The sequence below is a fragment of the Paraliobacillus sp. JSM ZJ581 genome, assembly GCF_044383835.1.
GTDB lineage: Bacteria > Bacillota > Bacilli > Bacillales > Amphibacillaceae > Paraliobacillus.
The window spans coordinates 57,672-115,342 of sequence record NZ_JBISEP010000007.1 but is presented as its reverse complement, the minus strand read 5'-3'; the positions used below and the strand labels follow the sequence as shown (position 1 = coordinate 115,342).

Genomic DNA, 57,671 nt, shown 5'->3' with positions numbered 1-57,671 from the left:
AACGATTGATAATCGTGTCTTTCTTGTTTGGGGAAACGATAATAGTTCAGTACCTGATCCTGATGAAGATGCTTGGGATTTATTGCGAGATTCTGCTGTCGAATCCGATGGATCAGTGGATACAGACAAACCGTTTGCTGAAGAAATTAAAAAGGCAATTGCTGGTTTGCGGTCTGATCTTACTTATCAATCTAAGGTTAATTTTCTCATTCTTGATTCCGCAACAATCGGTAGATTAGGTGTTTTATATTATCGGAATATGGATAAGAAGCTTTATTTAAATCGTTTAGAGACATGGCATGAAACATGTGCGTGGCGACATCATTACCGGAAAAAAGATGGGAAATTCATTGATTTTTATGGAGCGCCAGCAACACGAGATATTGCCTTTGCAGCCTATGGACCTAGAGCTAGCGACAAAATAGTTAAAGGTTTAATGGAACGCATGCTCCCTTGTATTATTGATGGTAGATATGTCCCAAGGGATATTATAAGAAGCGCATTTCATCGGGCGTCAAACCCGGTTTCTATGGAAAGATGGGAATGGGAAAAAAGTTTAACGATAGCTTGTGCATTAATTAGGAAATCGCTTATTGAGAAAAAGGAGGTATGGGATGTGGCATTAGACCATGAGTCAAAAGATCGTAGTTATTTGTTTGGTAGATTATTAGCCATTGCGGATGTGATGGAAAGAAGAGCACTTCCAAGAGAGGAAACACGAGCAACGAATGCTGTTCGCTACATGAATTCATTTGCAAAGAATCCAAGCAGAACGTGGAAAACATTACAAGATAGTTTGCAGCCATATCAGGCAAAATTAGGCACTAAAGTAACAGCATTATCACGTATGATTGATGAAGTTGCAGACCAGTTTGAAATGGAAGATTTTAATAATAAGCCATTGTCAGAAAAGTATTTATTAGGGTTTTATAGTCAAAGGCGTGAACTTTATAAAAAGAAAGAAAAAACAAATGAGAGTGAGGAGACAAATAAATGACTACATTAGATCACAAAATTGATTTTGCTGTTGTTTTATCTGTTACAAAAGCTAATCCGAATGGAGATCCTCTAAACGGAAATCGCCCTCGTCAAAATTATGATGGTCATGGAGAAATATCAGATGTAGCAGTCAAGCGTAAAATCCGAAATAGATTTCAAGATATGGGGGAAGCTGTTTTTGTTCAATCTGATGATCGTAAAACAGATAGTTTTAAAAGTTTAAAAGAACGAGCAGATTCCCATGAAACGTTGGCAAAAATCTTAAAAGATAAGAAACCTTCTGAAGCTGAATTTGCATCTATTGCCTGTGAGCAATGGATTGATGTCAGAAGTTTTGGGCAAGTATTTGCTTTCAAAGGAGCGACATTATCAGTTGGTGTTCGCGGTCCTGTATCCATTCAAACAGCAACGAGTATTGACCCTATAGATATTACGAGTGTTCAAATTACAAAAAGTGTAAACTCAGTGACGAGTGAAACAAGAAGCTCAGATACAATGGGAATGAAGCATCGAGTCGATTTCGGGGTTTATGTATTTAAAGGGAGTATTAATACACAACTTGCTGAAAAAACTGGCTTTACAAATGAAGATGCAGAGAAATTGAAGGAAACGCTACTTACCCTATTTGAAAATGACAGCTCCTCTGCTCGACCAGATGGAAGTATGGAAGTTAATAAAGTGTATTGGTGGGAGCATAATTCTAAATTGGGACAGTATTCATCTGCTAAAGTGCATCGTTCTTTAAAAATAGAATCTACTACAGAAACACCAAAATCTATTGATGATTATGAGATTGAGTTGACAAATCTAGAAGGCTTAGAAGCGGAAGTTCTTGATGGACAATAAAGAAGATAGCTATTTAATGCTATCTGGGTTACAACATTTTAAATTTTGTCGTCGTCAATGGGCGTTGATTCATATCGAACAACAGTGGGAAGAAAATGTGAAAACAATTGAAGGCCGACATCTACATGAAAAAGCAGATCAACCTTTCATTCGCGAAAAGCGCGGAGAGAGGTTGATTGTAAGGGCAATGCCTGTTCAATCTCATCAGCTAAAATTGAATGGAATTTGTGATGTTGTAGAATTTGTCAGAGATAATGAAGGGATAAAACTTACAGGGGCAGAAGGTTTGTATAAGGCTTATCCAGTTGAATATAAGCGTGGAAAACCAAAGAAAGGTGACGAAGATGTCCTTCAATTAGTTGCGCAAGCCATTTGTTTAGAAGAAATGTTACTTTGCTCGGTTGAAAAAGGTTATTTTTTTTATAATGAAATAAAACGTAGAGTTGAGATTCCTATAACTGATGAGTTGCGAAATAAGGTAATACAGATGTCAGAGGAGATGCATCATTATTATAGGAAAAAGTATACTCCAAAAGTAAAAACCGGTCCTCACTGTAAGAACTGTTCATTACAACATATATGCATACCGAGTTTGATGGTTAAACGGAGTGTGAAAAGTTACATTGAAAGGAAGTTAAAAGAGTGAGAAAATTACTAAACACCTTATTTGTTACTCAATCAGATGTTTATTTATCATTAGATGGAGACAATATTGTGTTAATACAAGAAAAAGAGAAACTTGGAAGACTTCCTTTACACAACTTGGAGAGTATTGTCACCTTTGGTTATTCAGGAGCTAGCCCTGCTTTGATGGGGTATTGTGCGGAACGAAACATTTCTATTGCCTTTTTAACAAAGAATGGCAGGTTTTTAGCGAGAGTGATTGGTCAAAGCAAAGGTAATGTAGTATTAAGGAAGAAACAATATCAATTGTCTGAAGAGGAGTTGCCTTCTGCTAGCGTTTCTCGTAATTTTATCATTGGGAAAGTGTATAATAACAAATGGATGTTAGAAAGAATGACGAGAAATTATCCATTGAGGATAGATGTAGAAAAATTTAAAAATGTTTCAAAACAACTAACCGTTATTCTAGAAGAACTAAAAAAATGTGAAGATTTAGAACGCTTGAGAGGGTGGGAAGGACAAGCTGCGATAAATTACAATAAAGTGTTTGATTCGATGATTTTGCAACAAAAGGATGATTTTTCCTTTCGTTTGAGAACTAGAAGACCGCCTCTTGATAATGTTAATGCAATGTTATCCTTTGCCTACACCTTGCTTGCAAATGATATGACTGCTGCTTTAGAATCGGTTGGTCTCGATGCATATGTTGGTTTTATGCATCAGGATAGACCAGGTAGAGCTTCATTGGCTCTTGATATGATGGAAGAATTACGTGGGGTACTAGCAGATAAATTTGTTTTATCTATAATAAATCGCAGAGAGATAACGAAAGATGGTTTTTTTAAGAAAGAAAATGGTGCTGTTATTATGACAGATGAGGCTAGAAAGAAATTTTTAAAATCATGGCAATTAAAGAAACAAGAAAAAATAACGCATCCATTTCTCGGTGAAAAAATTTCATGGGGGCTTGTACCGTATGCTCAATCTTTATTGCTAGCACGTTTTTTACGTGGCGATCTAGATGAATACCCACCATTTTTGTGGAAGTAGGTGACTTATTTATGTTGGTATTAATCACATATGATGTTAGTACGTCATCACCCGGCGGAACGAAAAGACTTCGAAAGGTATCAAAAGCTTGTCAAAATTATGGTCAACGTGTTCAAAATTCGGTTTTTGAATGCAATGTAGACACTGCTCAATATACATCTCTCAAATTTAAATTAGAAAAATTGATCGATCCTATGAAAGACAGCCTTAGATTTTATAAATTAGGTAATAATTACAAAACAAAAGTGGAACACATAGGAGCTAAAGAATCAATAGATCTTGAGGAACCATTATTGTTTTGATTAGTGCTAACCTATAGCATACACAAATTCTCTATTAGGTTAGCACCAAGACAATTCCTTAAATTAGAAAAAATAATAGTATTATGGCGGAGTTTTTAACGAATTTTAGATGTGTAGAGAAATATATATCTATTTTAAGAACGTACATTCTTATTTTTGTTGAAATTCGCCGTCGCACTCTTTATGGGTGCGTGGATTGAAATTGCTAAATCACCGAATATATGCATTAATCCAGTGTCGCACTCTTTATGGGTGCGTGGATTGAAATTTTTGGGTCCATCTCTTTTTTAACTCTTGCATAGTCGCACTCTTTATGGGTGCGTGGATTGAAATTTATGTTCCGATGAGTATTAGAAAAGGTAATGCTTGGTCGCACTCTTTATGGGTGCGTGGATTGAAATTGATTCTTCCCTCCAACCCAAACCTCCGCACTTTTCGTCGCACTCTTTATGGGTGCGTGGATTGAAATTCCTATTTTATCTAACTTAAATGTATTTAATATTGTCGCACTCTTTATGGGTGCGTGGATTGAAATTATGGACTTAAAAAGTAGTTATCCATATGTAATGCGTCGCACTCTTTATGGGTGCGTGGATTGAAATTATGTTAATCTTTTTAACTTGTTTCATGGCAATACCGTCGCACTCTTTATGGGTGCGTGGATTGAAATGATATTATTATTGTTTTATCTACTACCTATTTTAAAGTCGCACTCTTTATGGGTGCGTGGATTGAAATCTGCTCAGTCTATTTGACAAAAAAGATGTACCAGAGTCGCACTCTTTATGGGTGCGTGGATTGAAATCTTTACTTGGAGGAAACGTATGTTTGTTATGACCCGTCGCACTCTTTATGGGTGCGTGGATTGAAATATTTCTTTAGCGTAAATATCAGCAAATTTTCGCCCGTCGCACTCTTTATGGGTGCGTGGATTGAAATTGTAGGATTATTTGAAATTACTAAAAAAGATCGAAAGTCGCACTCTTTATGGGTGCGTGGATTGAAATAAACTGATTTAATCCGAAATTTATATAATACAATGTCGCACTCTTTATGGGTGCGTGGATTGAAATCTCTGAAATATACTCTTGCAAAAATAAGATGTCCCCGTCGCACTCTTTATGGGTGCGTGGATTGAAATGCAAAGTCGCCCGAAGTAGTTCCGGCGATTTTAGCGTCGCACTCTTTATGGGTGCGTGGATTGAAATACTAACAGCTAAAAACAAAGATATTTGTAATTCGTGTCGCACTCTTTATGGGTGCGTGGATTGAAATCCCGTTGTAATGTCACTTTCTTATGTTATGTGGGATCGCACTCCGTCTAATGCTAGAATATAAATTGGACAACCCAAATAGAGAAATTTCCTAGTTTAATATAGTACAATATTATTAGCTTGAGGAGATCGTGATATGGCAAAACGCAAGCAATTTAGTGCAGAAGTTAAGCAAGATGCAGTCAGTTATTATTATACATCGAGTAAAACCTTAGGAAAGGTGGTAAAGGATCTAAAAATTGGCGAATCTACACTCGGGAAATGGGTGTCAGCCGCCAAGAATAATAATGATGTGGTCGATCATAGAGGATCTGGAAATCACGCCTCTGATGCTGAGAAGGAAATAGCCCGTCTGAAGAAAGAATTACGAGATTCACAGGAGCCTTGGAAATCTTAATAAAAAAGGCTATGGTCATACTGAGTAATTAACAGGAACAATCTATAAAGTAACACGTGAAATGACATTGAAACGTAATATTTCTGTTAACAGTGTGCTCAAAATATAGGGCGTTTCTACATCTGAATATTATAGTTGGAAAAAGATGATCTAGGATTTAAGTATGAAATAAATATACCTTTTTATAAAGCTTAGTAGTCACGTCTATAGTGGTTGCTAAGTCTTTTTATTTGAGGAAACATAAGTTGGTAAAAATAGTGACTTATTGCTTTGTTAATTAATCTTTACAGAAATCGTAGTATTGGTTATGCTGTAATTTTAGGATTACGCTCTTCATCAACGTAAGTTAGAGACACTAAATCTGATGAAGAAAGGCTTTATGCAGGTGATGTTCCCGCAAAAAGAGGAAGTTGTGCCGAGATTAAGGTTTGCTGATTTTAATGATAGGTGGGAACAGCGTAAGTTGGGAGATATTGCTGATATTATTGGTGGCGGAACTCCAAGTACAACCGAAAAAAAATATTGGAACGGAAAAATAAATTGGTACTCACCAGTTGAAATTGGTGAGCAAACCTATGTTGATGATAGTCAGAAAAAAATCACAGAACTAGGATTGAAGAAAAGCTCTGCTAAAATATTACCTGTAGGGACTATCTTGTTCACTTCTCGTGCAGGTATTGGAAGTACTGCAATCCTTGCTAAAGAAGCAGCAACTAATCAAGGATTCCAATCGATCGTACCACACGAAGAGAGATTGGATTCGTACTTTATGTATTCAAGATCTCATGAATTAAAACGTTACGGTGAAAAATACGGGGCTGGATCCACATTTGTAGAAATTTCAGGTAAAGAAATGGGCAAGATGCTAGTGTTTATTCCAACACTAGAGGAACAACAAAAGATAGGTATTTTTATAAAAGAACTAGACAACCTTATCAATTTTGAACAACAAAAAATAGATACATTAAACACCCTGAAACAAGCATTCCTACAAAAAATGTTTATATAATATACCACTAGCGTTGCATAAATATTGTCGTAATTTTCAGTTTAATTACTCTTACTCTTTAGAGCCAAAAAAGTAAATACCCAACTAAAGGTGGCTCCATCCATTTGGAAATTAATTCACAATTATACTGATGCAACGACGACAAATTGCGTATTAAGGGATGGCTTTCCCTTCAATCTTTCGAATCCAGACACGTGCTGGTTTCCACAAAGCAGCCTTTAAATAACGGCTAATTTGTAAGGTTTTTCGCTTACTTTTTGTTTTGATTTGCGCAAGCACATGCAGGCAAAAAACAATAAGTGCGATAAACACTTGATTTTGAATAGCCCATTCACTTTGACCGTAAAACTTTTTGATGTTGAGATGTTGCTTTACCCATTTGAAAAACAGCTCTATTGCCCAGCGCGACTTATACATCTCGGAAATCTCTTCTGCACTTAAGTCAAAGCAATTCGTAATTAAATGAAGCATATTTCCTTTTGAGTCGATTACTTTTAGAACGCGAAAGTAATTTTCGGCACGGTTTTGAGTTGTTCCAATTAGCACCATTTGATCGGATAAAACAGATGAATCTTTCGGCAGTTTAAAATCATAAACTTCCCGTATAACAGCGTTTTTTCTCAGCCTTGAAAGGAAGAAATAGCCCGCATCTGTCATACGATCAAAGCGTTCGTAATCCAGATAGCCTCGGTCAAACACATACATACATGCTTTGTCATCGACCATGATTTCAAGTTGACCACGATCATGTTCTTTTGCGGTTGTCAGGATAGCTTTTTCTGGATAAGAAATCCCTTTTTCCATAAATACAAGGCGTAGATGCAACTTCACTCCTGCCTTTGTCTTTCGGAATTTTGCCCATCTATGGTTGGTTAGATTAAGTGGTAATGTACTTGAATCTATGATTTTTAACGGCATGACTAATTTTGTATAATGTGTTTGAGCATGAATTTGTGAGACTAGATCAAGGAATAGCCGTTGAAATAGACCTGGATTCATCCCATTTAAACGCCGTGACAACTGTGAAATACTGATTGAATCAAGGTCAACTGCTTTTTGAAGTTCGTCTTCAAAAAGACAATCACTTCATGCGTGCAGACTCTCAGTTTCTTGTAACTGTGAATAAAGCAATAATTTTAAAAATGACTCTGTCGTTAATTTTTTCGTATAAAAATCTAATTTCAAGGTTTTCACTTGTTCTTCAAATAATTGAAGATTTATTGGTGAAAACCATTGTCCAAATGAAGTTTTTGGTGTAATCTTGTCCATGTGTTTGGTCCTTTATTAGTGGATTTGGACGGGTTACCACCTTACTTATCCATTATAAAGGACTTTTTCTTTGCGCCAAACAATTTTATTGAACATTTTGAATGTTTTTAATAGTTTGAATAAATTTGCGCAACGCTAGTGATAATATACCTTTGCAAAAACATTAAACCCCTGAATAATAGAGTAAGTGATTCAATCACTTACTATCATCAGGAGGTTTTTTTATGCCAAGAAACACAAAATCAACACAGTCATTCCATGAGTATTATTCAGAGTGGATTGAACTCTATAAGGTGGGGGCCGTTCGTGATGTAACGCTACAAAAATATTATATGAGTCTACAACGCGTATTGGAATTAGCCCCACGTTTAAAAATGAAAGAGTTAGATCGCAGAACTTATCAAAAATTACTAAATGATTATGCACGTACCCATGAAAAACAAACCACAATGGATTTCCATCATCAATTAAAAGGAGCAATTCTAGATGCGATGGACGAAGGTATAATCAAAAAGAATCCAACTAGGAAAATTATCATTAAAGGTAAAGATCCAAGAGAAAAGAAAATAAAGTTTCTTAATCAATTTGAAGTCCAAGCTTTATTGAGTAACCTTAATCTTAAAGATGAAATTAGTTGGGACTGGTTTATACTATTAGTCACAAAAACTGGTCTTAGATTTTCAGAAGCTCTTGCGTTAACACCTAATAGTTTTGATTTTGCTAATCAAAAGTTAATTGTTGAGAATACATGGAATTATAAATTGAGTAAAGGAGGGTTTCAACCAACTAAAAATAGTTCATCCAAAAGAAAAATACAATTAGACTGGCAAACAGCAATGCAATTTTCTCAATTGATTAAAGATATGGATATTGATAAACCAATATTTGTAACAGGTAGGGTATTTAATTCTACAATTAATAATCGTTTGAAACGTTTGTGTTTGGACGCTAAAATCCCTGTTATTACAATTCACAGTTTAAGACATACACACGCTTCTCTTTTACTATTTGCAGGGGTATCTATTGCAAGTGTAGCTAGGAGGCTTGGGCATTCAAGTATGACAACTACACAAGAGACATACCTACACATTATTCATGAGTTAGAAAATCAGGATAATGATAAAATAATGAGACATCTATCAACTTTGTTGTAGAATATCATATAAAAAAGGCATGAAAAATGCCTTTTTTATATGAACATTTTTTGTAGGTAAGCTTTTTTAAGTGATTGAAGTTTATCAATTTTATGTTGATGAAGAGCGATAAGAAAATCTATTTCTCTTAAAAAGATACCGATTTTCTTTTGTTCTGTATAACTAGGAAATTCTATTTGTAATTTTTTAATAATAGAACCCGATAAATTTCCTTGTCCACCTTGAAGGTACTTATCAATTATTTTTTGTTTTTGACTGCGCAGCCACTGCATAATATACTGTGAATCATATCCTTCTCCTGTTCGAATCGCTAGAATTGCCTGATTAATAGCCCCGTTAATTCTTGATATACCGACTTCTCCACTAGTCGCACCATACATGGCGTAAAGGATATCCCCAACATCAACCATTTTTGCTGAAGAGTTATTTAGTCCACTTTCAGAGATGAATAATTCTGTTGAATCACTATTTATTTCCGCAGAACGAATGAACGGAATTTCACCACCATAATATTCACTTTTTCCAACTGCTGGGGTTCCACCTGAATAGGATGTTGTTACTTCCCCCAACTTACGCTGTTCCCACCTATCATTAAAATCAGCAAACCTTAATCTCGGCACAACTTCCTCTTTTTGCGGGAACATCACCTGCATAAAGCCTTTCTTCATCAGATTTAGTGTCTCTAACTTACGTTGATGAAGAGCGATAAGGTGGTCCAGGTCTTTGAAAAATTCACCTGTCTTCCGTTGTTCTTCTAGGTTTGGTACAAATGATTTGAAGTTTTCTACACTTCCTTTTGAAATGTTTAGTTGCGACATTCCTGCACCTTGAGACTTGAAATAGTATTGATGTGCGTTGATATACGAAAATAAGAACTGAGCATTCGCCGTTTCATTTGGTCTCAGTAATGCTACACGTTGATTAAGTACAAATCTATTATTTTCAGGTATCAGTGCTACTCTTCCTAACAAATCTCCATGCCCCACATCGCTAAGAATCATTACTAAATCATCTTTTAATAACGTATCTGCAGCATCATCGATGAACTTACCGGAATGCTTCAGTCCACCATCTATGGATATTGAATTAAGATTAATTAATTCATAATTTCCGCTTGTAGATTGTCTATCTTCATGCCCTTTACCGTTCTTATAAACTGTCATTTCGCTTAGCTTACGCTGTTCCCAATCGTAAATTATTGTCACATAATACCATTATCATATGCTATACTATAGCTAGTAATAGGTACATTGTATTATAGTGTGTGGGGTGATGAGATGAGTAGTAAGACTACGTCAGAAGCTATTTTAGAAAATGATTTAATTAAACAATTAATCAATGGTGAGTCTCAATGGACTTATCGAAATGATCTGCACACAGAAGCAGATTTATGGAATAACTTTAGAGAAAAATTAGAAATCAATAATAAAGATGTCTTGAATGAGGTGCCGTTAACAGAACAGGAATTTAAACAAATACAGAATCAATTAAACTTTGTTAATTTCTATGAAGCTGCTATTTGGCTATCTGGTGAGAATGGAATAGCAAAAGTCGAAGTACAGCGTGAGGATGCTAGTTTAGGTACTATTCGCCTGCGTGTAATTAATAGAGCAGATATTGCTGGAGGGATGTCTTCCTATGAAGTGATTAATCAATTTGAAAGTTCTAAGAAGACAAGTATAGAACAAAATCGACGCTTTGATGTCACTTTACTAATAAATGGTATACCGATGATACATATTGAATTAAAAAGTCGCAGCCATCCGTATATGGATGCTTTTCGTCAAATACAGAAATACTTGAAAGAAGGAAAATTTACAGGCATTTACTCTAGTTTGCAAATGTTCGTAGTAACGAATGGCACCGATACGCGCTATATTGCTACCGCATTGGACACAAAATTAAAAGAACAATTTCTGTCCAAATGGGTTGATGAAAATAATAAGCCTGTAGATGATTATTTAGATTTCGCGCGCAGTGTTTTATCCATTCCACAAGCGCATAAAATGGTTACACAATATACGGTTATAGATAACGATAGGAAGTCTTTAATTTTACTACGACCATATCAAATTCATGCAATTGAAGCGGTGAAAGAGGCTTCTAAAAGACAACAGTCTGGATATGTCTGGCATACTACTGGGTCAGGGAAAACATTAACCTCCTACAAGGTGGCACGAAATCTTTTACAGATTCCATCTATCCAGAAAACGATTTTTATTGTTGACCGTGTGGATTTAGATCAACAGACTACAACATCGTTTACCTCATACGCTGAGAATGATGTGATTGATATTGATGAAACGAGTAATGTGAATGATTTGATTAAGAAGTTGTTATCAGATGATCGAACTGTAATTGTAACAACTATACAAAAATTAAATCATGTGATGAAGCGATTTAGTGGAAAAGAAGAAACGAAACGTTATCGTACATTAACACAACTCAAACTAGCTTTCGTAGTTGATGAATGCCATCGAGCGATCTCGCCTCAAAAGAAACAAGAAATTGAACGCTTTTTTGTGAGGTCATTATGGTACGGTTTTACCGGAACTCCAATTTTTGCTGAGAACGCAAAACAAGCAATCGGAAATTTACCAAGAACCACTGAACAGCAATATGGCAAGAGATTACATGAATATACAGTTAAAGAAGCTATACACGATAAAGCAGTATTAGGTTTTCAAGTTGAATATAAGAGTACTTTTTCTGAAGAAGAATTAGATCAAGTAATAATTAAACTGCAGGGGGAAGATATCAACGTTGATGAGATAGATACTTCTGTGAAAGAAACGATGTTGCCAAAGGATATCTATGAAAATGAAGAACACATGTTACAGGTCTTGCATTCTATTATAAATAAATCACGAGCTAAATTAGGATTTAAAAAAGGAACAGGGCAAACCTATGAAGCTATCCTAACAACCTCTTCAATAGCAAAAGCGCAACGCTACTATGATTTAATTAAAAAAGTGAAATCAGGAGAAACGTCCATTCAAATTAGTGAGAAAACAAAAAGTATATTGCCTGATTTTCCTAAAGTAGCGATTACTTACTCTATTTCTGAGAATGAAGAGGTTTCTTTGTATAACCAAGATAAAATGAAAGAAACGTTGTGCGATTATAATGAACAGTTTGGTACAAGTTTCACTTTGGAAACGATTAGAGCTTATAACAATAATGTAAATGATCGTTTAGCGCGTAAAAAGGATCAATATTTATCGCGGGCAGAGCAATTAGATTTGGTTATTGTTGTCGATAGATTATTAACAGGATTTGATGCACCTTGTCTATCTACTTTATTTATAGATCGATCTCCAATGAAAGCACATGATTTAATCCAAGCATTTTCGCGAACGAACCGTTTATTTGATAATCCTAAGAAGTATGGTCAAATCGTTACTTTTCAAACGCCGAAGATATTTGAAGAGAAAGTAAAGGATGCATTAGTCTTGTATTCAAATGGTGGGGAAAATGACATCTTGGCGCCGGATTGGGATGAAGCAAAGGAAGAGTTTTTAAAGGCGATCCAAAAACTGCGGGATATCGCACCTTCATCGGAAGAAGTTGATCTACAAAATTTACCCTTATTAAAAAAATTCGCTAAGGCGTATCAAGCTTTAGATAAGGCTTTTTCATCTGTACAAGTATATAGTGAGTTTGATGACAATCAAATGGGCAGTATTTTTCCTATAACTTTTGAAGAGATTGAACATTATCAAGGGAAATACGTGAATGCATTAGAAGAGATCAAATCAGGAGGAGGAGAAATAACAGACGATCCATTAGAAATTGATGTTGAATATGAGTTAGAATCCATTAAAACAGATGAAATCAACTATGAATATATACTATTACTTATCCAATCCTTTATTCCATCTGGAAAAGATCAATATGAGTTACTGCGCGACCAAGAAGAAAAAGCTGTAAAAGAAGTGAATAAATACATTGTCGAATTAGAAAAAAATAATCAACAGCTAGCACAATTAATGAAAGAATTGTGGGGTAACATTCAAGAAAATCCAGAAGAATATCGTGATCAAAATGTATCAGTATTATTAGAGAATATGATACAAACCACCAGATATGAATTGGTTGAAGATTTTGCAGAAAAATGGTGTGTAAATGAAGATAATCTAGATTTTGTGATTTCTAATTACAAAGTCAATAGAGATCGCCAAAATGGAGAGTCAGAACTAAAGGTTACAAGTGATTACGATAAATATAAAGAAAACAATTCTGATGCGGTCAGTAAATTAAAATATTGGAAGACCGTTCGGCAGGACTTAGATGAACTGATGAATAATCAAATACTTCCGCTTAGAAGAAAATAAAGTATTCAATGAGATAAGATTTATAGAGTAGGCCCTTTAGTAAAATGATAGAAACACTATACTATCTGGTATGTGGTTTTTGTGATTTTTTAATGTTTCGATCAAAAAGTAAGATAGTGTTAGATAAATAGAAGATATTTTGCTAGAAAGTTATCTTCTCAATAATTTTAACAAGCCTAAGTTACCGTTAAATGCAAACGGTAACTTAAACTTGTTCTAAGCGCCCGATATAGCGTTGGATCGTCCGAAACGGTAACTTAAACTTGTTCTAAGCGCCTGATATAGCGTTGAATCGTCCGAAACGGTAACTTAAACTCGTTCTAAGCGCCCGATATAGCGTTGGATCGTCCGAAACGGTAACTTAAACTCGTTCTAAAAGCCCGCTATAGGGTTAACTCGTCTAGAACGGTAACTTAAACCCACTCTAAGTACCCGCTCGAGACACAGACACACGAGAACGGTAACTTAACTGAAGCAAAACCCCGAATCAACAGTAAATTGAAAGCATTCATCCAAGATCTCGGTCTAATAAAAATTCAAATCCTTAATTAAAAGTATAGTAGGTATGTTTTCTTTCTCCGTTAACTTTCATTTGTTTTTTTAATATCCTTCTAATGGTTTTTTTCGACACATTCATTTGGCACCAGTCATAAATGAAAGGTGTTGTTATTTTCTTATCGGGAAATAATGTTGAAAATTCCAGAACACTTCGCATTAAAGCGGATTCAAGGTCTTCAACCGATTTACAGTGGCTACACACAAGTATATTATGATTAATTGGGGTTAAAAAATTGAAACAAGAGGTGCAAACAATTCCTTTTTTTAACTGCTCATAGTTATAAAAAGAAAAAATCTTGTTGTCAGACCAAAAGTGTTTTTGATCATTGAGAAATGCGGCTAACTTTTTATGTTGATTTGTCTGATTAAATGAGTTTGAATTTAATTTCTTTATAAATCTATTAATCTGTGCATGGAACACTATCGGTAATTCTGTTGTGGCATGATACAATTGAAATTCGGAGTTAATAAAGACAACGTAGGATTCAATAGGGAATGTATATGGAGATTGTTGTAACATCCGTTGCAGTAAAAGTTCACTTCGTTTTAATTGATGGATTGGATTTCTTATTTCATTGCCTGATGAAATGGAATACCAATTGCTTTGTTTGATGAAAAAATCACCTTCATAGTTTTTGACCTCAATTAGATAGATTTTATCGCCACCAATAAGAAGTGTGTCAATTTGAAATTCTACTCCATTGATCTTAAATAAAAAATCATGGAGAATGAAATAGTTAGGTGATAACTGCTCTTGAAGTAGACGGATTAATTTTCTTTCACCAGAAAGGCCTTTGTTTAGGTTGTGTAGGGTTAGTTGCTGAGAAGCGTTTAAATTCATTCGTGGTTCTAAATAGGTGAGGATCTTCAGCTCTAGTGGAACGGATTGTTCAACAGGTGGGGAAAGTGACATTTGCATTTTCCTTTCTAAATTAGTTATTACTATAGTGTGGATACAAATTCATCATATGACAATTGTTTTAATAGTTCAAGATAAAACATACCATTATAAAAACTATAAAACTATTATATTATTTCAGCGCTAAAGCTCCAACACACTACCACCGGAAATATCCCCCATAACCGAACGTTAATTGTTTAAAAATTTAAAACATTCGTTTTTAGCTTGACTAGTTCCATATTCCCTTGTAAGATTAAAATGTATTAAAAATAATTTTATAGAAAATTCGTCGTATAATCTTGAGGATAAGGCTCTAGAGTTTCTACTTGACCACCGTAAATGGTCGGGCTACGAAGAAGAATGATTACTATTTTTATAGGAGAAGGCAATTTATTATTCTTTTATAGAAATATTTTTGTTATTGATAACAAATGGTTTCATTCTAAACTTCTGACTAGTCATAGAACACTCTTTCCGATAAAGGTAAGGGTGTTTTTGTTGTTTTGTTAGCTTAACCAAGAATTATAGAAGACAAGACGAAAGAGGGGGAAGTAAAGTGAAAAAGTTTTTTGAATTTGACAAACTCGGTACGAATTTTCGCACGGAAATAATTGCTGGAATCACAACGTTCTTATCTATGGCTTATATTTTATTCGTAAATCCAGCAACATTAGCAGCTGAAGGTACGGGTATGGATGTTGGTGCTGTATTTACTGCAACAGCTGTAGCAGCGGCTGTCGGTACTTTAACTATGGGACTGTTAGCGAAGTACCCAATTGCTTTAGCGCCGGGTATGGGATTAAATGCGTTCTTTTCTTATACAGTAGTGCTAGACTATGGAGTACCTTGGGAGACAGCGTTAAGTGGTGTGCTTGTTTCAGGACTGATTTTCATCGTCTTAACTATCTCTGGTTTACGTGAAAAAATTATTAATGCGATTCCTGCTAGCTTGAAAATGGCTGTTGGAGCAGGGATTGGTTTGTTTATTGCATTTGTAGGTTTTCAAAATGCTGGAATTATTGTAGCTAATCCAGCGACGATTGCAGGACTTGGTGACTTAACGAATGGAAACACATTACTTGCTATCTTCGGCGTGATCGTAACGGTTGTTTTAATTACGCTCAATATAAAGGGTGGCGTGTTCTATGGTATGATCATTACAGCTATCGCTGGTGTAGTTGTAGGTTTAATTGATCCGCCAGGCATGATTTTTGATGCACCACCTAGTTTAGCGCCAACATTTGGGCAAGCTTTTATGCATTTAGATGATGTCTTTACAGTACAAATGATTGGTGTTATATTGACATTCTTATTTGTAGACTTTTTTGATACTGCTGGTACACTTGTTGCGGTTGCTACAAAAGCCGGCTTGATGAAGGATAATAAATTACCTAAAGCAGGCAAAGCGTTATTTTCTGATTCGGCTGCAACAGTAGTTGGTGCGACGTTAGGTACGTCTACTACAACTGCTTACGTAGAATCTGCTACTGGTGTTAGTGCAGGAGGGCGTTCAGGTTTTACAGCTGTTGTGACAGCAATAATGTTTTTGTTAGCACTGTTCTTTTCACCTTTATTAGACGTTATAACTTCTGCGGTGACCGCTCCAGCATTAATTATTGTTGGTGTGATGATGGTAAGCTCATTAAAAGAGATTGAGTGGGATCAATTTGAAATTGCTGTGCCTGCATTTCTAACCTTAATTATCATGCCACTTGCTTATAGTATCGCGACTGGTATTGCGATAGGATTTGTATTCTATCCAATTACAATGGTAGCAAAGGGTAAAGTGAAAGAAATTAATCCGATTATGTGGTTCTTGTTTGTTGTATTTATTCTATATTTAATCTTCCTAAGCTAGGATAAAAGTGTTGGTGTGAACAGTTATTCACATCAACACTTTTTTTGTGGATTGCAGTTTGACAACTTTGATCGATATAATCGTCTAGGGGTCAACAGGAATTGGCCTTTCCATGCTATCTCATTCCTCGTCCAGTTGCTTAATCGTGATGTGCCTCTGATCTTCATTTTGTTGCATTTGTCGATGTAAGCGAAGTACTAGCAATCCATATTGATAGGTTGCATCTATTTTATCTTTGCGCACTGCAAAAGGTAATTCTAACTTTCGATCGAATGCTCCATGAATAATCTCTTCTTTAACAACTTGACCATGGTGATGTTCGAGCTTGATTTCTCCGCTAATAACTAAAGTTGATTGTGTGACATGAACATTAATATCGTTAATTTGCTGAACACCGGGTAAGCTCACATAACAAATAATGTCTTTCTCTCCTTGATACATATTCACTTGTGGAATTGGTGGTTTGAGAACATCATCAAATCCACTCCAAAAATTTTCTCCGAAAAAATGATCCATATTTTGCTTCCAGCCTTGCATTTGTTCAAAAGGATTCATCGCATATTCCTCACTTTTTTATCAAACTTACTTGTGTTTTCTTTTTTATGTGAAGTAAAATCAATTAATGTAGGTATTACACTATATGAATTTTCTTTTATAAGGTTCGTGTAACGAAAAAATTTACAATCCTAAAGAATAGAGGATTAGGTAAGTATATTGTGAGTATCTCGTAAATAAAAATAACAACAACAGTTGCGAAGGGAGTGTGCAAATTGTTAGATAATGCTATAGTGATGGTAACAATTATTTTAGTAATCAATATTTTTTACGTATCTTTCTTAACCATTCGTATGATTTTAACTTTAAAGGGAAGGCGATATATCGCTGCAGTCATTGGGATGGTGGAGATTACTATCTACGTAGTAGGGTTAGGATTAGTGTTGGATAATCTTGATCGAATTGAAAATTTGATTGCTTATGCGTTAGGATTTGGGATAGGTGTGATTGTAGGATCGAAAATTGAAGACAAACTAGCGTTAGGGTATATTACAGTAAATGTTATTTCATCTGATCCAGATATTTCATTTACGAAGCAATTGAGAGAAAAAGGATATGGAGTGACGAGTTGGTATGCATATGGGATGGATGGCGATCGACTCTCCATGCAAATCTTGACCCCGAGAAAATATGAGTTAAATCTTTATGAAACAATTAAAACAATAGACCCTAAAGCGTTTATTATTGCTTATGAACCAAAACAAATTCATGGTGGATTCTGGGTGAAGCAAGTAAAAAGGGGGAGAATCTCGAAAAGTGCCAAAAAGCAACAAGAAGCAGCACGGAAAACCGAATAAAAAACGGTTTTTCGTCCAAGAAAATGAAACCATTCAAGCGTGTTTAGATCGGATAAAGGTTGCTGGTTATCAACCGATTAGACGTATTGAAAAACCAGTTTTTAAAGAAAGTCAAACAGGTGTTGAGCCGGTAAGTCGAGAGATAATATTTGACACTGTTCTATCTAAAAGCGAACAATAAATGTTGTTATTTAAAAAACGTTCGATTTTATATTGACGTTTTTTGTATTCCTTGTTATGCTAAACATAGATTTTGAAGCATAACAACTAAATGTAAGTACCTCATATAATTTCAGGAATAAGGCCTGGCTGTTTCTACCTGTCACCGTAAATGACGGACTATGAGGGAAGATGATGCATGTTGCATTCACATTAGTAGGTGTTTTTAAGAAAAGTAGTCTGCTATTCAGTTGAACATTGGATAGGTGGACGTTATTCACTTTCTTAACAATAACATACATAGTGACAATGAATGCTACTGTAGTTTTGTGATCAACCTATTCATCTTCTCTCAATAGAGAGGTGAATAGGTTTTTGTATTTTTAAAATAACCTTAAACATGGAAGGGGTAAGAATATGGCGAGTGTTGGCGTGATTATGGGTAGTATTTCTGACTGGGATACGATGCAACATACGTGTGATACGTTAGAACAATTAAATATAAATTACGAAAAACAAATTATCTCAGCACACCGAACACCGGAAGATATGTTTGATTATGCAAGTGGGGCACGTGATAAAGGATTAAAAGTCATTATTGCAGGAGCTGGAGGTGCTGCACATTTACCTGGAATGGTTGCAGCAAAAACAACACTTCCAGTCATTGGTGTTCCTGTACAATCGAAGGCGCTAGATGGCATGGATTCTCTTTTATCTATTGTGCAGATGCCAGGCGGTGTCCCTGTAGCAACGGTAGCTATTGGCGATGCAGGAGCAAAAAATGCTGCCATTTTAGCAGCGCAAATCATTGGGACGTTCGATCTAACTGTAGCAACTCGCCTAGAGCACTATCAAGAGCAATTAAAGCGAAAGGTAGCGGAAATGAGGGAAGAGCTTGCAAATAAATAAATGTCTCTATGGATCAACGATTGGAATTATCGGTGGTGGACAATTAGGTAGAATGATGGCGACTGCTGCTAAACATATGGGCTATTGTATCGTCGTACTTGACCCCACCCCTGATTGCCCGACAGCTCAAGTGGCGGATGAACAAATCGTCGCAGCATATGATGACAAGCATGCGATTGAACGGTTAGCCAAAAAATGTCATGTGATCACGTATGAATTTGAAAATGTTGACTTAGCTAGTGCGCAGTACATAGAAGAGAAAGGATTATTGCCACAAGGAGCGCAGTCCTTAGCGATCACACAAGATAGAGAAAAAGAAAAAGATGCGATGGCTAAAAGCAATCAACCTGTTGCACCATACGCTATTATTCGTACAGAAAAAGAACTCGATCAAGCGTTAGCTACTGTTGGTTATCCATGTGTGGTTAAAACGTGTCGTGGTGGATATGATGGAAAAGGTCAAGTGAAGCTACAGACAGAGAAAGATCGATCAGAAGCAATAGAATTACTTCATCAGCAAAAACGTCTAATTGTTGAACGTTGGATTTCATTTGATAAAGAGATATCTATCGTGTTTACACGCTTTGCTAATGGTGAGATAAGTTTTTTCCCTGTTGCTGAAAATTTGCATCATGATCATATTTTATATATGACGATTGCACCTGCAAGAATTTCATCCGATTTAGCTAAAAAAGCAAAAGACGCTGCGAAAGCAATAGCAGAAACGATTGAAGTGGTCGGTACGTTTACGATTGAAATGTTTGTAAAAGATGATCGAATTTATGTCAATGAGTTAGCACCCCGTCCACATAATTCAGGACATTATACTATTGAAGCATGTAATGTATCACAATTTGAACAACACATTCGTTCGATTTGCGGATTAAAACCAATTCCTGTATATTTTCATGGTGCATCAATTATGATCAATTTGTTAGGTGACGATGTTGCTCCTTATTTTGAACAAATAGATAATTTTCCTGCGCATGTTCATATGTACGGTAAAGCAGAGATTAAACCAAAGAGAAAAATGGGGCATGTTACTTATATAGGGAACGATCTTGATGTATTATATGAGACGTTGGTAAATAAAAAACAGATAAAGATTTAGGAGGCAGCTTATGATTGAACGTTATACAAGGGAAGAAATGGGAGTTATATGGACAGAAGAGAATAAATATCAAGCTTGGCTTGAGGTGGAAATTTTAGCTTGCGAAGCTTGGAGCCAACTAGGATTTATTCCGAAAGAAGATGTGAAGAAGATTCGAGAACGCGCATCTTTTGATATTGATCGTATTTTGGAAATTGAACAAGAAACGCGTCATGATGTTGTTGCATTTACTCGTGCCGTATCAGAAAGCTTAGGAGAAGAAAAGAAATGGGTCCATTATGGCCTTACTTCTACTGATGTAGTTGATACAGCTTTATCGTATCTACTTAAGCAGGCAAACGATATTATTCGCAAGGATGTGAAACGTTTTATTGCTATTTTAAAAGACAAAGCAATCGAACATAAACATACTGTTATGATGGGAAGAACGCATGGTGTGCATGCAGAACCAACAACATTTGGATTGAAAATGGCACTATGGTATGAAGAAATGAAGCGAAACTTAGAGCGATTTAATGCAGCAGCAAAGGTGATTGAAACAGGTAAATTATCTGGTGCAGTTGGTACGTATGCCAATATCGATCCGTTTGTTGAAACCTTTGTTTGTGACAAATTAGGGTTGGCTCCAGCTCCTGTATCGACTCAAACGTTACAACGGGATCGACATGCACAATATATGTCAGCGCTAGCTTTGATCGCTACTTCTATTGAAAAATTTGCTACAGAAATTAGAGGGCTGCAAAAAACAGAAACACGCGAAGTGGAAGAATTTTTTGCTAAGGGTCAAAAAGGCTCATCAGCAATGCCACATAAACGAAATCCAATTGGTTCAGAGAATATGACGGGAATGGCTCGCGTTATCAGAGGATATATGATGACAGCATATGAAAATGTGTCACTTTGGCATGAACGAGACATTTCACATTCTTCAGCGGAACGTGTGATCTTGCCAGATGCAACGATTGCTTTAAATTACATGTTACATCGATTTAGTAATATTGTGAAAAACTTAACTGTATTTCCTGAGAATATGAAACGAAATATTGATCGAACGTATGGTGTTATTTTCTCTCAACGAGTATTACTTTCACTAATTGATCAAGGGATGAGTCGTGAAGAGGCATACGACATTGTCCAACCAAATGCGATGAAGGCATGGGAAACAGCGACACCTTTTCGTCAATTGATTGAACAAGAAGATAAAATAACGGCTACCTTATCAAAAGAACAACTAGATGATTGTTTTGATTATACGTATCACTTAAAAAACGTTGATCAAATTTTTGAGAAAATCGGTTTAGCATAAACGGAAGTTAATAAAAGGGGGGCGGAATGTGAAGGCAGAGCTATTATATGAAGGTAAAGCGAAGAAGGTATTTACTGTAGAAGGCAATGACCAGACACTCGTTTTATCCTATAAGAATGACGCAACAGCATTCAATGGAGTGAAAAAAGATGTGTTTGAAGGGAAAGGTCGATACAACAATTTGATTTCTGCGGCTATTTTTACTTATTTAAGCCAACAAGGCGTAGCAAGTCATTTTAAACAGACCTTAAATGATACAGAGCAGTTAGTAGAAAAAACAACGATTATCCCGTTAGAAGTAGTTGTAAGAAACATTGCGGCTGGAAGTATTACAAGAAGATTAGGAATTAAAGAAAAAACACCATTTCCGTCCCCGCTTGTAGAGTTTTATTATAAAGATGATCTGCTTGGAGATCCGCTAATCAATGATGCACACGCATTATTACTTTCGGATGTAACAAAGGAAGAATTGGAACAAATAAAGCAGTTGTCTCTGCTTGTTAATAAGAAGCTACAACCCTTTTTTACGGAAGTCGGTTTGCAATTAATTGATTTTAAGCTTGAATTTGGTAGAAATTACACTGGTGAAATTATTCTGTCAGATGAAATATCACCAGATACATGTAGACTTTGGGATATCGTAACAGGCGAAAAGATGGATAAAGATGTGTTTCGTGAAGGATTAGGTGATTTAGTAGAGGTATATGAAGTGATCTTAAAACGACTGGAGGCTGTCAAATGAAAAAAGCATTGATTTACATTACGTTAAAAGAAGGGGTGCTAGACCCACAAGGGAAAACGGTACAGCATTCTTTAGATACATTAGGTTATGAAACGATTAAAGAGGTGCGTGTAGGTAAATATTTGGAGCTTTTCATTGAAGATGAGAGTTCCGTTGAAGCTCAGGTAGAAGAAATGTGCGAAAAGCTTTTGGCAAATCCGGTAATTGAAAACTATACCTATACGATAGAGGAGGTTGTCACACTGTGAAGTTTGCTGTGATTGTTTTTCCGGGATCCAATTGTGATCGTGATATGTACTATGCTGTAACAGATGCTCTAGGAGAAGAAGCGGACTTAGTTTGGTATCAAGGTGCAAATCTAGCAAACTATGATGCTATTCTATTGCCAGGTGGTTTCTCATACGGTGACTATTTGCGTTCAGGTGCGATTGCTTCCACCTCTGATATTGTCGTCCAATTAAAACAACATGCAAGTAAAGGAAAACCGGTATTAGGCGTATGTAATGGATTTCAAATTTTACTAGAATCCGGCTTATTACCGGGTGCGATGCTACGAAACAAAGATTTAAAATTTATTTGTCATCATGAGGATTTAAAAGTTGCCAATAATCACTCTATGTTTACAACAGCTTACATGCAAGATGAAATCATTTCTATTCCGATTGCGCACGGGGAAGGGAACTATTATTGCGATGAAGAAACATTGGCGAAATTAGAAGCTAACAATCAAATTGTTTTTACATATGAAAATAACCCGAATGGTTCTGTACAAAATATTGCAGGTATTATCAATGAGGCAGGAAATGTATTAGGAATGATGCCACACCCTGAACGTGCAACAGAAGCGATATTAGGTTCAGCTGATGGATTAAAATTATTTCAATCAATCGTAGAAAATTGGAGGAAAGCATATGTTACAGGCGCCTGAGCTTACACCAGAAGCAATTGAAGAAAAACGTGTTTATCAAGAAATGGGTCTTACTGATGGAGAATTTTCTACAATAAAAAAGATTTTAGGTCGTTTACCTAACTTTACAGAGACCGGTATTTTTTCTGTTATGTGGTCAGAACACTGTAGTTATAAAACATCCAAACCGTTATTAAAGAAATTTCCAACAAAGGCGCCTCATGTTTTGCAAGGTCCAGGTGAAGGAGCAGGAGTTGTAGATATTGGAGATGGGCAAGCGGTTGTTTTTAAAATAGAAAGCCATAATCATCCTTCTGCAGTTGAGCCTTATCAAGGTGCTGCTACAGGTGTTGGTGGAATTATTAGAGATGTGTTCTCAATGGGCGCACGGCCAATTGCGACGCTAAACTCTCTTCGATTTGGAAACCTTACGAATGGTCGAGTAAAATATTTATTTGATGAAGTTGTTCATGGGATAGCAGGCTATGGAAATTGCGTAGGTGTTCCGACAGTAGGTGGAGAAATTCAATTTGACGACAACTATGAAGGAAATCCATTAGTAAATGCGATGTGTGTTGGTCTAATTGATCAAAAGGATATGCAAAAAGGAATAGCGTCTGGTATTGGAAATACCGTATTGTATGTTGGCTCCAAGACAGGAAGAGATGGTATTCATGGTGCAACATTTGCATCGGAGGATTTAACAGAAGATTCGGAAAACAAACGGTCATCTGTACAAGTTGGCGACCCATTTATGGAAAAGTTATTAATAGAAGCGTGCTTAGAAGTCATCCATTCCGATGCACTTGTTGGCATGCAAGATATGGGAGCAGCCGGCTTAACTTCTTCAGCAAGTGAGATGGCAAGCAAAGCTGGTACAGGGATGGAATTAAACCTAGATTTCGTTCCACAGCGTGAAGAAAACATGACTGCCTATGAAATGATGCTATCTGAATCGCAAGAACGCATGCTGCTTGTTGTGAAACAAGGTCGTGAAAAAGAAATTCAAGCTGTATTTGCTAAATATGATTTAGAAGCAGTAGCAGTTGGAAAGGTTACTGACGACAAGCAATTTCGTTTACTCCATCAAGGTGAAGTCGTAACAGATATTCCTGTCGATGCATTAGCAGAAGACGCACCAGTTTATCACAAGCCATCTAAAGTACCGAGTTATTATGAGGAATATCAATTGATGGAGGATTACTTTCCACAAGTGAGAGACCACCAAGTGGTATTAAAACAGCTGTTGCAACAACCAACAATTGCGAGTAAAGAGTATGTCTATGACCAATATGATTCGATGGTACAGGCGAACACAGTCCTTGCTCCGGGTTCTTCTGCTGCGGTTGTTCGTGTTCGCGGGTTTGATAAAGCTTTGGCAATGACAACAGATTGTAATTCTAGATATCTTTATTTAGATCCTGAAGCAGGGGGTAAAATCGCTGTCGCAGAAGCGGCTCGTAACATTGTCTGTTCTGGTGCAAAACCTTTGGCACTAACCGATGGATTGAATTTTGGAAATCCAGATAAACCAGAAATTTTCTGGCAAATGGAAAAAAGTGTGGAAGGTATGAGTGAAGCAAGTATTGCTTTAAACACACCAGTTATTAGTGGGAATGTTTCCTTATATAATCAATCGAACGAACAGGCAATTTTCCCAACACCAATCGTAGGGATGGTTGGCTTACATCGTTCAGTTAAAGATATTACACCATCTTTCTTTCAAACGAACGGTGACTTGATTTATGTTATTGGCGAAACGAAACCCGAATTTGGTGGTAGTGAATTACAGAATATTTTAGAGGAACGTTATTTTGGAAAAGCGCCAGCTATCGATTTAACGGTTGAAGCTAAGCGTCAAGCGGCCCTTTTACAAGCTATTCAAGACGGTTTAGTCGAGTCGGCACATGACTTAGCTGAGGGTGGTCTAGCAGTAGCACTTGCAGAAAGCTTATTCTCACAAAAACAACTAGGCTGTGAAGTTGCAGTTGAAGGTGATCTGACAACAGCACTCTTTAGTGAAACACAATCCCGTTTTCTAGTAACCGTAAAACAAGCGAATCAACTAGCATTTGAACAAGCAGTAGAGGATGCAACATGTGTTGGTGAAGTCACTGATAGTAAGGAGCTCGTAATTAATCAAGATCATCAACCAGTCATTAGGGAGTCAGTAGAACATTTAAGCGAATTGTGGAAAGGAGCTATTCCATGCTTGCTGAAATCAAAGGTTTAAACGAAGAATGTGGCGTGTTTGCTATATGGGGACATGAGAAAGCGGCGGAAATGACCTATTATGGCTTACATGCAATGCAGCATCGAGGGCAAGAAGGTGCTGGAATTGTGACAAGTGATGGTGACATGCTTCATCTCCATAAAGGAAATGGCTTAATAAATGAAGTATTTCAAAAAGGAGAATTCAATCGTTTAAAAGGAAAAGCTGCTTTAGGACATGTTCGTTATGCAACACAAGGTGGTGGTGGCTATGAAAATGTTCAACCATTACTGTTTCGCTCGCAAAAAAATAGTATGGCTCTAGCTCACAACGGAAATTTAGTCAATGCCTATGCGTTAAAGAATCAATTAGAAGCACAAGGAAGTATCCTACAAACAACTGCTGATACGGAAGTGATTGCACATCTAATTAAGCGTAGTGGTCATCTAAATATGGAGGAAGCAATTAAACAAGCGCTAGGAATGATTAAAGGGGCGTATGCTTTTTCCATTTTAACGGAAGAAAAACTTTATGTTGCGTTAGATCCAAGAGGATTGCGCCCGCTTTCCATCGGTAAATTAGGTAATGCCTATGTCATTGCATCAGAAACATGTGCATTTGATTTAATTGGTGCAACCTATGAACGAGAAGTAAAACCCGGGGAACTAATTACGATTGATGATACAGGATTATCAACAATGTCCTTTTCATCGCCAATGCAACGTACACTTTGTTCGATGGAATATGTTTATTTTTCTCGACCGGATAGTAATTTGAACGGTTTGAATGTCCATGCAAGTCGAAAAACGATGGGAAAACAACTTGCGCATGAGTCACCTGTAGAAGCAGACGTCGTTACTGGTGTTCCTGACTCTAGTATTTCAGCAGCAATTGGCTTTTCAGAAGCAAGTGGTATTCCATACGAACTTGGTTTAATTAAGAATCGTTATGTTGGCCGCACCTTTATTCAGCCATCTCAAGAACTTCGCGAGCAAGGTGTGAAAATGAAACTGTCGCCCGTACGAGGAATAGTCAATGGTAAACGGGTTGTGATGGTAGATGACTCGATCGTTCGAGGAACGACAAGCAGACGTATTGTTCGGTTATTAAAAGAAGCGGGTGCAAAAGAGGTTCATGTCCGTATTGCATCACCTCCAATTGAAAATCCTTGTTATTACGGGATTGATACTTCCACAAAAGGTGAGTTAATCGCAGCCAACTATGCAGTGGATGAAATGCGTGACATCATTGGTGCTGATAGTTTGGCGTTCCTTACAACAGAAGGGTTGGAAAAATCAATTGTAACTGAGTCAAATTCACTTGAGCACGGTGTATGTAAGGCTTGTTTTACAGGGAACTATCCAACTGAAATTTATCCAGAAACAGTTATCCCTGCTTATAAGGAATAATCTTGCAAAAGGAGCGAAGCAAATGAGCGATCGATATAAAGAAGCTGGTGTAGATGTTCATGCAGGCTATAAAGCAGTTGATTTAATGAAAAAGCATATAAAAACGACTAATAGAGAAGAAGTTATTGGTGGAGTAGGTACATTTGCAGGGTTATTTGATTTAAGTGGCTTTAATTATGAAAAGCCTGTTTTAGTTTCAGGTACGGACGGTGTTGGAACGAAGCTTAAGCTAGCTTTTTCAACAGATAAACATGATACAGTAGGCATTGATTTAGTTGCTATGTGTGTCAATGATATCGTTGCACAAGGAGCAGATCCGCTCTTTTTTCTAGATTATATTGCTTGCGGAAAAAATGATCCAGAACAAATTGAACAAATTGTTAAAGGGATTAGTGCAGGATGTGTAGACAGCGGTTGTGCGCTGATTGGTGGAGAAACAGCAGAAATGCCCGGTATGTACCAACAAGGTGAATATGATTTAGCTGGTTTTGTCGTTGGGATTGCCGAAAAAAACGACATTATTACAGGCGAACACATACAACCAGGAGACCAGATTATTGGAATTTCGTCAAGTGGTGTCCACGCCAATGGTTTCTCATTAGTGAGAAAAATTATTGCTGATCAAGCATTAAGTTATCATGATTATATAGAAATGCTTGGCATGACTTTAGGAGAAGCTTTACTTACTCCAACTAGAATTTATACTAAAGCAGTCAAGCAATTAAAAAAAGCTCTTGAAATCAAAGGAATTAGTCATATTACTGGTGGGGGATTCTATGAAAATATACCAAGAGCTTTACCAGATCATCTAGGTGCAACGATTTATCAAGGCAGTTGGGCGGTACCTGCAATTTTTCCATATCTAAAGGAACAGGCTAATCTTTCTGACGATGACATGTTTGGTGTGTTTAATATGGGGGTTGGCATGGCAATTGTTGTAGAAAAAGAAAAAACAGATCAAGCAATAGATGTACTAAATAATAGTGGTGAAAAAGCTTCGATTATTGGAGAAGTATCTGAGCAATCTGGGGTGAGAATTATTCATGGCTAAGCCAACGATTGCTGTATTTGCATCAGGAACAGGTAGTAATTATCAAGCTATTTTTGAAGCGATTGAAAACAAAACATTAATCTGTGATTTAGCTTTACTGGTTACAGATCAGCCATCGGCCAAAGTAATTAAAAAGGCGGAAGGAAATAATACGCCATATGCTGCATGTAACCTAAATGATTATACATCAAAAAACACATTTGAGTCAGCTATATTAGAACAATTACGTATACATAAAGTGGACTGGATTATCTTAGCTGGATACATGCGGTTAATTGGTCCAACATTACTTCAAGCATATGAAGGGAAAATTATCAACATCCACCCATCACTCCTTCCTGCTTTTCCAGGATTAGATGCGATAGGTCAAGCATTTCAAGCGGGTGTGAAGGTGACAGGTGTGACGATTCATTATGTAGATGAAGGAATGGATACAGGCAAAATTATTGCGCAAGAAGCAGTGAAAATATCTGAGAATATCAATGAACAGCAACTACAAGAAAAGATTCAATTAATAGAGCATGAACTATACCCTAAGACGATTCAGCAAGTAATAACATCGTTAACAGACTAGGAGGATACGCAAAGTCATGAAAAAACGCGCCTTAATTAGTGTATCAGATAAAAGAGAGATCGTTTCTTTTGCACAGGGATTAGAAGACATAGGATATGAGCTCATATCAACAGGTGGTACATTGAAAGCATTGCAAGAAGCGGGTATCGCTGCAAGATCGGTTTCTTCAGTCACAAATTTTGAAGAAATTTTAGGTGGAAGAGTAAAAACACTTCACCCTTATATTCATGCAGGATTATTAGCTCGTCGTGATGATCCCATACATAAACAACAGTTAGAGGAAAGAGAAATTGTTCCGATTGATGTCGTTGTCGTTAATTTATATCCATTTAAAGAAACGATTGCAAAAGAAGGTGTCACAGAAGCGGATGCAATTGAGAATATTGATATTGGTGGACCGACGATGTTACGGGCAGCAGCGAAAAATTTTCAAGATGTAACAGTTGTTGTCGATCCTTCCGATTATCAAGAAGTACTCAGCAGGTTAAAAACAGAAAAAGAAGAAACAGTGGTGTTTCGTAAAAAATTAGCAGCAAAAGTGTTTCGTCATACAGCCAATTATGATGCAATGATTGCAAATTATTTTAATGAGATTACAGAGCACGATCATCCGGAAACGTATACAAGAACGTATGAAAAGGTTCAAACGCTTCGGTATGGAGAGAATCCGCATCAACAGGCAGCATTCTATCGAGATCCGAACAGCAAGGGAGCATCAATTGCACATGCGAAACAACTGCATGGCAAAGAACTTTCTTACAATAATATACAAGATGCCAATGCGGCATTAGAGATTGTTCTAGAATTTGGTGAACATCCAGCAGCTGTTGCGGTAAAACATATGAATCCTTGTGGTGTTGGAATAGGGTCAACTATTTCTGATGCATTTGCTAAAGCTTATGCTGCAGACTCCACGTCTATTTTTGGTGGCATTGTAGCATTAAATCGTGAAGTGGATGTAGCTACTGCAAATCAGTTAAAAGAAATTTTTCTAGAGATCGTGATTGCGCCTAGCTTTACTAAGGAAGCATTAGCTATTTTAATGGTAAAACCGAATATTCGTTTATTAGAAACACCAATAAAAATAAATGAAAATGACAAAAAGAAAGTCGTTAGTGTCGTAGGAGGTTTGTTAGTACAAGATCGTGACTTCGGTAGCGTAAAAATGAATGAGTTAACGATTGCGACAGAACGTAAGCCAAATGAAGATGAAATAGCATCACTATTATTTGCATGGAAAGTAGTAAAACATGTGAAATCAAACGCCATTGTTGTTGCTAACGATAAACAAACACTTGGCATTGGTGCAGGACAAATGAATCGTGTTGGAGCAGCAACAATTGCCCTAGAACAAGCAGCGGAGAAGGCGAGTGGAGCTGTCTTAGCGTCTGATGCATTTTTTCCAATGCCTGATACAGTTGAAGCTGCTGCAAAAGTAGGGATCAAGGCAATTATTCAGCCAGGTGGTTCAAAACGGGATCAAGAATCTATTGATGTATGTAACAAATACGGAATTGCAATGGTATTTACAAGCATGCGTCATTTTAAGCATTAATCCATACAAGCGCTCTATGTACATGTAATAAGCGTCAATAGTATTCCCTGTGAATCATTCAAATACAAACAATGATGGAGGTCGAGCTAGTGAATGTATTAGTTGTTGGAAGTGGCGGCAGAGAACATAGCATTGTAAAAAAGTTAGGCGAAAGCAATCAAGTCTCAAATATCTATGTTGCACCTGGAAATGGAGGGATGGCTGCGGAGGCTACTTGTGTGAATATTCGCGAAACCGAAATAAAGGAATTAGTTACTTTTGCGAAAGAGACACAAATCGCTTGGACAATTGTTGGTCCAGAAGTTCCTTTGATGGATGGCATTGTTGATGCGTTTCAACTGGCGGGTTTGCGAATTTTTGGTCCGACAGAAAAAGCCGCAATGATTGAAGGGAGTAAAGACTTTTCAAAAGCTTTTATGGCACGTCACGACATTCCAACAGCTAACTATGCAACGTTTACAGACTGTGACGAAGCAAAAGCATACATTAAAGCAAATGGAGCGCCTATTGTCATTAAAGCAGATGGCCTAGCCGCAGGGAAGGGCGTTGTTGTTGCTACAACTGTTGAACAAGCATTCGAAGCAGTTGAATCGATGTTACTAGCCAATAAATTTGGCGGGGCAGGAAACCGCGTTGTGATTGAAGCATTTCTTGAAGGAAAAGAATTTACTTTAATGGCGTTTGTTAATGGGGAAAATGTGTATCCGTTATTACCTGCTAGAGATCATAAACGTGCATATGATAATGACGAAGGACCAAACACTGGAGGGATGGGAGCTTATGCGCCAGTTCCTGATTTAGACCAGTCGATCATCACTTATGCAAAAGAGCATATTTTGCATAAAGCTGCGGAAGGAATGGTGCTAGAAGGTAGACCTTTTACAGGTATTCTCTATGCCGGACTGATTGAAACTGCGAGTGGACCAAAGGTAATTGAATTTAATGCTCGACTAGGAGATCCAGAGACACAAGTTGTTTTACCATTACTAGAAAATGATTTGATTCAAGTAATTGAAGATGTAATGTGTGGGAAAGATCCTGAATTGTCTTGGAAAGAGGGATATGCAATAGGAACAGTTGTTGCCTCGAAAGGATATCCAGAGAGTTATGCGAAATTAGTACCATTACCAGTGTTTGAAGAAAATGATGAAAGCTATGTTGTACATGCAGGAACAAAAGTTGAAAGAGATAGTACCTATCGATCGATCGGCGGACGTGTATTGTTAGTTGGTTCTGTTCAACCAACTATAGAACAAGCACATCAGTCCGTTTACACTTTTTTAAAACAATTTGAGCAGACAAATGATTTTTTCTTTCGAAGGGATATAGGAAAGTAAATATAAATGGTGTGAGGGAGTGTGTGGGAAGAGTACACACTCCCTTTTTAATTGGTGGATAGTTTCTGGGGTTGTTCGTGTCAATATGTGTAAGGCGTAATCAAAAGTAATTGACTATTATTATTTAAAAATATATAATCGCTTTTCGTGCGTTTAAATTAAGAAAATGTAATTGGCACGAGGAGATAAAAATATAGTGAGCAAGCGGTTTGTTATTGGTTAAGTATAATTATTTGATTCACTTTAATGAAGTAATATTGTGTAAATACATACTGAATGAATTTACAAACAATTGTCTAAACTGAACGATATACAGTTAAGTTGTTGGCACTTGCCTCTAACAAAATTAGGAGGAAAAAAGTGAAAAAAGACGAAAGTGATATAGCGCAGGGTAAGATGGATAAGGTAGTATTCTATATTAGTGGTGGGTTACTAATTTCATTTGTCGTTTTAGCGATGATTGATTTAAAAATGATACAAGAATGGATCAATTACTCATTTAATATCGCAGCTAAATATTTTGGTTCATACTGGGAATTATTATTGTTAGCAAATTTTATCATTGCAATTGTTTTAGCAATATCAAAATATGGGAAAATACGATTGGGTAAATTGGACAAACCAGAAAATAGTTATTACCGCTGGATAGCAATGATTTTATGTACATTACTTGCTAGCGGTGGAGTTTTCTGGGCTGCTTCAGAACCAATGATGCATTTTATTACTACCCCTCCTTTATTTGATGACCATTCGGGAACTATGAGTGGTGTTAATCCTGCTCTAGCACAAAGCTTTCTGCACTGGGGATTTCTTGCGTGGTCTATGTTGGGTACATTAGCTACGATTGTGTTAATGTATGCGCACTACCATAAAGGTTATCCAATGAAGCCGAGAGGCATGTTATATCCTATGTTTGGTGAGAAGATTTTCCGAAAAAAAAGTATTATAGGGAATGCGACCGACATTATTTCCATTGTAGCTGTAGCAGGTGGTACGATGGGGCCTATTGGTTTTTTAGGGCTTCAACTAGGCTACGGATTGCATGCATTATTCGATATTCCTAATACATTAGTTACTAATATTATTGTCGTTAGTGTACTTATTCTGATGGCTGCTATTTCAGTTGCGACTGGGGTGGATCGCGGTATTCAATTTTTGAGTAGAATTAATGTAGGCTTAACGGTCTTTTTAGCTGTTTGTATGCTCATTGTAGGGCCTACGTTATTTATTATAAATAAATTTATTTCTGCTCAAGGATTTTATTTAGAGAATTTTTTAACGATGGCTTTATACCAAGGAGATTCAACCTGGTTAGGCTGGTGGACAGTCTTTTTCTGGGGTTGGTTTTTAGGTTACGGACCAATGATGGCAATTTTTATTGCTAGAATTTCACGTGGAAGAACGATTCGTGAGCTGGTTATTGCTGTTTCAGTGATCGCACCTCTTGTAACAAACTTTTGGTTTGCAATCGTTGGTGGGACAGGTATTAAAATTGAATTTGATTCACCAGGTTCTATTTCGGAGCCATTAGCTACAGGTGGTATGCCGGCTGGAGTGATGGCAATAATGGATCAACTGCCTTTTGGCTTCTTTTTAGCGATAGGCTTTCTGATTGTGACGTTAATTTTTGTTGCAACTACGGTTGATTCTATCTCTTATACGGTATCTGTCTCTTTAACTGGGGATGATCATCCAAGTCGGCTGATTCGGGTATTTTGGGTGCTCATATTTGGTATGCTCTCTATTGTTCTACTAGCAATTGGTGAGAATAGCATTAATGCTATCCAGAACGCAATTGTTGTAACAGCTGTTCCTGTTTCCTTTATTTTGTTACCTACGCTTTGGGGCGCTGTTCAAGTAGCACGAAAATTAGCTGTTGAACAAAAGATTGTTTCAAAAAAATAAAAGAATATACTTTAGTTTTCCTCTAATCTATGTCGTTACACGATAGACAAGATTAGAGCTTTTTTTTAATGATACTTGTATGTAAGTCTGTTATAATCAAAGAAAGTAACAGTCGGATAAAAGCTAGACAACAGATAACTAATAAAGGATGTGTTCACACTGTGAGAAAACAAACGGTCATCATTTCTTTCATTATCATCATGTTTTTCTTCATCTTTGGATGCTCTAAAGATGAAAAAGCAGGTAAAGATTTAGCACAAAAAAAAGAATCTGAAGCTCCAGGAAGAACGGAGCTATCTAATACATATCCATTAACTGGTGAGAAAACAAATCAAGTAGTAGATAATCGAGCTATTGCTGTTATGATAAATAACCATCCTAAAGCAAGACCGCAAACTGGCTTATCACAAGCAGATCTTGTATTTGAAATCTTAGCTGAGGGAAACATTACTCGATTGATGGCATTGTTTCAGAGTGAGCAACCGGAGGAAGTTGGTCCTGTAAGAAGTGCACGTCCATATTATTTTAATACGGCAGATGATTATGGTGCATTATATGTTTATCACGGTGCAGCAGATTTTATTGAAGCTATGTTAGTGGGGGGTGCAGCAGATTATTTGAATGGTGCTCATTATGATAATGATGGGTATTTGTTTAAACGTGCCAATTTTCGTGTAGCTCCACACAATTCTTATTTACAGTTTGATTCAGTTTATGAAGTGGCAGAGGAAAAAGGGTATGATATAACTGCTGATCATGAAGCCTTATTATTTTTAGAAGAAGAAGAAATTTCTAATGTAGGTGGCACTACGGCCACAGAAGTATCTTTTAAATATAATACAACACCATTACGTTATGTCTATAATAAAGAAACAGAGCAGTATCAACGTTACAATGGACAAAGTCAAACAGTAGAATTAAATACTGAACAATCGATTCAATTGGATAACGTATTTATTTTAGAAACGAATCATGAAATTGTAGATGATGCTGGCAGAAGAGAAATTGATCTAGCATCAGGCGGAAACGCGTACTTATTACAAAAAGGAACAGTCCAAAAAATTCAATGGGAAAATCGTGATGGTAGAATCATTCCAGTGCGAGAAGGGGAACCAATTGGTTTAGTTCCAGGAAAAACATGGATTAATGTGATTCCGAAAAATCCAGGCTTAGATGGTGTAACTATTATTGAGTAATGAAAGGATGAAATAAATAGATGCAAATAGATAAATTACGTGGTGAACAATTGGATCGGTTATTTGATGCAATCCTGACACTTGAAACGAGAGAAGAATGCTATCAATTTTTTGATGATATAGCGACTATGAGTGAAGTACAATCGTTCGCTCAACGGCTTCAAGTAGCAAAAATGTTAGAAGAAGGTCGTACCTATCACGCAATTGTAGAAAAGTCTAGTGCATCTACAACAACCATTTCCCGTGTAAAACGTTGCTTAACTTATGGAAATGATGGTTATCAAATGGTTTTAGGACGTTTACAAGAATCGAAACAAGAAGAAAAATAAATAGCACAACTAGGAGGATTATAATGGTTCGTTTTGGTGTGATCGGAACAAACTGGATTACAGAAAGTTTTATCCAAGCAGCGTCAGAAATAGAAAATTTTCAACTAACAGCCGTTTACTCTCGAACAGCGGAGAAAGCGGAGCAATTTGCTAACCAATTTGATGGTGCGATTGATATTTTTACAGACCTTCATACTTATTTTCAAAATGATAAGATGGATGCGGTATACATCGCAAGTCCAAATGCGCTTCACGCAGAGCAAGCTATTCAGGCAATGCAACATGGTAAACATGTGATTGTTGAAAAACCAATGGCTTCGAATACAAGAGAAGTGCAAGAAATGGTGGATACGGCTAAGGATAACAATGTCGTGCTGATGGAGGCTTTAAAAACTACATTCTTACCTAATTTCCAAGCTATACAAGATAATTTACATAAGATTGGCCAAGTACGTCGTTATTTCTCAAGCTTTTGCCAATATTCATCGCGATATGATGCTTATAAAGAAGGTACGGTACTAAATGCATTTAAACCCGAATTATCAAATGGTTCATTAATGGATATAGGAATATACTGTATCTATCCGATGGTCGCTCTATTTGGAAAACCGAAAAAAGTATATGCTAATGCGTATATGCTAGGTTCAGGTGTGGATGGTCAAGGCAGTGTCATGTTTGATTATAACGAGTTAAATGGTGCAGTGATGTATTCGAAAATCACAAATTCATATTTACCATCTGAAATTCAAGGTGAAGATGGTTCCATCGTAATAGATAAAATCAGTCATCCTACAAAAGTAGCAATTCATTATAAAGATGGGACAATAGAAGATATTACTCGTCCTCAAAAAGAAAATGCGATGTATTATGAAGCGAAGGGATTTATTGATGCAATCCTTGCTGGGCAAAATGAATCAACGGTCAACACATTTGAGAGATCCCTAACAACTGCAGCTATTTTAGAAGAATCAAGAAAACAAATCGGATTACCCTTCCCAGCAGATAAGAAATAAAAACTGTATCTATGATTGTGGTGTACAATCATAGATACAGTTTTTTAAATGTTAGAAGTTAAAATTAAGGTTCTATACTAAATGTGGTGGTGCCCCTTGATCTATCAAGCCTTCAATGGAAGCAAAAAAACACACGCATTCCTCTCTCTTTTGTTACCCTAAAGTTGTAGATCAAAAGGAAAAAGGAGAGGAAAAGCGTGCAAAACAATTTTATTATAGAAATGCTGCTGACCGTTTTCACTTTATCCGTCAAGTATATTGGGCATTAGATGAAGGAAGGCGTGAAGTGCAACGAACGTTAGATAAGAAGGCTCGCATTCGTATGAAATGAAGTGAAAAATTACTTTGGAAGTCCAACTATAAATTGACAGAAAAAGAACGAGGAACAGTAAAACCATTACTCAAAATAGATGGCCGATTAGATGAGGTATACTAATTGAAAAGAAGCTGGATCAATGGTTTAAAGAAAGTGATGCAAAGACTGCCAAAGAAGGATTAGAGGCGTGTCTAAAAGAAAGGAGGATGTCAAATATAGGCTCCTTTCATAAGGTGACGAAGACATTTAAACGTTAGAAACAAGAGATCCTGCAATCCTTTATGTACCCCTTTAATAATGGATACATGGAGGATGTGAACAACACAATAAAAGTGACGAAACGTATGTCTTATGGCATGAAAAGTTTTGAGCGTTTGAAAAAGAAAATACTAAATACTATGGCAACAAGAAATAAGAAGCGTCTTATTATAAAAGCGCCTTAGCTGAGGCCGTACCTGCGGAAAACGAGCTTATTTCCTCTGCGGTTCAGGTACAAGCATTATCGATAATATAAATGTAATAAAAGAGATGGTGGAGTGAAAATCACACCACCACATTTGACAGAGAACCAAAATTAATCCCTTTCTAGGGATGAAAAAAACGATATTTTTGATATAATGAAACAATGGACTAGTAGCGGATGGAGGCTAGAGTTTTGTATAATTGGAAAGAATGGAAGCATGTGTTTAAATTAGATCCAAATAAAGAATTATCAAACGAAAAAATAACACAAATTTGTGAATCAGGAACAGATGCCGTGATCGTTGGCGGGACAGATGGCGTAACACTTGACGGTGTATTGCAACTACTTAGTCAAATTCGTAGGTATTCCGTTCCGTGTATTTTAGAAGTATCTACGATGGACGCGATAACGCCAGGTTTTGATTTTTATTATATTCCGATGGTTTTAAATAGTAGAGAAAAAAAATGGATGATGGACATCCAACATCAAGCAGTAAAAGACTTTGGACATATACTAGAGTGGGACGATCTTATCGCGGAAGGGTATTGTATCGTTAATCCGGAGGCAAAGGCATTTACACATGCGAACTGTACCTTACCAAGTGACGATGATGTGATTGCATATGCTCAAATGGCAGAGCATTTATTCCACCTTCCTATTTTTTATTTAGAGTATAGTGGAATATATGGAGACCCATCACTTGTAAAACAAGTTAAAAAACAGTTGAATGATACGAAACTCTTTTATGGCGGTGGAATTACGAATAGAGCACAAGCGAAAGAAATGGCAGAGCATGCTGATGTCATTGTTGTTGGAAACAGCTTGTACGATAATTTTGATCAGGCAATTCAAACTGTTCATGGTGTAAAATAGATTCAAGAGGCGGTGACATGGATGAGTCAAGCAATACAAGCTCTATTAAAAGGATTAAATGATAAACAACAAGAAGCAGTTCGAAAGACAGATGGTCCATTATTAATTATGGCGGGAGCAGGAAGTGGAAAGACACGTGTATTAACCCATCGAATTGCCTATTTATTAGATGAGAAGGACATATCACCACGAAGTATTCTAGCGATTACTTTTACGAACAAAGCAGCACGAGAAATGAAAGATCGAGTGGCACGTTTAGTCGGTGCAGAGGCAGATAAAATTTGGGTATCTACCTTTCACTCTATGTGTGTGCGAATTTTAAGACGAGACATTGATCGAATTGGCATGAATCGTAACTTTTCTATTTTAGATAGTGGTGATCAATTATCTGTTATTAAGAATGTACTAAAAGATAAAAATATTGATCCGAAGAAGTTTGATCCACGTGCAATGCTTGGGGCAATTAGTTCAGCAAAAAATAGTTTAATAACTCCTGATCAATACAAAGAAGAAGCAGGTAATTTTTACGAGCAACAAATTGCAACAGTTTATGAGGGATATCAAAAGACGCTAACGAAAAACCAATCATTAGACTTTGATGATTTAATTATGCAGACAATACGCTTGTTTGAACGTGTTCCCGAGGTGTTAGAGTATTATCAACGTCGTTTTCAATACATTCATGTCGATGAGTATCAGGACACGAACCACGCGCAATACTTTCTAGTAAAACAGCTTGCTGATCGTTTTCAAAACCTCTGTGTTGTAGGTGACTCGGATCAGTCGATTTATCGATGGCGTGGTGCAGATATTCAAAATATTATGTCGTTTGAAAAAGATTATCCGAATGCACATGTTGTTTTACTTGAACAGAATTATCGTTCGACACAATCTATTTTACAAGCGGCAAATAGTGTAATAGTAAACAATCCTGGACGTAAACCGAAGAAATTATGGACAGATAATACATCAGGATCTAAAATCTATTATCATGAAGCGGCGACAGAGCAGTATGAAGGACTTTATGTTGCAGATAAAATAGAAGAATATATTAAATCTGAAGGATATAACTACCGAGATATGGCTATTTTGTATCGCACGAATGCGCAATCACGTTCAGTCGAGGAGATATTTGTAAAAGCGAATATCCCTTATCAAATTGTAGGCGGTACAAAGTTCTATGATCGTAAAGAAATTAAAGATATTCTTGCGTATTTACGTTTAATTTCGAACCCAGATGATGATATTAGTTTTGCTCGAGTAGTGAACGAGCCAAAGCGAGGAGTCGGAAAAACATCATTAGAGAAACTACAAGCATATGCAGCAGAAAATGATATTTCACTATATACTGCAGTACAAGAAGTTGATTTTGCTGGGGTAAGTGGAAAAGCAGCGAAATCGCTAGCTGATTTTGGTGCAATGATTAAACAATGGACACAGCAACAAGCATTCTTACCTGCTACAGATATGGTAGAAGAAGTATTAAATCGAACGGGCTATGAGCAAATGTTGCAAAACGAACGAAGTATTGAAGCACAAAGTCGACTAGAGAACCTAGAAGAGTTTAAAACAGTTAGCAAGCATTTTGAAAATACGAGTGAAGATAAAACATTAGTTGCCTTTTTAACTGATCTTGCATTAGTTGCTGATATTGATCGTATGGATGATGATCCATTTGCTGATAATAAAGTAACATTGATGACATTGCACGCAGCTAAAGGATTGGAGTTTCCAGTGGTGTTTTTAATCGGAATGGAGGAAAACGTGTTTCCGCATAGCCGTTCGATTATGGATGAGGAAGAAATGGAAGAAGAACGTCGTCTTGCTTATGTAGGGATTACCCGAGCAGAAAAAATACTCCATTTATCTCATGCTAAAATGCGGACATTGTTTGGACGAACAAATTTAAATCCTGTCAGCCGATTTATTAGTGAAATTCCTGATGAATTGTTAGAAGGGATCGAAGAAGCGAAAGAAAAAATGTTTGGTTTTTCTAAAAAACAGGACACTCGTACAAATTCATTTGCAACTCCATCGAAACAGACCGTTAAGAAAAGAGCAAAGCAAACAACGACAGGTGGAGAGAAAGTAGCTTGGCAGGTTGGAGATAAAGCCAATCATAAAAAATGGGGACAAGGTACAGTAGTAAAAGTTAATGGTGAAGGTGAATCAATGGAATTGGATATTGCTTTTCCTGCGCCAACGGGTATTAAACGTTTATTAGCGAAATTTGCTCCGATTACCAAACAATAAACTGAGGTGGATCAAAGCATGGAAGAAATGAAAGCAAAACAAGAAATAAGCAGTTTGCGAGAAGAGTTGAATAAATATAATCATGCATATTATGTGTTAGATCGACCAAGCGTATCTGATGCGATTTATGATCAGAAAATGCAACGTTTAACAGAATTAGAAGCGCAATTCCCTCAATTTATTACATCTGATTCTCCAACGCAACGTGTAGGAGGAGAGCCGCTTGATGCTTTTGTAAAAGTACAACATCAAGTGCCGATGCTTAGTCTATCCAATGCGTTTAGTGAAAATGATTTAAGAGATTTTGACCGTCGTGTAAAAGACGGGCTAGATGTAGAACATGTAACGTATGTTTGTGAATTAAAAATAGATGGTTTAGCTGTTTCCCTTCGCTATGACAATGGTATTTTTACACAAGGAGCAACACGTGGGGATGGTACGACGGGTGAAGATATTACAAGTAATTTACGGACGATTAAAAGTATCCCGTTACGAATAAATGAAACAGAGACAATCGAAGTACGGGGCGAGGCTTTCATGCCACAGCAATCTTTTTTAGTTTTAAATGAGGCGAAGGAAGAAAATGGGGAAGAACCATTTGCCAATCCTCGGAATGCTGCAGCCGGTTCTTTACGTCAATTAGATCCTAAGATTGCAGCAAAACGTAATTTAGATATTTTCTTATACGCAGTTGGTCAGTGGGAAAGTGGAACATTAACTGCACATAGTGAAAGGCTTCATCACCTATCTGCTTTAGGATTTAAAACGAATCCAGAGTGGAAGAAGTGTTCAAGCATTGATGAAGTGATTGAATATGTAAACGAATGGGTTACCAAACGAGCGGACCTGCCGTATGAAATTGATGGCATTGTAATTAAAGTAGATCAGTTAGCTTATCAAGAGCAATTAGGTACAACAGCAAAGAGTCCACGTTGGGCTATTGCGTATAAATTTCCCGCAGTAGAAGCAGTGACTAAATTATATGACATTGAATTAAGTGTAGGTCGAACGGGAGTAGTGACACCGACTGCTCTATTGGAACCAGTAAAAGTAGCTGGAACAACTGTGCAACGCGCTTCGTTACATAACGAAGATTTAATTCATGAAAAAGACATTCGGGTCAATGATACAGTTGTCATAAAAAAAGCAGGAGATATTATTCCTGAAGTTGTTCGTGTTGTGACAGATGAGCGTGACGGGACAGAGCAACAATATCGTATGCCAAGTCAATGTCCGGCTTGTAGTAGTGAACTGGTTCGTTTAGAAGAAGAAGTCGCATTACGATGTATTAATCCAAATTGTCCAGCACAAGTGAAAGAGGGACTGATCCACTTTGTTTCTCGTAATGCCATGAACATTGATGGTTTGGGAGAAAAAGTAATTGAACAGCTGTTTGAAGCAAATCTTGTGAAAAGCATTGCTGATATTTATCAGCTTAAGCGAGATGAACTATTACCTTTAGAACGAATGGGCGAAAAGTCAGTTAATAACTTACTTCAGGCAATTGAAGCGTCAAAAAGCAATTCACTTGAAAAATTATTATTTGGTCTAGGCATTCGGTTTGTTGGTTCCAAGGCAGCAAAAACACTAGCGATGCATTTTGAAACAATGGATCACTTAGCGGCATCAAGCTATGATGATTTAGTGGCAGTTAATGAAATTGGCGATAAAATGGCTGATTCCATTGTGCGATATTTTGGAGAAGAGAAAGTACAACAATTAGTTCATGAATTAAGAAATTTAAATCTTAATATGACATATCTTGGACCGAAACCAAACGTTGAGGAATTGGTTGATTCTCCATTTTATGAAAAAACAATTGTTTTAACTGGTAAAATGGAGAGATTAACTCGATCAGAAGCGAAAGAACGAATTGAATCACTTGGTGGCAAGATAACAGGAAGTGTAAGTAAGAAAACATCGCTGGTCATTGCAGGTGAAGATGCAGGATCTAAGCTTGATAAAGCCAATGATTTAGGTATAACAATTTGGAGTGAACAAGAGCTCATTGATACGTTAAAAGAGATAGATGAGGAGTAATATTCCTGTTTGAAGGAAGGAGGAAATCTAAGTGAACAAAAAATTAGCAACATTAAGTATTGCTGCTGTTATCATATTAGCGAGTTGTGCCCCTTCTTATGATAATCAAGAGGAAGTAGTAGAAGATAATACATCAGAACAGGATAGTGGAGAGACAGCAATTATCCCGAGCCACAGTGTTACAGAGGAAGAATATCAAGTGTTGCTACCGTACAAGATGAGCCAATCAAGAGGAGTAATTACTAATCAAATCGCTAATCGACTAGATATTGATGCAATTGAACAAGGCTTACGTAGACATTCCACGGATGTATATGATCCAGATGATTATTATTTTCAAGAGGGACAAAAACTCACTACAGATATTGTTTATAATTGGCTGGAACGGTATGGAAAAAAAGAATCCGGTAAGGATAATCCATTAGGGCTTAATCCTGCGCTCCCTGATATAAATGAAAAGGACACAGAGCGAATGATTGAAGCAGAGCGTAACAATCCTAAATATTTATCACACATTTTAGAGCAAAACTACTTAATAAAAACGGATGATAACGCAGTGCAGTTAGGTGGAATATCAATTGCGTTATCAATGAAATCAAACTATCGCTTTCAAACAGAAGTAGGCGGACCATACTATTATGAAGACATTTCGATGAAAAAAATGATGAGTGAAGCTAATAAAATAGCAAAAGAAGTAATAAGCCGCATACGTCAAATGGATGGATTAGCTGATGTGCCAATTATGGTAGCGATCTATCGAGAGGAAGCAAGAGATTCATTAGTGCCAGGGAACTTTGTAGCTAAAACTAATGTTAAAAGTGGAAGCTCCTCCATTAAAGATTGGAAAAAAATTAATGAAAAATATGTGTTATTTCCTTCAAGTGATTTAACAAAAAAAGATCCTGATACGAATGCTAATTTAAAAGACTTTGAAATCGATGTTTCGAAATATTTCCCAAACTATGTTGGTATTATCGGGAAAAGTTTTTATGTTGATGATCAATTAAAGAAGCTAACATTGGAAATACCAATTAGGTTCAATGGAAAAGCAGAAGTAGTTGGCTTTACCCAATATGTCTATGGCTTAATTGTAGATGGGTTTGAAAACCATTTTGATTTGGAAGTGAATATTACGTCAAGTAATAAACAGGAAAGCTTAATTTATAGAAAAGCAGGTGAAGAGGAGCCCAATGTGCATATCTATGATTAAGTAAAGTTGATAATAACGTCTATTCTTTGCTATTATCTTAAGTATTGTATGTTTACATAGAAAAAAAGCTGGAGGTGACAGGAATGTCTGAAATTTCAAAAGAACAAGTAAAGCACGTTGCACATTTAGCGAGATTGGCCATTACTGATGAAGAAGTAGAAACAATGACGAAACAGCTAGATGATATGATTAATTATGCGGCGCTTTTAAATGAGTTAGATACAGACCATGTAGAACCAACGACACACGTACTAGATTTGAAAAACGTAATGCGCAAAGATGAGCCAAGAAAGTGGATTGAAAAAGAGGATGCACTAAAGAATGCACCAGATGTTAAAGACGGTCAATTCCGCGTGCCATCTATATTAGAATAGGGAGGGAACAAAGCATGTCGTTATTTGATTATACATTAAAGGAATTACAAGAAAAGCTACATAATAAAGAAATCACGATTACGGATTTAGTAGATGCATCATACGAACGAATTAATGAAGTAGATGACCAAGTTCATGCATTCCTAACCTTGAATGAAGCAGGTGCTCGTGAGAAAGCAAAACAATTAGAGCAGTCAGCAAATGATCATGCCAATCTATTATTTGGTATCCCTGCTGGAATTAAAGATAATTTAGTAACAAAAGGGCTACGTACAACTTGTGCTAGTCAATTGTTGGATAATTTCAATGATCCACTATATAATGCAACAGTTGTAGATAGATTAGAGCACGAACAAACAATTACAATTGGTAAATTAAATATGGATGAGTTTGCAATGGGATCATCTAATGAAAACTCAAGCTATGTAACAACGCGCAATCCATGGAACACAGATTATGTACCAGGCGGATCAAGTGGTGGTTCAGCAGCTGCTGTAGCCGCAAATGAGGTTTTCTTTTCACTTGGTTCTGATACAGGTGGATCGATTCGTCAGCCAGCAGCATTTTGTGGTGTTGTAGGATTAAAGCCTACCTATGGACTAGTCTCGCGTTTTGGACTTGTAGCATTTGCCTCATCACTAGATCAAATTGGGCCAATTACGAAAACAGTAGAAGATAACGCCCATGTACTTCAAGCAATTGCTGGTCATGATAAAATGGATTCTACTTCTGCTAACATAGAGATTCCAACCTACAGTGATGCATTTAAAGAGAACGTGAAAGGGTTGAAAATTGCTGTACCAAAGGAATATTTGCAAGAAGGTGTCTCTCCTGAAGTAAAAGAGTCCATACTTCAAGCACTTAAAGTATATGAAGATCTAGGCGCAACATGGGAAGAAGTGTCTCTTCCGCACTCTAAGTATGCTGTTGCCGCTTATTATTTATTGTCTTCTTCGGAAGCATCTGCCAACCTTGCCCGTTTTGATGGTGTACGTTATGGTGTGCGTTCTGAAAATGCAACTAACCTGTTAGATATGTTTAAGTTATCCCGTAGCGAAGGCTTTGGTGATGAAGTAAAACGTCGTATCATGTTAGGCACATTTGCACTTAGCTCAGGTTATTATGATGCGTATTATAAAAAAGCACAAAAAGTTCGTACGTTAATTAAAAATGACTTTGAAAAAGTATTTGAAAATTATGATGTAATTATTGGACCAACAACACCAACGCCAGCATTTAAAGTCGGTGAAATCATTGATGATCCATTAACGATGTATGCGAATGATATTTTAACCATCCCTGTAAACTTAGCGGGTGTACCGGGTATGTCTATTCCTTGTGGCTTTTCGAGTGAAGGTTTGCCAATCGGTTTGCAAATTATTGGGAAACATTTTGATGAAACAACGATTTATCGCACTGCATATGCGTTCGAACAAGCAACAGATCATCATAAAAAACGCCCAACATTGGGAGGTGCGAAGTAATGAATTTTGAAACAATTATTGGTCTAGAAGTACACGTAGAATTAAAAACAAATTCAAAGATATTTAGCCCAAGTTTTAATCATTTTGGTGCAGAGCCGAATGAGAATATTAATCCAATCGACTTAGGATACCCAGGTGTACTCCCGGTCTTAAATGAAGAAGCGGTTAATTTTGCAATGAAAGCAGCGATGGCACTGAATTGTGATATTGCTACAGATACTAAGTTTGACCGGAAGAATTATTTCTATCCAGATAATCCGAAAGCCTATCAAATTTCACAATTCGATCAACCAATTGGTGAAAATGGTTGGATTGAAATTGAAGTAGAAGGAAAGACAAAACGAATCGGCATTACTCGTTTGCATATGGAAGAAGATGCAGGTAAATTAACACACAGTGATGCAGGCTATTCATTAGTTGACTATAATCGCCAAGGAACACCATTAGTAGAGATTGTATCAGAACCTGATTTGCGTTCGCCAGCTGAAGCTTATGCATACTTAGAAAAACTAAAAAATATTATCCAATATACAGGTGTTTCTGATTGTAAGATGGAAGAAGGTTCACTACGTTGTGATGCAAACATTTCAATCCGCCCAATTGGTCAAGAAGCATTTGGTGTTAAATCAGAATTGAAAAACTTAAACTCTTTCTCCTTCGTTCAAAAAGGACTAGAGTATGAAGAAAAGCGTCAGCAAGAAGTATTGTTAGCTGGTGGCGAAATTCTACAAGAAACACGTCGTTATGATGAACAAACAAAAGAAACGATCTTAATGCGTATTAAGGAAGGATCAGACGATTATCGTTATTTCCCAGAACCAGATCTTGTACCACTTTATATTGATGAAGCATGGAAACAACGCATTCGTGCTGAAATTCCGGAGCTTCCTGATGCAAGAAAAGCGCGTTACATTAATGAGTTAGAACTACCGGCATACGATGCGATGGTATTGACTAGTACAAAAGAGATGTCTGACTTTTTCGAAGCAACGATTGCAGCTGGCGCCGATGTAAAACAAGCATCAAACTGGTTAATGGGTGAAGTATCTGCCTACATGAATAAGCAACAAAAAGAGCTACACGACCTTGCTTTAACACCAGAATCTCTAGCAAAAATGATTCGTTTAATTGAAGATGGTACGATTTCTTCTAAAATTGCGAAAAAAGTGTTTGCAGAGCTAGTAGAAAAAGGTGGAGACCCAGAACAGATTGTTAAAGATAAAGGACTTGTTCAAATTTCTGACGAAAGTCAATTGACAGAAATTATTTCATCTATCTTAGATAAGAACGAACAATCCATTGTCGATTATAAAAATGGTAAAGATAAAGCACTAGGATTTTTAGTAGGACAAGTAATGAAAGAAACCAAAGGTCAAGCAAATCCACCGATGGTAAACAAAATCATTTTAGCAGAAATGGATAAGAGATAATGAAGGAAGAGGGCTACTAAAGGTAGCCTTCTTTTCACACGGATAAAAATATAACCTTTTCTTTTCCGGCTAAAACGGCTATGATGATAGTTAGAAAAGCGAAAGTAGGGAGGGCTTTCTAATGCAACGTGCTCGAATTATTTATAACCCAACTTCTGGACGTGAACAATTCAAAAAAGAGTTACCTGAAGTATTGCAAAAATTTGAACAAGCTGGTTATGAAACATCCGTTCATGCGACAACAAGTATTGGTGATGCAACGCATGCAGCGAGTCAAGCGATAGAGCGTGGCTTTGACGTTATCGTAGCTGCTGGTGGTGATGGGACAATAAACGAGGTCATCAATGGTATGGCTGAAAAAAACAATAAGCCAAAGTTGGGTATTATACCAGTAGGAACAACAAATGATTTTGCCCGCGCACTACATATCCCACGTCAAATTGGTAAAGCTGTTGATGTTATCTTAGCAGATCGATCAGTTGCTTTAGATATAGGGAAAGTAAATGATCATTACTTTATGAACATTGCAGGTGGAGGAAAATTAACTGAATTGTCTTATGAGGTCCCGAGTAAGTTAAAAACAATGCTTGGTCAACTCGCATATTATTTAAAAGGAATTGAAATGTTACCATCATTACGACCAATTAATGTACAAATTGAATATGATGGAAAAACATTTGAAGATGAAATTATGTTATTCCTTGTAGCTAATACAAACTCAGTTGGTGGATTTGAAAAATTAGCACCTAACGCAGAAATGAATGATGGTGTGTTTGATCTATTGATTTTAAAGAAAACAAATCTTGCAGAATTTGTCCGTTTAGCTACTCAAGCATTAAAAGGAAATCATTTAGAAGATGATCGAATCTTGTATACCCGTGCGAAACGAATAAAAGTACATACAGATGAAAAAATGCAGTTAAATGTAGATGGTGAATTTGGAGGGCTTTTGCCTGGTGAGTTTGTTAACCTTCATAAGCATATCGAATATTTTGTGCCAGAAACTTTCGAAGTGAAAGAAGATAGCTAATAGAAGCATTCTTCTTTCTATTTTTTTGTCTACCTTCATTCGCCAATATTCGAATATTTCCCGGGAAATGTCGGATTTATTTTTAAGTGGATGAAAAAAAGCTAAAATAATAGAGGAAGAACTAATATTTCTTGAATCGTATATTTGTGATAAACTTTGGTGAGTATTTGATAACGAAGGACGTTGATGAACAATGGAAAAGCAAAAAGCTCCTGTACAAAAAAACGAAATGATAACATTAGCATTTGAAGATATGACCCATGAAGGTAATGGTGTCGGAAAAATAGACGGTTATCCTGTTTTTGTACCTTATGCCTTGCCAGGTGAAACAGCTCAGGTGAAAGTGATTAAGGTAAAGAAAAATTTTGCTATAGGTAAATTAATAGAAATAGAAGATCAAAGCGCTGAACGTGTAGAAGCACCGTGTCATGTTTATTACCAATGTGGTGGCTGTCAGCTTCAACATATGAGCTATACGCTCCAAAAAGAAATGAAGCGCACACAAGTAGTGAATGCACTGAAAAAAATTGGACATATAGAAGACGTTGTTGTTCATCCTACGATTGGAATGGACGATCCATGGCGTTATCGTAACAAAGTCCAAATCCCTGTTGCTGAAAAGAACGGAAAGCTAATTACGGGATTCTACCGAAAGAAAAGCCACGACATCATTGAGGGAATGGATCGTTGTATCATCACATCCGAAGTGAATGATTGCATGGTTGAAGCAGTGCGTAGTATAGCGGATCGATTCGGCATCCCTGCATATGATGAAAAAACGCATCGTGGAGTACTTCGTCATATTATGGTTCGAACAGGCGAAATAACGAATGAAACGATGATCGTGATTGTAACCCGAACGAAAGAACTACCTAATAAGGAAGCACTCGTGAATGAAATTAGAGAAGCCTATCCGAATGTGACATCGATTATGCAAAATATTAATAAAGATCGCACCAATGTAATACTTGGTAAAGAAACCAAACTACTTTGGGGAGAATCATATATTCATGATAAAATCGGTGACATTACCTTTGCTATATCTGCGAAGTCATTTTATCAAGTGAATCCGACGCAAACGAAACAACTATATGATAAAGCATTAGAATATGCACAGCTAACAGGAAACGAAACAGTTATTGATGCATATTGTGGTATTGGAACGATTTCACTTTTCCTAGCGCAACAAGCGAAAAAGGTCTATGGTGTTGAGATAGTAGGAGAAGCAATCGCTGATGCAAAAGAAAACGCAAAGTTAAACAAGATAAATAATGTAGAATTTTTTGTCGGACAAGCAGAAAAAGTAATGCCTTGGTGGACAGCACAAGGATTGAACCCAGATGTGATTGTTGTCGATCCTCCACGAAAAGGTTGTGATGAAGCATTGCTAGAAGCAATGCTTGAGATGAAGCCAGAACGTATCGTATATGTATCTTGTAATCCATCCACACTAGCACGTGATTTACGGATACTAGAAGATGGTGGTTATAAGACAAAAAAAATACAGCCCGTTGACATGTTTCCTCAGACGAATCATGTGGAGTGTGTATCGTTGATGTCTAGGGAATAAATACATCAGCGAATTAAGTATTGATAGAGCAAGGTTTATAGGGTTTCACTTTAGTTTATTTTAGTTGGATAAACAGGTGAAACCCTTTTTGTTATTGGCTTTGAGAATGCTGAAATTTAGGGTTGAGTTGATAGAATGACTTTTATCTAGGGGAGTTGACAGGATAGATGTAGGGCATAAAATGTGCTATATTTAGACTAATCACATAGTTAGAAACCACATTGAATATAATTAGTCTAAAATAGATGAATAAACATAAGTGCCAGGAGGTAAGGAGATGTCTGATCAACGTAGAGTTCACTTTATTCCGCCAAAACCTATTAAACGTGAAAAACGAGTAGGAATTTACTGTCGTGTAAGTTCTAATAGTATGGAACAATTGAATAGCTTAACAGCCCAAGTATCTGCCTTAACTAGATTAACAGCATTGGCTCCTAACTGGCTACTTGTTGATACATACATAGACATTGCTTCTGGAAAAGCGAAGTCTAACCGGAAAGCATTTCATCGTCTGATAAAAGGTTGTGAAGCAAAAAATATAGAAATTGTGATAACTAAAAACATTAGTCGATTTGGTCGGGATACAGTTGAAGTGCTTGCAGGGTTGAACAAGTTAAGAGAACTTGGAGTACGAGTTCTCTTTGAACAAGAAGGTTTAGATACGGCCGATACAGATAGTGCATTAATGATTTCAATTATCGAATCCATTGCTCAGGCGGAAAATGAATCGAGAAGTGAAAATATTAAATGGGGATATAAACGTCATGCTGCCCAAGGGACGTCTAAACTGTATAACAGAAAATGTTATGGCTATGAAAATGATGAAGATGGTTTGTTGATTATAAAAGATGATGAAGCTAAAAATGTTCGATTAATTTTTGACTTATATTTACGTGGGGCTAGCATTATAGGTATAAAGCGGGAATTAGAAAAACGCGGAATAAAAACACCAACTGGAAAAGAGAAGTGGAGTAAAAGAACGATTGATGTCATGCTGAGTAATGAAAAATATATTGGTTTAGTAAGACTACTCAATGCGGGGGAACATCAAGAACATTATGTGTCTGAAAACAATCATCCAGCAATCATTTCAAAAGAGCAATTTGAAGCGGTACAAGAAGAAAAGAAAAAGAGAAGTAATGTTGTGAAAGCTGAAGATGGTGTAAAAAGAAAGAGTAGAAAATATAGTTCGAAAAAGGGGTGATAATTTGATGATTAATAAATTATATGATAAAGATGGAAATCCAATTCTATATGATTTAAAAAATGAGTTTGTTGAGATAATTAATTTAGTGGGCACTGAGACAAACGTTGAGAAATGGAGAAAATATAAAGCTTATAAGGTAGATAGATATAGTGAATTTGGGATAGATTGTGACGTTTCATGTCTGGCTATTCAAGTATATAATAAGGGATGGAAATTTCTTAACAGGGTAAAACCAACAAAACAATATGTAAAGAATCCTAAATCAGATCGTATCGTGATAAGAGAATATAAATATCAATTTATATTGAGAAATACCCGACCATTTGAATATTATCGTGGTGATACAATGACTTCATTTACTAATACATATAATCATTTTATAAAGCATTATGTTGAAAATGAAAACATTAGTGAAGAAATTGAGAGATTAGCAAAAAATTATCATACAATAGGGAATATGATTCCAATTCCTAGTGGACTGAATATAAGTCGTGCTGGCAAGTATGCAAAATATGATTATTGGGATTTAACTATGTGTAAGATAAAAGAATGGTATGATTCTGATTGTGATAAAAAAAGGAATCAAGTACTTTATGAATTACTTAATGGAGACTCAAATACAATTGACTCTATAAACAGATGGCTAGAAAAGTTTTCAACTTGGAAGGAATTTGTAGATGAAAACTATTTAAGCAGTTATGTTGATCAAACTTCTTATAGTCCAATTTTATTTTGGGAATCACATAGTTATGATAATGCCGAATTGCCAACAAATGAAAAGTCTTTTTTAAACTATTTAAGATTATTGAATGAGTATATTGAAAAACGTAATAAAGAGATACTAACTGATATTAAAAGCTAAAAATAGCCTAATCAAAAGTCGATATGTTGACTAGACAGAAAAGATGGTAAGTTACGTTGATACAAGCGTTATTCTTGTAAAAAACAATGTGTAGAATAGCCTAAGTACATCATGTGGAGTGTGTGGTTTTGATGTCTAGGGTGGATGAATAAAATGAGTTGAAGTATTGAAAGAATAAGGTTTTCCAGTGATTTTGGAGAATGTCCAAGCTGGGAAATCTTATTTTTATTTGGTTGGAATTGGTTTGGAAATTGGATAGAAAATGGAGTTGAGTTGATAGGAGAGCTTTTGGTTGAGTGAGTTGACAGGACTGATAATTTATTTGATTGGAATATTATACCTTACAAGTATTAGTGAAGAAAATTTATTTTGTAAATTCTATTAAAAAACTATTTCTCTTTTAGAATATAATACATATTCGAAAAATCGAATGAGTTCCCGAAAAAACTTTTGAAATTTGATAGTTATTCTGCTATATTAGTTAATGATATTTAGTTTTCTATAAAAGCGGAGGTGCAAAGATGGGGGTATCCTATAAAAGGCTTTGGAAATTAATAATTGATAAAGATATGACAAAGGCGCAAGTAAGAAAAGAATGCGGAATAGCAGCTAGCACATTTTCTAAAATGAATAAAAATGAATATGTATCATTGGAGATATTAGAGAGAATCTGTAAAAAGCTAGATTGTAATATAGGAGATATAGTAGAAATTGATAAGAAATAACTCCTTAAAATTTTAATAGATACATATAATGATTAACTACAATAAAAAAGTTTGTTAGGAGTTAAAACATGATTAGACTGGGAACTGTGTTTAGTGGTATAGGTGCTATTGAGCATGCACTCGAGAGATTGGATATAAAACATTCTATAGAATTTGCATGTGATAATGGTGAGAGAAATCTAAAGACTAGTGAGGAAGAAATATTAACTGAAATTAAAGATATGAATGATGAAGAAATAAAAAATCATATTGAAAAGTTATATATGGAAGAATGCGGAGTGAATTATGTAGAGCAAACATACAAGGCCAATTACAAAGTTGAAAATAATCGATTTTATCAGGATGTTCGCTTTTTGAATGGCTATAATTTTACAGGTAAAGTAGATTTATTTGTTGGAGGAAGCCCTTGTCAAAGTTTCTCACATGCGGGTAAAAGAGGTGGGCTGGATGATGCAAGGGGTACTTTGTTCTATGATTTTGCTCGTTTAGTTTATGAAATACAACCAAAGGTATTTATATATGAAAATGTACCTGGAATGTTAAATCATGACGAAGGTAATACATGGAAGGTAATCTCTAAAATATTTGACGAAAGTAATTATGAATGGACTTATTGGATTCTTAATGCTAAACATTATAGTCTTCCACAAAATAGAAGAAGAATTTTTGTAATTGGTTATCATGAGAAATATAAAAAACATTTTCAGAAATTAACTAAACCTGATGAAATACCGTTAAATATAAATATGGAAGAGTACTTAGAAAGAAGTGTAGATAATAAATATTATCTACCTGAAAAGGGATTTTTACGTGTAATTAATCCTAAACATAAAAGACATGTAGCTGTAAACGGTAGTGTTGCAAGATGTCAAGTTGCAAATCAACAATTTAATTGGTATGGAGATATGCGAATAGAAACAGATATTCCAGAAAGAGTATTGAGAGATGAGCGTATTTACAAAGGTATTTACAATGGTGAGCTAAGTGTTGCTAGAGGGCTAACACCTAGGGAATGCTTTCGTTTAATGGGTTTTTCAGACGAGTTCGTAATACCAGAAAATATAAATGATAAATTTTTGTATCGTCAATCAGGAAATTCAATAGCAGTTAATGTACTAATGGAGATTATGAATACAATATTAGAGACGGGGATTTTTGATAATGGTCATTAGAGGCAAAAAAAAAATTAGCCAACCTATTAATATTGCCACAGTATTTAGCGGCATAGGGGCAGCAGAATTTGCATTGAAAAGAATGAATATAGATTATAATTTAGTGTTTGCATGTGATAATGGGGAGGTAGATTTAATTGAAGATGAAGACGAAATAAGGGAAAGTTTATCAAAAATTGATAGTTTTGAAAAGAAAAAGGAATATATTGATAGTAAGATTCACCCAAGACGGACAAATTTTGTTAAAAAGTCATATTTTGCAAATTATGATATTGATGAAGAACATTTTCACCATGATGCGCACTATTTAGATGGAAATCAATATAGAAACAAGGTTGATCTCTTTGTTGGCGGTAGTCCATGTCAAAGTTTCACCTTATTTGGATATCAAAAAGGATTAGAAGAAGCCAGAGGTACTCTCTTTTATGAATTCGCTAGGCTTATTAATGAAATCCAACCAAAAGTTTTTATATATGAAAATGTACAAGGTCTAGTTAGGCATGATAAGGGCAGAACTTGGGAAGTTGTTCAACGTGTTTTTGATAGCCTAAATTATAAAGTACATTATAAGGTTTTAGATGCTGTTGATTATGGAATTCCCCAAAAAAGAAGACGAATTTTTATTGTAGGTTTCAAAGATCATGAAAGCAACTTTACCTTTCCTGATGAAAAGGAGTTACAATATACAATGCAGGATTTTTTAATCGATAATTGTACTGAAGGTCATTTTATGGCTAAAGGTGAGGAAATCCATATTGACAAAGTGGAAGGTCAAGTAGACGAAAAATATTTCTTATCGGAAAGAATTCTACCTGGTATCATGTCGCCAGGGACAAATGGTTTTAATATGAAACCAGAAATAGACTTATCCATCGCTCGTCCATTAATGAGTTCTATGCACAAAATGCATAGAGCAGGAGTAGATAATTATGTAACTACTAATGATAAAATAAGAAGATTAACTCCACGGGAAGCTTTAAGATTGATGGGATTCACTGATGATTTCAAACAGGTTGTTTCTGATACTCAAATGTATAGGCAAGCTGGAAATTCTGTTGTAGTAGATGTTTTTATTGCTTTATATAAGGAAATTTTTAGTATGGATTAAAGGAGGAAGTGTTTATGAAATGGTCTATGGATACTCATAAATATATGAGTGAAATTACAAGAACAGCTTTAAAAATTATCGTATCTAACAATATTACCTCTGAATCTTCTGTTTCAGAAATTGACAGTGTTGAAAGACAATTAGTTGAGGCAGGGGTATATACTAAGTATGAAAGCGCAAAAGGTAGAATCAGAAGAGCATTGTTTACATACTTTAAAGCATACGGATGTATGAATAATGATGAATCTCCCACAGAAATGGGTAATGCTTTCATCGAAGATAAAATAACAATTCAAGAATTTTCATTTTGGTACGTATTGAATTACAAATATGTATCAGACGATACTGAGTATTTTCCAACACAGTTAATTTTAAAGTTTTTAAAAATGATGGGTAGCATTGATGTAGAGTATGGATATATCTCGGCACATGACTTTTCTCATCTTGTAAATTGTGAAAAACTAAGTGATATAAATGATGATTTTATAGAAGAAATTTTAGAAAATAGAAAAAGAGAGAATGTAGAAGTTAATGAAAGACAAATAGGCTTTGATATTTGGTCTAAGATGTTAATACAAGCGGGGATATTAATAAGAAGGCCAGATAAATCTTTAGTCGTGAGTAATGATGAGTTAGCTGATTGGATTTTAAACTCTTACGAGAGAGAGTTTACTGTTAGCAAGGGTGAAATTGTTACAGGTATAATCAAGTACTTACCAGTTTTACCAATCGGAGCTACCAGAGGTGATTCTTCTCATTATCAAAATGAAAGCACCGCTTTAAAAGCACTTTTATTTGATACAATCGATGAAAAAATAATTGAAAAGTATATTTTGGGAAATAAAAAAGTAGTTTTAAAAGATATGAAGAAGGCATTGGGTATTGATGAGAGAAATATCTCATTCTATCTTAACTTCCATGGTTTGGAACATATTGTAGGATTTGTTTTGAAGAGCAACTCAAATAATAAGATAAAAAGAATCGGTGAGATACTAATTTCTCTTGAACTAACTGAAGAATTGCTAGATGAAGAAACGGATAGTGAAAAAAATGTAGTTGAGCGATTAACAGGTGGAAATAACACATTATTATATGGTGTTCCTGGCTCGGGGAAAAGTTATAAAATTGAAGAAGAATATTGCAATGACTTTAAGTTTATGGAACGTGTTGTTTTTCACCCGGATTATATGAATACAGATTTTGTGGGTCAAATATTACCAACTGTAAAAGGAGAAGGTGATGAAAAAGAAATCACTTACGACTTCACACCTGGTCCTTTTACAAGGGTACTTAAAAAGGCGATTGAAAATCCTGGAGATTATTATTATCTTGTAATTGAAGAGATTAATCGTGGAAATGCACCAGCAATATTTGGGGAAATCTTTCAGTTACTCGATAGAGACGATAAAGGAAAAAGTTCGTATGAAATTACTAACTATAATATTGCTAATGAAGTGTTTGATGAAAAAGAAAGGCCTATTTATATACCTTCGAACCTACATATCTTGGCAACGATGAACACGGCCGATCAAAATGTATTTACTTTAGACACAGCATTTCAAAGAAGATGGAACATGAAAATGATTGAAAACGATGTTTCAAAAGCGAAGCATGCATCAAGGGAAATTCTTGATACAAATGTGACTTGGAAAAGGTTTAATACTGTTATTAACGATCAAATTATTACAAGTAGTGCAGCTACATTATCATCAGAGGATAAGAGATTAGGTGCTTATTTTGTAACGGAGGGTGTTTTAAAATATTATTCGCAAGATAAAAATCTGGATGAAGTGTTACAGAAATTTGGCATTGAATCAAATGATACTAAAAAAATCAGTAGAACTATTGAGGATTTAAACTCAAGATTTGGAGACAAAGTGATTAAATATCTTTGGGATGATGCTTTTAAATTTAGTAGAGATGATTTGTTTGATAGCGAATATAAGAGCTTAGAAAAAGTTTTGGATGCCTTTAATCAATTTACGGGAGATGAAAGATTTAATATATTTAACCAGGATATAAAAGAGAATTTACTCAGAACATTTGATACAAAGGGTAGTGAGAATGAGTAAAGGTTTTACTGATGTAGTAATATCCAAAACTTTGAACAATTATTGTAGGAATGCTACTAACAAAGAAGGCGATACATTTGTAGGTATCAAGTCAGAAATTAAAGGTGACAAGCATGAAATAAGTGTGAACTTTCCAATAGGGTATAACATCTCAAAAAAAGAAGAGGATTTAAGAGATGATATTATAGACTTAATCGCAGTTTTGTCAGCTTATAATGATAAACAATCTAGAGTATCACAAATTACTTCTAATCAAGTTTTAAAAACTGTTAGGTTTCCAGTTCAAGCTTATTTTAGGGTAATGCAATACTATTTAGATTACGATTATTATATGGAAAATGAAGAAATATATGTTCAAGGAATGTCGGGACCTGTGAGTATGAAGCAAACAATAAAAAGGATTCAGCCAATCCCTCAAAAAACAGGTTTTGTTTATCCTAATTTAATGGTTAGAAAAAACAGTGATACTGATAAACACATCATTACTGAAATTAATAAGTTTTGCGTGTATGAAAGCTTTATGAAATTAGGTTGGATTTATAAGCAAAAGCTCCCACAGCCTGCAAATATTAAAAATCCGAACCTTAAAATGTATCAAACAATATTACGACAAAAACTAGAAAAAACAAATGATGACTCTTTAAAACAATTATTTCAAAGCATGCTTGCAATTATTGAGTTTAGAAATAGTGTAGACGATCCGGAAGAGTTCTATTTTGGAACTAATAATTTTGAATATATATGGGAAAAATTAATTGATGAAATTTATGGCATAACTAATAAAAGTTATTATTTTCCCAAAACTAGCTGGAAGTTACGTGTTGGTGAAAGGGAAAATCCAGCACTTGAACCAGACACAATTATGATTACTGATGAAAGTATATCAGTTCTAGATGCAAAATATTATAAATATGGTGTGACTGGAAGAGTTAGTGATTTGCCACGATCAACATCTATAAATAAACAGATAACATATGCGGAGTATATCGCAGAAAATCCAAAGTTTACTGAAGATAGAAAGAATGATAAGAAGATATTTAATGCGTTTTTGCTTCCGTTTGACATGGAAGATAATAAATTAGGCGCAAATGACAATTATTTTACCATAGGAGAAGCAGTAGCAGATTGGAAGCAGGCGGATAAAGATTACGAACGCGTGCAGGGGATATTAGTAGATGTAAAAAAGTTAATGGCAAACTCTACTAAGCCAAATATACAAGAAATTAAAAAGTTATCAGATGCTATTAAAGATAGTATAAAGCGAAATGAAAAAATGCAAAAGAGTGGGAACTGAAAAAAGTTTCCACTCTATTTTTTTTGCCTATATCTCCTTTGTGAAACAGCATTGGTGCAGTATACACAACAATATTTTTTAACTTGGTTTGTTTTGGATACCAAGAATAATTGATGGCAGTTTATGTTCTGACAAACTCTGTGCATAGCTTGATTAGAATCTAAGTAAAATAGAGACAAATACATTGCTGAAAGTAAAGAAGGTAAATTCCAATTGGGACGCATTGTGTTTGCATCATATTTAGGTTTAATTTCAGATAAAAAATGATTAAGCTCTTTTTCGATAAGATATTTTGAAATTTTTAATAGAGCTTGTTTTAAATCACTATTTTTCCCTGTGGTGAACATTTCATATACTGCTTCTTGGAAAGGCATATCTAGTGAGACATTGTCTAGGGTAATAATAGAAATTCTTCTTGAAAAATGATATAGGAAATCAATGATTAAACATTCATGTTCGTTAAAGATAGCTTCTTTTTTAATAGTATAAGATTTAACAATTTGTTTTAAAAAAGACAATGAGTAATCGTCATTCTGCATCAAATCT

The 57,671-nt window shown here is 35.9% G+C and carries 50 protein-coding genes, 1 pseudogene, 1 CRISPR repeat array and 2 riboswitches (2 of these 54 cut by a window edge); of the genes and pseudogenes, 46 read left to right on the top strand and 5 right to left on the bottom strand.

The genetic code is table 11. The features are described 5' to 3' along the window. The 7 genes from cas8c to ACH6CY_RS06535 form a co-directional block, all read left to right on the top strand. Positions 1 to 997, top strand: partial view of a type I-C CRISPR-associated protein Cas8c/Csd1 gene (gene cas8c, locus ACH6CY_RS06565; protein WP_374066501.1) — the 3' portion only. 902 nt of this gene lie to the left of the window's left edge; the window shows 997 of its 1,899 coding nt (coding positions 903-1,899); its start codon lies off the left edge, out of view; the stop codon is at positions 995 to 997. Continuing rightward, positions 994 to 1,845, top strand: coding sequence for a type I-C CRISPR-associated protein Cas7/Csd2 (cas7c, locus tag ACH6CY_RS06560; protein WP_374066500.1), 852 nt, complete (start codon positions 994 to 996; stop codon positions 1,843 to 1,845). The genes cas8c and cas7c overlap by 4 nt, the downstream gene beginning before the upstream one ends. Further along, positions 1,835 to 2,491: a CRISPR-associated protein Cas4 gene (cas4, locus tag ACH6CY_RS06555; RefSeq protein WP_374066499.1), complete on the top strand. Its 657-nt coding sequence runs from the start codon at positions 1,835 to 1,837 to the stop codon at positions 2,489 to 2,491. Before cas7c ends, cas4 begins: the two co-directional genes overlap by 11 nt. Further along, positions 2,488 to 3,519, top strand: coding sequence for a type I-C CRISPR-associated endonuclease Cas1c (gene cas1c, locus ACH6CY_RS06550; protein ID WP_374066498.1), 1,032 nt, complete (start codon positions 2,488 to 2,490; stop codon positions 3,517 to 3,519). The genes cas4 and cas1c overlap by 4 nt, the downstream gene beginning before the upstream one ends. Before the next feature lie 11 nt (positions 3,520 to 3,530). Then, positions 3,531 to 3,821: a CRISPR-associated endonuclease Cas2 gene (cas2, locus tag ACH6CY_RS06545; RefSeq protein WP_374066497.1), complete on the top strand. Its 291-nt coding sequence runs from the start codon at positions 3,531 to 3,533 to the stop codon at positions 3,819 to 3,821. A gap of 171 nt (positions 3,822 to 3,992) precedes the next feature. After that, positions 3,993 to 5,096: direct repeats of the CRISPR family, unit length 32 nt; unit sequence GTCGCACTCTTTATGGGTGCGTGGATTGAAAT. Between the two features lie 135 nt (positions 5,097 to 5,231). Next, on the top strand, positions 5,232 to 5,492 hold the full coding sequence (locus ACH6CY_RS06540; protein ID WP_374066495.1) for a transposase: 261 nt from the start codon (positions 5,232 to 5,234) through the stop codon (positions 5,490 to 5,492). Positions 5,493 to 5,856: 364 nt separating this feature from the next. Beyond that, positions 5,857 to 6,501, top strand: a complete 645-nt coding sequence (locus ACH6CY_RS06535) for a restriction endonuclease subunit S (RefSeq protein WP_374066493.1) — start codon at positions 5,857 to 5,859, stop codon at positions 6,499 to 6,501. A gap of 153 nt (positions 6,502 to 6,654) precedes the next feature. Here ACH6CY_RS06535 and ACH6CY_RS06530 read toward each other — a convergent pair. Then, positions 6,655 to 7,770: pseudogene (locus ACH6CY_RS06530) on the bottom strand (IS4 family transposase). A gap of 224 nt (positions 7,771 to 7,994) precedes the next feature. On the opposite strand from ACH6CY_RS06530, the gene ACH6CY_RS06525 reads away from it, so the two are divergent. Beyond that, entirely contained in the window at positions 7,995 to 8,924 is a 930-nt protein-coding gene (locus tag ACH6CY_RS06525; protein ID WP_374066491.1) for a site-specific integrase, read from the top strand. A 35-nt stretch (positions 8,925 to 8,959) separates the two neighbouring features. Here the strand turns inward: ACH6CY_RS06525 and ACH6CY_RS06520 are convergent, their stop codons facing one another. Beyond that, on the bottom strand, positions 8,960 to 10,129 hold the full coding sequence (locus ACH6CY_RS06520) for a restriction endonuclease subunit S (RefSeq protein WP_374066490.1): 1,170 nt from the start codon (positions 10,127 to 10,129) through the stop codon (positions 8,960 to 8,962). Positions 10,130 to 10,201: 72 nt separating this feature from the next. Here ACH6CY_RS06520 and ACH6CY_RS06515 point away from each other — a divergent pair, with 72 nt between their 5' ends. Further along, positions 10,202 to 13,258, top strand: a complete 3,057-nt coding sequence (locus tag ACH6CY_RS06515) for a type I restriction endonuclease subunit R (RefSeq protein WP_374066488.1) — start codon at positions 10,202 to 10,204, stop codon at positions 13,256 to 13,258. A 544-nt stretch (positions 13,259 to 13,802) separates the two neighbouring features. Here ACH6CY_RS06515 and ACH6CY_RS06510 read toward each other — a convergent pair. Beyond that, on the bottom strand, positions 13,803 to 14,729 hold the full coding sequence (locus ACH6CY_RS06510; RefSeq protein ID WP_374066487.1) for a nuclease-related domain-containing protein: 927 nt from the start codon (positions 14,727 to 14,729) through the stop codon (positions 13,803 to 13,805). Between the two features lie 257 nt (positions 14,730 to 14,986). After that, positions 14,987 to 15,088: riboswitch (purine riboswitch) on the top strand. A 185-nt stretch (positions 15,089 to 15,273) separates the two neighbouring features. On the opposite strand from ACH6CY_RS06510, the gene ACH6CY_RS06505 reads away from it, so the two are divergent. Continuing rightward, positions 15,274 to 16,575 (top strand): NCS2 family permease, encoded by a 1,302-nt coding sequence (locus tag ACH6CY_RS06505; RefSeq protein WP_374066485.1) that lies wholly within the window; start codon positions 15,274 to 15,276, stop codon positions 16,573 to 16,575. Positions 16,576 to 16,695: 120 nt separating this feature from the next. Here the strand turns inward: ACH6CY_RS06505 and ACH6CY_RS06500 are convergent, their stop codons facing one another. Beyond that, positions 16,696 to 17,130, bottom strand: a complete 435-nt coding sequence (locus ACH6CY_RS06500; protein ID WP_374066484.1) for an Hsp20/alpha crystallin family protein — start codon at positions 17,128 to 17,130, stop codon at positions 16,696 to 16,698. Positions 17,131 to 17,345: 215 nt separating this feature from the next. On the opposite strand from ACH6CY_RS06500, the gene ACH6CY_RS06495 reads away from it, so the two are divergent. The 36 genes from ACH6CY_RS06495 to ACH6CY_RS06320 all read left to right on the top strand — a co-directional run bounded on the left by ACH6CY_RS06495 (position 17,346) and on the right by ACH6CY_RS06320 (position 57,125). Continuing rightward, complete coding sequence (locus ACH6CY_RS06495; RefSeq protein ID WP_374066482.1) at positions 17,346 to 17,927, top strand: DUF2179 domain-containing protein; 582 nt, start codon at positions 17,346 to 17,348, stop codon at positions 17,925 to 17,927. Beyond that, a complete protein-coding gene (locus tag ACH6CY_RS06490; RefSeq protein ID WP_374066481.1) occupies positions 17,887 to 18,108 on the top strand; it encodes an NETI motif-containing protein in 222 nt (73 codons plus the stop codon). Before ACH6CY_RS06495 ends, ACH6CY_RS06490 begins: the two co-directional genes overlap by 41 nt. A gap of 81 nt (positions 18,109 to 18,189) precedes the next feature. After that, positions 18,190 to 18,289, top strand: a riboswitch (purine riboswitch). A 214-nt stretch (positions 18,290 to 18,503) separates the two neighbouring features. Beyond that, on the top strand, positions 18,504 to 18,995 hold the full coding sequence (gene purE, locus ACH6CY_RS06485; protein ID WP_374066479.1) for a 5-(carboxyamino)imidazole ribonucleotide mutase: 492 nt from the start codon (positions 18,504 to 18,506) through the stop codon (positions 18,993 to 18,995). Continuing rightward, positions 18,982 to 20,106, top strand: a complete 1,125-nt coding sequence (gene purK / locus ACH6CY_RS06480) for a 5-(carboxyamino)imidazole ribonucleotide synthase (protein WP_374066478.1) — start codon at positions 18,982 to 18,984, stop codon at positions 20,104 to 20,106. Before purE ends, purK begins: the two co-directional genes overlap by 14 nt. Positions 20,107 to 20,116: 10 nt before the next feature. Further along, the gene (purB, locus tag ACH6CY_RS06475) at positions 20,117 to 21,412 is read left to right on the top strand and encodes an adenylosuccinate lyase (protein ID WP_374066476.1); all 1,296 of its coding nucleotides are present in this window, start codon (positions 20,117 to 20,119) and stop codon (positions 21,410 to 21,412) included. 28 nt (positions 21,413 to 21,440) lie between these two features. Next, entirely contained in the window at positions 21,441 to 22,154 is a 714-nt protein-coding gene (gene purC, locus ACH6CY_RS06470) for a phosphoribosylaminoimidazolesuccinocarboxamide synthase (RefSeq protein ID WP_374066475.1), read from the top strand. Continuing rightward, positions 22,151 to 22,402, top strand: a complete 252-nt coding sequence (gene purS / locus ACH6CY_RS06465; RefSeq protein WP_374066473.1) for a phosphoribosylformylglycinamidine synthase subunit PurS — start codon at positions 22,151 to 22,153, stop codon at positions 22,400 to 22,402. Before purC ends, purS begins: the two co-directional genes overlap by 4 nt. Next, on the top strand, positions 22,399 to 23,082 hold the full coding sequence (gene purQ, locus ACH6CY_RS06460; RefSeq protein ID WP_374066472.1) for a phosphoribosylformylglycinamidine synthase subunit PurQ: 684 nt from the start codon (positions 22,399 to 22,401) through the stop codon (positions 23,080 to 23,082). The genes purS and purQ overlap by 4 nt, the downstream gene beginning before the upstream one ends. Next, complete coding sequence (purL, locus tag ACH6CY_RS06455; protein WP_374066471.1) at positions 23,066 to 25,294, top strand: phosphoribosylformylglycinamidine synthase subunit PurL; 2,229 nt, start codon at positions 23,066 to 23,068, stop codon at positions 25,292 to 25,294. The genes purQ and purL overlap by 17 nt, the downstream gene beginning before the upstream one ends. After that, positions 25,270 to 26,682, top strand: a complete 1,413-nt coding sequence (gene purF, locus ACH6CY_RS06450; RefSeq protein ID WP_374066470.1) for an amidophosphoribosyltransferase — start codon at positions 25,270 to 25,272, stop codon at positions 26,680 to 26,682. Before purL ends, purF begins: the two co-directional genes overlap by 25 nt. Before the next feature lie 22 nt (positions 26,683 to 26,704). After that, positions 26,705 to 27,733, top strand: a complete 1,029-nt coding sequence (gene purM, locus ACH6CY_RS06445) for a phosphoribosylformylglycinamidine cyclo-ligase (protein ID WP_374066468.1) — start codon at positions 26,705 to 26,707, stop codon at positions 27,731 to 27,733. Beyond that, positions 27,726 to 28,307, top strand: coding sequence for a phosphoribosylglycinamide formyltransferase (gene purN / locus ACH6CY_RS06440; RefSeq protein WP_374066467.1), 582 nt, complete (start codon positions 27,726 to 27,728; stop codon positions 28,305 to 28,307). Before purM ends, purN begins: the two co-directional genes overlap by 8 nt. A gap of 16 nt (positions 28,308 to 28,323) precedes the next feature. Further along, entirely contained in the window at positions 28,324 to 29,862 is a 1,539-nt protein-coding gene (gene purH, locus ACH6CY_RS06435; RefSeq protein ID WP_374066466.1) for a bifunctional phosphoribosylaminoimidazolecarboxamide formyltransferase/IMP cyclohydrolase, read from the top strand. 89 nt (positions 29,863 to 29,951) lie between these two features. Next, positions 29,952 to 31,199: a phosphoribosylamine--glycine ligase gene (purD, locus tag ACH6CY_RS06430; protein WP_374066465.1), complete on the top strand. Its 1,248-nt coding sequence runs from the start codon at positions 29,952 to 29,954 to the stop codon at positions 31,197 to 31,199. A gap of 396 nt (positions 31,200 to 31,595) precedes the next feature. Then, on the top strand, positions 31,596 to 33,104 hold the full coding sequence (locus tag ACH6CY_RS06425; protein ID WP_374066506.1) for a BCCT family transporter: 1,509 nt from the start codon (positions 31,596 to 31,598) through the stop codon (positions 33,102 to 33,104). Between the two features lie 161 nt (positions 33,105 to 33,265). Further along, a complete protein-coding gene (locus ACH6CY_RS06420; RefSeq protein WP_374066464.1) occupies positions 33,266 to 34,300 on the top strand; it encodes a DUF3048 domain-containing protein in 1,035 nt (344 codons plus the stop codon). Between the two features lie 20 nt (positions 34,301 to 34,320). Next, on the top strand, positions 34,321 to 34,629 hold the full coding sequence (locus ACH6CY_RS06415) for a YerC/YecD family TrpR-related protein (RefSeq protein ID WP_374066462.1): 309 nt from the start codon (positions 34,321 to 34,323) through the stop codon (positions 34,627 to 34,629). Between the two features lie 23 nt (positions 34,630 to 34,652). Next, entirely contained in the window at positions 34,653 to 35,642 is a 990-nt protein-coding gene (locus tag ACH6CY_RS06410) for a Gfo/Idh/MocA family protein (protein WP_374066460.1), read from the top strand. A gap of 115 nt (positions 35,643 to 35,757) precedes the next feature. Next, entirely contained in the window at positions 35,758 to 35,973 is a 216-nt protein-coding gene (locus ACH6CY_RS06405) for a transposase (protein WP_374066458.1), read from the top strand. Between the two features lie 299 nt (positions 35,974 to 36,272). Next, a complete protein-coding gene (locus tag ACH6CY_RS06400) occupies positions 36,273 to 36,401 on the top strand; it encodes a hypothetical protein (protein ID WP_374066456.1) in 129 nt (42 codons plus the stop codon). 212 nt (positions 36,402 to 36,613) lie between these two features. Further along, positions 36,614 to 37,294 (top strand): heptaprenylglyceryl phosphate synthase, encoded by a 681-nt coding sequence (gene pcrB, locus ACH6CY_RS06395; protein WP_374066455.1) that lies wholly within the window; start codon positions 36,614 to 36,616, stop codon positions 37,292 to 37,294. 21 nt (positions 37,295 to 37,315) lie between these two features. After that, complete coding sequence (gene pcrA, locus ACH6CY_RS06390; RefSeq protein ID WP_374066454.1) at positions 37,316 to 39,547, top strand: DNA helicase PcrA; 2,232 nt, start codon at positions 37,316 to 37,318, stop codon at positions 39,545 to 39,547. A gap of 18 nt (positions 39,548 to 39,565) precedes the next feature. Continuing rightward, positions 39,566 to 41,587 carry an NAD-dependent DNA ligase LigA gene (gene ligA, locus ACH6CY_RS06385; protein ID WP_374066453.1) on the top strand — a complete coding sequence of 674 codons (2,022 nt, stop codon included), beginning with the start codon at positions 39,566 to 39,568 and terminating at the stop codon, positions 41,585 to 41,587. Positions 41,588 to 41,618: 31 nt separating this feature from the next. After that, positions 41,619 to 42,797, top strand: coding sequence for a CamS family sex pheromone protein (locus ACH6CY_RS06380; RefSeq protein WP_374066452.1), 1,179 nt, complete (start codon positions 41,619 to 41,621; stop codon positions 42,795 to 42,797). An 83-nt stretch (positions 42,798 to 42,880) separates the two neighbouring features. Beyond that, a complete protein-coding gene (gene gatC / locus ACH6CY_RS06375) occupies positions 42,881 to 43,171 on the top strand; it encodes an Asp-tRNA(Asn)/Glu-tRNA(Gln) amidotransferase subunit GatC (RefSeq protein WP_374066450.1) in 291 nt (96 codons plus the stop codon). A gap of 14 nt (positions 43,172 to 43,185) precedes the next feature. Continuing rightward, a complete protein-coding gene (gatA, locus tag ACH6CY_RS06370; RefSeq protein ID WP_374066449.1) occupies positions 43,186 to 44,655 on the top strand; it encodes an Asp-tRNA(Asn)/Glu-tRNA(Gln) amidotransferase subunit GatA in 1,470 nt (489 codons plus the stop codon). Beyond that, on the top strand, positions 44,655 to 46,085 hold the full coding sequence (gene gatB / locus ACH6CY_RS06365) for an Asp-tRNA(Asn)/Glu-tRNA(Gln) amidotransferase subunit GatB (protein ID WP_374066447.1): 1,431 nt from the start codon (positions 44,655 to 44,657) through the stop codon (positions 46,083 to 46,085). Before gatA ends, gatB begins: the two co-directional genes overlap by 1 nt. Positions 46,086 to 46,206: 121 nt before the next feature. Then, positions 46,207 to 47,115, top strand: a complete 909-nt coding sequence (locus tag ACH6CY_RS06360) for a diacylglycerol kinase (RefSeq protein ID WP_374066446.1) — start codon at positions 46,207 to 46,209, stop codon at positions 47,113 to 47,115. A 193-nt stretch (positions 47,116 to 47,308) separates the two neighbouring features. After that, positions 47,309 to 48,685, top strand: a complete 1,377-nt coding sequence (gene rlmD, locus ACH6CY_RS06355; protein WP_374066445.1) for a 23S rRNA (uracil(1939)-C(5))-methyltransferase RlmD — start codon at positions 47,309 to 47,311, stop codon at positions 48,683 to 48,685. A 277-nt stretch (positions 48,686 to 48,962) separates the two neighbouring features. Further along, entirely contained in the window at positions 48,963 to 49,889 is a 927-nt protein-coding gene (locus ACH6CY_RS06350) for a recombinase family protein (RefSeq protein WP_374066444.1), read from the top strand. Between the two features lie 7 nt (positions 49,890 to 49,896). Next, on the top strand, positions 49,897 to 50,754 hold the full coding sequence (locus tag ACH6CY_RS06345; protein WP_374066443.1) for a DUF6994 family protein: 858 nt from the start codon (positions 49,897 to 49,899) through the stop codon (positions 50,752 to 50,754). A 521-nt stretch (positions 50,755 to 51,275) separates the two neighbouring features. Then, entirely contained in the window at positions 51,276 to 51,479 is a 204-nt protein-coding gene (locus tag ACH6CY_RS06340; protein WP_204667960.1) for a helix-turn-helix domain-containing protein, read from the top strand. A 68-nt stretch (positions 51,480 to 51,547) separates the two neighbouring features. Then, on the top strand, positions 51,548 to 52,651 hold the full coding sequence (locus tag ACH6CY_RS06335; protein ID WP_374066442.1) for a DNA cytosine methyltransferase: 1,104 nt from the start codon (positions 51,548 to 51,550) through the stop codon (positions 52,649 to 52,651). Beyond that, positions 52,641 to 53,759: a DNA cytosine methyltransferase gene (locus ACH6CY_RS06330; RefSeq protein ID WP_374066441.1), complete on the top strand. Its 1,119-nt coding sequence runs from the start codon at positions 52,641 to 52,643 to the stop codon at positions 53,757 to 53,759. Before ACH6CY_RS06335 ends, ACH6CY_RS06330 begins: the two co-directional genes overlap by 11 nt. Before the next feature lie 14 nt (positions 53,760 to 53,773). Beyond that, positions 53,774 to 55,831 (top strand): McrB family protein, encoded by a 2,058-nt coding sequence (locus tag ACH6CY_RS06325; RefSeq protein ID WP_374066440.1) that lies wholly within the window; start codon positions 53,774 to 53,776, stop codon positions 55,829 to 55,831. Next, a complete protein-coding gene (locus tag ACH6CY_RS06320; RefSeq protein WP_374066439.1) occupies positions 55,824 to 57,125 on the top strand; it encodes an LlaJI family restriction endonuclease in 1,302 nt (433 codons plus the stop codon). Before ACH6CY_RS06325 ends, ACH6CY_RS06320 begins: the two co-directional genes overlap by 8 nt. Positions 57,126 to 57,139: 14 nt before the next feature. On the opposite strand, the gene ACH6CY_RS06315 is transcribed toward ACH6CY_RS06320, so the two are convergent. Next, a protein-coding gene (locus ACH6CY_RS06315; RefSeq protein WP_374066437.1) for a hypothetical protein crosses the window boundary here: on the bottom strand, positions 57,140 to 57,671 show its 3' end. It continues 659 nt past the right edge of the window; 532 of the gene's 1,191 nt are visible here — the last part of the coding sequence; its start codon lies beyond the right edge, outside the window — the gene reads right to left on this strand; its stop codon occupies positions 57,140 to 57,142.

Excerpts from the sequence above, each read along its gene's own strand:
- ACH6CY_RS06540 (WP_374066495.1), top strand. The coding sequence starts at position 5,232 with ATGGCAAAACGCAAGCAATTTAGTGCAGAAGTTAAGCAAGATGCAGTC.
- ACH6CY_RS06525 (WP_374066491.1), top strand. The coding sequence starts at position 7,995 with ATGCCAAGAAACACAAAATCAACACAGTCATTCCATGAGTATTATTCA.
- cas7c (WP_374066500.1), top strand. The coding sequence starts at position 994 with ATGACTACATTAGATCACAAAATTGATTTTGCTGTTGTTTTATCTGTT.
- ACH6CY_RS06325 (WP_374066440.1), top strand. The coding sequence starts at position 53,774 with ATGAAATGGTCTATGGATACTCATAAATATATGAGTGAAATTACAAGA.
- rlmD (WP_374066445.1), top strand. The coding sequence starts at position 47,309 with ATGGAAAAGCAAAAAGCTCCTGTACAAAAAAACGAAATGATAACATTA.
- ACH6CY_RS06350 (WP_374066444.1), top strand. The coding sequence starts at position 48,963 with ATGTCTGATCAACGTAGAGTTCACTTTATTCCGCCAAAACCTATTAAA.
- ACH6CY_RS06500 (WP_374066484.1), bottom strand. The coding sequence starts at position 17,130 with ATGAATCCTTTTGAACAAATGCAAGGCTGGAAGCAAAATATGGATCAT.
- purB (WP_374066476.1), top strand. The coding sequence starts at position 20,117 with ATGATTGAACGTTATACAAGGGAAGAAATGGGAGTTATATGGACAGAA.
- cas4 (WP_374066499.1), top strand. The coding sequence starts at position 1,835 with ATGGACAATAAAGAAGATAGCTATTTAATGCTATCTGGGTTACAACAT.
- ACH6CY_RS06345 (WP_374066443.1), top strand. The coding sequence starts at position 49,897 with ATGATTAATAAATTATATGATAAAGATGGAAATCCAATTCTATATGAT.
- purH (WP_374066466.1), top strand. The coding sequence starts at position 28,324 with ATGAAAAAACGCGCCTTAATTAGTGTATCAGATAAAAGAGAGATCGTT.
- ACH6CY_RS06320 (WP_374066439.1), top strand. The coding sequence starts at position 55,824 with ATGAGTAAAGGTTTTACTGATGTAGTAATATCCAAAACTTTGAACAAT.
- ACH6CY_RS06340 (WP_204667960.1), top strand. The coding sequence starts at position 51,276 with ATGGGGGTATCCTATAAAAGGCTTTGGAAATTAATAATTGATAAAGAT.
- purF (WP_374066470.1), top strand. The coding sequence starts at position 25,270 with ATGCTTGCTGAAATCAAAGGTTTAAACGAAGAATGTGGCGTGTTTGCT.
- purN (WP_374066467.1), top strand. The coding sequence starts at position 27,726 with ATGGCTAAGCCAACGATTGCTGTATTTGCATCAGGAACAGGTAGTAAT.
- gatB (WP_374066447.1), top strand. The coding sequence starts at position 44,655 with ATGAATTTTGAAACAATTATTGGTCTAGAAGTACACGTAGAATTAAAA.
- ACH6CY_RS06335 (WP_374066442.1), top strand. The coding sequence starts at position 51,548 with ATGATTAGACTGGGAACTGTGTTTAGTGGTATAGGTGCTATTGAGCAT.
- cas2 (WP_374066497.1), top strand. The coding sequence starts at position 3,531 with ATGTTGGTATTAATCACATATGATGTTAGTACGTCATCACCCGGCGGA.
- ACH6CY_RS06410 (WP_374066460.1), top strand. The coding sequence starts at position 34,653 with ATGGTTCGTTTTGGTGTGATCGGAACAAACTGGATTACAGAAAGTTTT.
- gatC (WP_374066450.1), top strand. The coding sequence starts at position 42,881 with ATGTCTGAAATTTCAAAAGAACAAGTAAAGCACGTTGCACATTTAGCG.
- ligA (WP_374066453.1), top strand. The coding sequence starts at position 39,566 with ATGGAAGAAATGAAAGCAAAACAAGAAATAAGCAGTTTGCGAGAAGAG.
- ACH6CY_RS06405 (WP_374066458.1), top strand. The coding sequence starts at position 35,758 with ATGGAAGCAAAAAAACACACGCATTCCTCTCTCTTTTGTTACCCTAAA.
- ACH6CY_RS06535 (WP_374066493.1), top strand. The coding sequence starts at position 5,857 with ATGAAGAAAGGCTTTATGCAGGTGATGTTCCCGCAAAAAGAGGAAGTT.
- purM (WP_374066468.1), top strand. The coding sequence starts at position 26,705 with ATGAGCGATCGATATAAAGAAGCTGGTGTAGATGTTCATGCAGGCTAT.
- purL (WP_374066471.1), top strand. The coding sequence starts at position 23,066 with ATGTTACAGGCGCCTGAGCTTACACCAGAAGCAATTGAAGAAAAACGT.
- ACH6CY_RS06510 (WP_374066487.1), bottom strand. The coding sequence starts at position 14,729 with ATGTCACTTTCCCCACCTGTTGAACAATCCGTTCCACTAGAGCTGAAG.
- purS (WP_374066473.1), top strand. The coding sequence starts at position 22,151 with ATGAAAAAAGCATTGATTTACATTACGTTAAAAGAAGGGGTGCTAGAC.
- ACH6CY_RS06360 (WP_374066446.1), top strand. The coding sequence starts at position 46,207 with ATGCAACGTGCTCGAATTATTTATAACCCAACTTCTGGACGTGAACAA.
- ACH6CY_RS06515 (WP_374066488.1), top strand. The coding sequence starts at position 10,202 with ATGAGTAGTAAGACTACGTCAGAAGCTATTTTAGAAAATGATTTAATT.
- purE (WP_374066479.1), top strand. The coding sequence starts at position 18,504 with ATGGCGAGTGTTGGCGTGATTATGGGTAGTATTTCTGACTGGGATACG.
- ACH6CY_RS06330 (WP_374066441.1), top strand. The coding sequence starts at position 52,641 with ATGGTCATTAGAGGCAAAAAAAAAATTAGCCAACCTATTAATATTGCC.
- ACH6CY_RS06415 (WP_374066462.1), top strand. The coding sequence starts at position 34,321 with ATGCAAATAGATAAATTACGTGGTGAACAATTGGATCGGTTATTTGAT.
- gatA (WP_374066449.1), top strand. The coding sequence starts at position 43,186 with ATGTCGTTATTTGATTATACATTAAAGGAATTACAAGAAAAGCTACAT.
- ACH6CY_RS06425 (WP_374066506.1), top strand. The coding sequence starts at position 31,596 with ATGGATAAGGTAGTATTCTATATTAGTGGTGGGTTACTAATTTCATTT.
- pcrA (WP_374066454.1), top strand. The coding sequence starts at position 37,316 with ATGAGTCAAGCAATACAAGCTCTATTAAAAGGATTAAATGATAAACAA.